The 55885-nt window shown below is 74.7% G+C and carries 49 protein-coding genes (1 of these 49 cut by a window edge); 19 read left to right on the forward strand and 30 right to left on the reverse strand.

From position 1 onward, the window contains the following. Positions 1-216 precede the first annotated feature (216 nt). From ACFYUY_RS28280 to ACFYUY_RS28295, 4 genes are all read right to left on the reverse strand, one after another. Positions 217-918, reverse strand: coding sequence for a phosphoadenylyl-sulfate reductase (locus ACFYUY_RS28280; RefSeq protein ID WP_360212948.1), 702 nt, complete (start codon positions 916-918; stop codon positions 217-219). Then, positions 899-1081, reverse strand: coding sequence for a hypothetical protein (locus tag ACFYUY_RS28285; RefSeq protein ID WP_360212950.1), 183 nt, complete (start codon positions 1079-1081; stop codon positions 899-901). Before ACFYUY_RS28285 ends, ACFYUY_RS28280 begins: the two co-directional genes overlap by 20 nt. A 28-nt stretch (positions 1082-1109) precedes the next feature. Continuing rightward, on the reverse strand, positions 1110-2834 hold the full coding sequence (locus ACFYUY_RS28290) for a nitrite/sulfite reductase (protein ID WP_387904792.1): 1725 nt from the start codon (positions 2832-2834) through the stop codon (positions 1110-1112). Between the two features lie 198 nt (positions 2835-3032). Next, positions 3033-3116 (reverse strand): putative leader peptide, encoded by an 84-nt coding sequence (locus ACFYUY_RS28295; RefSeq protein WP_317621159.1) that lies wholly within the window; start codon positions 3114-3116, stop codon positions 3033-3035. Positions 3117-3293: 177 nt separating this feature from the next. Between ACFYUY_RS28295 and ACFYUY_RS28300 the strand changes: the two genes are divergently transcribed. Next, complete coding sequence (locus ACFYUY_RS28300; RefSeq protein WP_360212954.1) at positions 3294-4589, forward strand: YihY/virulence factor BrkB family protein; 1296 nt, start codon at positions 3294-3296, stop codon at positions 4587-4589. Between the two features lie 199 nt (positions 4590-4788). Here ACFYUY_RS28300 and ACFYUY_RS28305 read toward each other — a convergent pair whose 3' ends face one another. Continuing rightward, positions 4789-6447 (reverse strand): FtsW/RodA/SpoVE family cell cycle protein, encoded by a 1659-nt coding sequence (locus ACFYUY_RS28305; RefSeq protein WP_387904795.1) that lies wholly within the window; start codon positions 6445-6447, stop codon positions 4789-4791. Positions 6448-6761: 314 nt separating this feature from the next. Here ACFYUY_RS28305 and ACFYUY_RS28310 point away from each other — a divergent pair, with 314 nt between their 5' ends. Together ACFYUY_RS28310 and rsgA are read left to right on the forward strand one after the other, a co-directional pair. Then, complete coding sequence (locus ACFYUY_RS28310; protein WP_387904798.1) at positions 6762-7757, forward strand: cytochrome c oxidase assembly protein; 996 nt, start codon at positions 6762-6764, stop codon at positions 7755-7757. A gap of 408 nt (positions 7758-8165) precedes the next feature. Next, positions 8166-9305: a ribosome small subunit-dependent GTPase A gene (rsgA, locus tag ACFYUY_RS28315; protein WP_387904800.1), complete on the forward strand. Its 1140-nt coding sequence runs from the start codon at positions 8166-8168 to the stop codon at positions 9303-9305. A 46-nt stretch (positions 9306-9351) separates the two neighbouring features. Here rsgA and ACFYUY_RS28320 read toward each other — a convergent pair whose 3' ends face one another. After that, positions 9352-9816 (reverse strand): ASCH domain-containing protein, encoded by a 465-nt coding sequence (locus tag ACFYUY_RS28320; RefSeq protein WP_387904803.1) that lies wholly within the window; start codon positions 9814-9816, stop codon positions 9352-9354. Positions 9817-10013: 197 nt separating this feature from the next. Here ACFYUY_RS28320 and ACFYUY_RS28325 point away from each other — a divergent pair, with 197 nt between their 5' ends. Beyond that, positions 10014-11585 carry an AlkA N-terminal domain-containing protein gene (locus ACFYUY_RS28325; RefSeq protein ID WP_360213100.1) on the forward strand — a complete coding sequence of 524 codons (1572 nt, stop codon included), beginning with the start codon at positions 10014-10016 and terminating at the stop codon, positions 11583-11585. Next, positions 11582-12091 carry a methylated-DNA--[protein]-cysteine S-methyltransferase gene (locus ACFYUY_RS28330; RefSeq protein ID WP_387904805.1) on the forward strand — a complete coding sequence of 170 codons (510 nt, stop codon included), beginning with the start codon at positions 11582-11584 and terminating at the stop codon, positions 12089-12091. Before ACFYUY_RS28325 ends, ACFYUY_RS28330 begins: the two co-directional genes overlap by 4 nt. 92 nt (positions 12092-12183) lie before the next feature. Here ACFYUY_RS28330 and ACFYUY_RS28335 read toward each other — a convergent pair whose 3' ends face one another. Continuing rightward, complete coding sequence (locus tag ACFYUY_RS28335; RefSeq protein WP_360212966.1) at positions 12184-12702, reverse strand: GNAT family N-acetyltransferase; 519 nt, start codon at positions 12700-12702, stop codon at positions 12184-12186. A 147-nt stretch (positions 12703-12849) separates the two neighbouring features. Further along, positions 12850-13356, reverse strand: coding sequence for a MarR family transcriptional regulator (locus ACFYUY_RS28340; protein WP_360212968.1), 507 nt, complete (start codon positions 13354-13356; stop codon positions 12850-12852). A 203-nt stretch (positions 13357-13559) separates the two neighbouring features. Here ACFYUY_RS28340 and ACFYUY_RS28345 point away from each other — a divergent pair, with 203 nt between their 5' ends. Both ACFYUY_RS28345 and ACFYUY_RS28350 read left to right on the forward strand, forming a co-directional pair. Continuing rightward, entirely contained in the window at positions 13560-15134 is a 1575-nt protein-coding gene (locus ACFYUY_RS28345; protein WP_387904807.1) for an MFS transporter, read from the forward strand. 340 nt (positions 15135-15474) lie between these two features. Continuing rightward, a complete protein-coding gene (locus ACFYUY_RS28350) occupies positions 15475-16260 on the forward strand; it encodes an alpha/beta fold hydrolase (protein WP_360212972.1) in 786 nt (261 codons plus the stop codon). Positions 16261-16352: 92 nt separating this feature from the next. Here ACFYUY_RS28350 and ACFYUY_RS28355 read toward each other — a convergent pair whose 3' ends face one another. The 5 genes from ACFYUY_RS28355 to ACFYUY_RS28375 form a co-directional block, all read right to left on the reverse strand. Beyond that, on the reverse strand, positions 16353-16871 hold the full coding sequence (locus tag ACFYUY_RS28355) for a hypothetical protein (RefSeq protein WP_360212974.1): 519 nt from the start codon (positions 16869-16871) through the stop codon (positions 16353-16355). Positions 16872-16873: 2 nt separating this feature from the next. After that, the gene (gene pth, locus ACFYUY_RS28360) at positions 16874-17494 is read right to left on the reverse strand and encodes an aminoacyl-tRNA hydrolase (protein WP_360212976.1); all 621 of its coding nucleotides are present in this window, start codon (positions 17492-17494) and stop codon (positions 16874-16876) included. Positions 17495-17751: 257 nt separating this feature from the next. After that, complete coding sequence (locus ACFYUY_RS28365; protein ID WP_387905000.1) at positions 17752-18384, reverse strand: DUF305 domain-containing protein; 633 nt, start codon at positions 18382-18384, stop codon at positions 17752-17754. A gap of 104 nt (positions 18385-18488) precedes the next feature. After that, positions 18489-19154: a DUF3105 domain-containing protein gene (locus tag ACFYUY_RS28370; protein WP_360212978.1), complete on the reverse strand. Its 666-nt coding sequence runs from the start codon at positions 19152-19154 to the stop codon at positions 18489-18491. Positions 19155-19257: 103 nt separating this feature from the next. Continuing rightward, positions 19258-19758 (reverse strand): hypothetical protein, encoded by a 501-nt coding sequence (locus ACFYUY_RS28375; RefSeq protein ID WP_387904811.1) that lies wholly within the window; start codon positions 19756-19758, stop codon positions 19258-19260. Between the two features lie 399 nt (positions 19759-20157). Here ACFYUY_RS28375 and ACFYUY_RS28380 point away from each other — a divergent pair, with 399 nt between their 5' ends. Then, positions 20158-21960, forward strand: a complete 1803-nt coding sequence (locus ACFYUY_RS28380) for a hypothetical protein (protein WP_387904813.1) — start codon at positions 20158-20160, stop codon at positions 21958-21960. Positions 21961-22647: 687 nt separating this feature from the next. Here the strand turns inward: ACFYUY_RS28380 and ACFYUY_RS28385 are convergent. The 4 genes from ACFYUY_RS28385 to ACFYUY_RS28400 all read right to left on the reverse strand — a co-directional run bounded on the left by ACFYUY_RS28385 (position 22648) and on the right by ACFYUY_RS28400 (position 26907). Continuing rightward, on the reverse strand, positions 22648-23247 hold the full coding sequence (locus tag ACFYUY_RS28385) for a TetR/AcrR family transcriptional regulator (RefSeq protein ID WP_360212984.1): 600 nt from the start codon (positions 23245-23247) through the stop codon (positions 22648-22650). A 158-nt stretch (positions 23248-23405) separates the two neighbouring features. Then, positions 23406-24452, reverse strand: a complete 1047-nt coding sequence (locus ACFYUY_RS28390) for an agmatine deiminase family protein (protein ID WP_360212986.1) — start codon at positions 24450-24452, stop codon at positions 23406-23408. A gap of 32 nt (positions 24453-24484) precedes the next feature. Beyond that, positions 24485-26200 (reverse strand): urease subunit alpha, encoded by a 1716-nt coding sequence (locus ACFYUY_RS28395; protein WP_387904817.1) that lies wholly within the window; start codon positions 26198-26200, stop codon positions 24485-24487. Then, on the reverse strand, positions 26197-26907 hold the full coding sequence (locus ACFYUY_RS28400; protein ID WP_387904820.1) for an urease subunit gamma: 711 nt from the start codon (positions 26905-26907) through the stop codon (positions 26197-26199). The genes ACFYUY_RS28395 and ACFYUY_RS28400 overlap by 4 nt, the downstream gene beginning before the upstream one ends. Positions 26908-27439: 532 nt before the next feature. On the opposite strand from ACFYUY_RS28400, the gene ACFYUY_RS28405 reads away from it, so the two are divergent. Then, entirely contained in the window at positions 27440-27955 is a 516-nt protein-coding gene (locus tag ACFYUY_RS28405) for an ATP-binding protein (protein WP_360212990.1), read from the forward strand. 376 nt (positions 27956-28331) lie between these two features. Next, positions 28332-30632, forward strand: a complete 2301-nt coding sequence (locus ACFYUY_RS28410; protein ID WP_360212992.1) for a SpoIIE family protein phosphatase — start codon at positions 28332-28334, stop codon at positions 30630-30632. A gap of 102 nt (positions 30633-30734) precedes the next feature. On the opposite strand, the gene ACFYUY_RS28415 is transcribed toward ACFYUY_RS28410, so the two are convergent. The 5 genes from ACFYUY_RS28415 to ACFYUY_RS28435 all read right to left on the reverse strand — a co-directional run bounded on the left by ACFYUY_RS28415 (position 30735) and on the right by ACFYUY_RS28435 (position 35767). Beyond that, positions 30735-31772, reverse strand: a complete 1038-nt coding sequence (locus ACFYUY_RS28415; RefSeq protein ID WP_360212994.1) for a DUF2637 domain-containing protein — start codon at positions 31770-31772, stop codon at positions 30735-30737. Between the two features lie 214 nt (positions 31773-31986). Continuing rightward, a complete protein-coding gene (locus ACFYUY_RS28420) occupies positions 31987-32922 on the reverse strand; it encodes a (2Fe-2S)-binding protein (RefSeq protein ID WP_387904824.1) in 936 nt (311 codons plus the stop codon). 166 nt (positions 32923-33088) lie between these two features. Then, positions 33089-33931: a hypothetical protein gene (locus ACFYUY_RS28425; RefSeq protein ID WP_360212998.1), complete on the reverse strand. Its 843-nt coding sequence runs from the start codon at positions 33929-33931 to the stop codon at positions 33089-33091. Positions 33932-34132: 201 nt separating this feature from the next. Next, positions 34133-34993, reverse strand: coding sequence for a hypothetical protein (locus ACFYUY_RS28430; RefSeq protein ID WP_360213000.1), 861 nt, complete (start codon positions 34991-34993; stop codon positions 34133-34135). Between the two features lie 162 nt (positions 34994-35155). Further along, the gene (locus ACFYUY_RS28435; protein ID WP_387904827.1) at positions 35156-35767 is read right to left on the reverse strand and encodes an NTP transferase domain-containing protein; all 612 of its coding nucleotides are present in this window, start codon (positions 35765-35767) and stop codon (positions 35156-35158) included. Between the two features lie 146 nt (positions 35768-35913). Between ACFYUY_RS28435 and moaA the strand changes: the two genes are divergently transcribed. Further along, entirely contained in the window at positions 35914-36909 is a 996-nt protein-coding gene (moaA, locus tag ACFYUY_RS28440; protein ID WP_387904829.1) for a GTP 3',8-cyclase MoaA, read from the forward strand. Positions 36910-37012: 103 nt separating this feature from the next. On the opposite strand, the gene ACFYUY_RS28445 is transcribed toward moaA, so the two are convergent. Next, on the reverse strand, positions 37013-39586 hold the full coding sequence (locus ACFYUY_RS28445) for a glycosyltransferase family 39 protein (protein WP_387904831.1): 2574 nt from the start codon (positions 39584-39586) through the stop codon (positions 37013-37015). 151 nt (positions 39587-39737) lie between these two features. Continuing rightward, entirely contained in the window at positions 39738-40859 is a 1122-nt protein-coding gene (locus tag ACFYUY_RS28450; RefSeq protein ID WP_387904833.1) for an alpha/beta hydrolase, read from the reverse strand. Between the two features lie 161 nt (positions 40860-41020). Here ACFYUY_RS28450 and ACFYUY_RS28455 point away from each other — a divergent pair, with 161 nt between their 5' ends. The 3 genes from ACFYUY_RS28455 to ACFYUY_RS28465 all read left to right on the forward strand — a co-directional run bounded on the left by ACFYUY_RS28455 (position 41021) and on the right by ACFYUY_RS28465 (position 44693). Continuing rightward, a complete protein-coding gene (locus tag ACFYUY_RS28455) occupies positions 41021-41980 on the forward strand; it encodes a hypothetical protein (RefSeq protein WP_360213010.1) in 960 nt (319 codons plus the stop codon). A gap of 334 nt (positions 41981-42314) precedes the next feature. Next, the gene (locus ACFYUY_RS28460; RefSeq protein WP_387904836.1) at positions 42315-43862 is read left to right on the forward strand and encodes a putative Ig domain-containing protein; all 1548 of its coding nucleotides are present in this window, start codon (positions 42315-42317) and stop codon (positions 43860-43862) included. A gap of 165 nt (positions 43863-44027) precedes the next feature. After that, positions 44028-44693 carry an HAD family hydrolase gene (locus tag ACFYUY_RS28465; RefSeq protein WP_360213012.1) on the forward strand — a complete coding sequence of 222 codons (666 nt, stop codon included), beginning with the start codon at positions 44028-44030 and terminating at the stop codon, positions 44691-44693. Positions 44694-44831: 138 nt separating this feature from the next. Here ACFYUY_RS28465 and ACFYUY_RS28470 read toward each other — a convergent pair whose 3' ends face one another. Then, positions 44832-45569, reverse strand: coding sequence for an SDR family oxidoreductase (locus tag ACFYUY_RS28470; protein ID WP_360213014.1), 738 nt, complete (start codon positions 45567-45569; stop codon positions 44832-44834). 112 nt (positions 45570-45681) lie between these two features. Between ACFYUY_RS28470 and ACFYUY_RS28475 the strand changes: the two genes are divergently transcribed. The 4 genes from ACFYUY_RS28475 to ACFYUY_RS28490 all read left to right on the forward strand — a co-directional run bounded on the left by ACFYUY_RS28475 (position 45682) and on the right by ACFYUY_RS28490 (position 48849). After that, on the forward strand, positions 45682-46599 hold the full coding sequence (locus tag ACFYUY_RS28475) for a helix-turn-helix transcriptional regulator (protein ID WP_360213106.1): 918 nt from the start codon (positions 45682-45684) through the stop codon (positions 46597-46599). Positions 46600-46773: 174 nt separating this feature from the next. Beyond that, on the forward strand, positions 46774-47673 hold the full coding sequence (locus tag ACFYUY_RS28480) for an aminoglycoside phosphotransferase family protein (protein WP_387905003.1): 900 nt from the start codon (positions 46774-46776) through the stop codon (positions 47671-47673). A gap of 158 nt (positions 47674-47831) precedes the next feature. Continuing rightward, the gene (locus ACFYUY_RS28485; RefSeq protein ID WP_360213018.1) at positions 47832-48161 is read left to right on the forward strand and encodes a cupin domain-containing protein; all 330 of its coding nucleotides are present in this window, start codon (positions 47832-47834) and stop codon (positions 48159-48161) included. Between the two features lie 16 nt (positions 48162-48177). Continuing rightward, the gene (locus tag ACFYUY_RS28490) at positions 48178-48849 is read left to right on the forward strand and encodes a tetratricopeptide repeat protein (protein WP_387904840.1); all 672 of its coding nucleotides are present in this window, start codon (positions 48178-48180) and stop codon (positions 48847-48849) included. Between the two features lie 41 nt (positions 48850-48890). Here ACFYUY_RS28490 and ACFYUY_RS28495 read toward each other — a convergent pair whose 3' ends face one another. From ACFYUY_RS28495 to ACFYUY_RS28515, 5 genes are all read right to left on the reverse strand, one after another. Beyond that, positions 48891-50105 (reverse strand): DUF5958 family protein, encoded by a 1215-nt coding sequence (locus tag ACFYUY_RS28495; RefSeq protein WP_360213022.1) that lies wholly within the window; start codon positions 50103-50105, stop codon positions 48891-48893. Positions 50106-50141: 36 nt separating this feature from the next. Further along, positions 50142-50438, reverse strand: coding sequence for a hypothetical protein (locus tag ACFYUY_RS28500; protein WP_360213024.1), 297 nt, complete (start codon positions 50436-50438; stop codon positions 50142-50144). Between the two features lie 290 nt (positions 50439-50728). Continuing rightward, entirely contained in the window at positions 50729-51433 is a 705-nt protein-coding gene (locus ACFYUY_RS28505; RefSeq protein WP_387904844.1) for an aspartate/glutamate racemase family protein, read from the reverse strand. Positions 51434-51480: 47 nt separating this feature from the next. Further along, positions 51481-53349: a CocE/NonD family hydrolase gene (locus ACFYUY_RS28510; RefSeq protein WP_387904847.1), complete on the reverse strand. Its 1869-nt coding sequence runs from the start codon at positions 53347-53349 to the stop codon at positions 51481-51483. Positions 53350-53604: 255 nt separating this feature from the next. Then, positions 53605-54564, reverse strand: coding sequence for a hydrolase (locus ACFYUY_RS28515; RefSeq protein WP_387904849.1), 960 nt, complete (start codon positions 54562-54564; stop codon positions 53605-53607). 238 nt (positions 54565-54802) lie between these two features. Here ACFYUY_RS28515 and ACFYUY_RS28520 point away from each other — a divergent pair, with 238 nt between their 5' ends. Continuing rightward, positions 54803-55885 carry the 5' portion of a HoxN/HupN/NixA family nickel/cobalt transporter gene (locus ACFYUY_RS28520; protein ID WP_360213032.1) on the forward strand. The gene runs 18 nt beyond the window's last position, so 1083 of the gene's 1101 nt are visible here — the first part of the coding sequence; it begins with the start codon at positions 54803-54805; the stop codon falls past the right edge of the window.

The raw sequence follows: 55885 nt of genomic DNA on the forward strand, positions 1-55885 counted from the left end.
CCAGGGCGAAGGCGAGCGTGGTCTTGCCCGCGCTCGGCAGCCCGGTCAGCCACACGGTGGCGCCGCGCTCGCAGGGGCCGGCCGCGCGGGCCGCCCCTGCGGCTGCGGCCGCGGCGGCCGGGGTGTGAACTGTGGTCACGGTGGAGTCCTTCGTCGGTAGGTGGCGGTGGGTCGGAGAGGGGGAGGGGGCGGTGCCGGAACGGCGGTGGCGGTGGGTCAGAGGTGGATGCCGCACTCGGTCTTGCCCGAGCCGGACCAGCGGCCGGCCCTGGCGTCCTCGCCCTCCGCGGGCTTGCGGGTGCAGGACAGCGGCGAGCAGCCGATGGACGTGTAGCCCTCCCACAGCAGCGGGTTGAGCAGCACGCCGTTGGCGGCGACGTAGGCGTCGACGTCCTCCTGCGTCCAGCGGGCGATCGGGGCGATCTTGACCTTGCGGCGCTTGGCGTCCCAGGCCACCACCGGGGTGTTCGCCCGGGTCGGGGACTCGTCGCGCCGCACGCCGGTGGCCCAGGCGTCGTAGCCGCCGAGGCCGCGGTTCAGCGGCTCGACCTTGCGCAGCGCGCAGCACAGGTCCGGGTCGCGGTCGTGCAGGTGCGGTCCGTGCTCGGCGTCCTGCTCGGCCACCGTGCGCAGCGGCTGGAGCGTGATGACGTTGACCGGCATGGTCGCGGCCACCGCGTCACGGGTGCCGATGGTCTCCGCGAAGTGGTAGCCGGTGTCCAGGAACACGACGTCCACGCCGGGGAACACCGAGGAGGCGAGGTGGGCGACCACCGCGTCCTCCATCGAGGAGGTGACGCAGAACCGGCTGCCGAAGGTGTCGGCGGCCCAGCGCAGGATCTCCTGCGCCGTGGCCTCCTCCAGCTCCCGTGCGGCGGTGGTGGCGATCGCCTCGTAGTCAGTCGTTGCGCTGGTCATCGGACGGACCCCCGTGGTTGGTCGCGGACAGCAGGCCGAGGAACTTCAACTGGAATGCGCGGCGGCACCCGTGGCATTCCCAGGCCCCGTGCCCGGCTTCGGAGGGGCGCAGGTCCTCGTCCCCGCAGTAGGGGCAGAAGAACGGCGCGGCACGCTCGCTCATCGGGCACCCCGCTTCTCCCGGTGCGCGGTCACGACAGCTGCTCCTCGCCGGCCCGGGCCGCCCACTGGGCGAAGCGCTCGCCCTCGGCGCGGTCGGCCTGGTAGCGGGTCAGGACGCGCTCGACGTAGTCCGGCAGGCCCTCCTTGGTGACCTTGAGGCCGCGGACCTTGCGGCCGAAACCGGCCTCCAGGCCCAGCGCGCCGCCCAGGTGCACCTGGTAGCCCTCGACCTGGTTGCCGTCATCGTCGGTGACGAGCTGGCCCTTGAGGCCGATGTCGGCGACCTGGATGCGGGCGCAGGCGTTCGGGCAGCCGTTGATGTTGATGGTCAGCGGCTCGGAGAAGTCGGGCAGGCGCTTCTCCAGCTCGTCGATGAGCGTGCGGCCGCGCTCCTTGGTCTCGACGATGGCGAGCTTGCAGTACTCGATGCCGGTGCAGGCCATGGTGCCGCGGCGGAACGGCGACGGGGTGACCCGCAGGTCGAGCGCCTCCAGGCCGGCCACCACGGACTCGACCTGGTCCTCGGCGACGTCGAGGATCAGCATCTTCTGCTCGGCGGTGGTGCGCAGCCGGTCGCTGCCGTGGGCGGCGGCGAGGTCGGCGATCTGCCCGAGCAGCCGGCCGTCGACGCGGCCGACGCGCGGCGCGAAGCCGATGTAGTAGTTGCCGTCCTTCTGCTTGTGGACGCCGACGTGGTCGCGCCAGCGGGCGACCGGCTCGGCGGGCGCGGGGCCGTCGACCAGGCGGCGGCCGAGGTACTCGTCCTCCAGCACCTGACGGAACTTCTCCTGGCCCCAGTCGGCGACCAGGAACTTCAGCCGGGCGCGGTTGCGCAGCCGGCGGTAGCCGTAGTCGCGGAAGATGCCGATGACGCCGCCGTAGACGTCGGCGACCTCGTCCAGCGGGACCCAGGCACCCAGTCGCACGCCGAGGCGGGGGTTGGTCGAGAGGCCGCCGCCGACCCAGAGGTCGAAGCCGGGGCCGTGCTCGGGGTGGACGACGCCGACGAAGGCGATGTCGTTGATCTCGTGCGCCACGTCCAGCAGCGGGGAGCCGGAGACGGCGGACTTGAACTTGCGCGGCAGGTTGGAGAAGTCCTTGTTGCCGATGAAGCGGCGCTGGATCTCGTCGATGGCGGGGGTGCCGTCGATGATCTCGTCCTCGGCGATGCCGGCCACCGGGGAGCCGAGGATGACGCGCGGGGTGTCACCGCAGGCCTCGGTGGTGGAGAGGCCGACGGCCTCCAGCTTCTGCCAGATCGCCGGGACGTCCTCGATCCGGATCCAGTGGTACTGCACGTTCTGGCGGTCGGTCAGGTCGGCGGTGTTGCGGCCGTACTGCTCGGAGACCTCGGCGATCGCCTTCAGCTGGGCGACGGTCAGCCGGCCGCCGTCGATGCGCACGCGGAGCATGAAGTACTCGGCGTCGAGCTCGTGCGGGTCCAGGATCGCGGTCTTGCCGCCGTCGATGCCCTCCTTGCGCTGGGTGTACAGGCCCCACCAGCGCATCCGGCCGCGCAGGTCCGCCGGGTCGATCGAGTCGAAGCCCCGGTGCGCGTAGATCGTCTCAATGCGTGTCCGCACATTGAGACCGTCGTCGTCCTTCTTGAACTGCTCGTTGGCGTTCAGGGGGGTGTGGTGGCCCATGCCCCACTGGCCCTCACCGCGGTGGCGGGTCACCTTGCGCGGCGCCGCGGGGCGGCGCGCGGGCGCGCGGTCGGCCGCGGGCTCGGTGGTCTCGGGAGTGGTGGCCATGGTGAAGTCCTTCGGGGCAGGTGGCTCTGACGCCGGGTTGGTCGCTGGGCGTGCTCGGCGGGGCGGGGCTGCTGTGACCTGCGGGTTTTCCCAGGGCCGGAGAGAGCAGTGACCGTGGCCGGGCGGGCGCCTGCGCGTCCGCTTCAGCGGGGACGGCGAGGTGGATGGCGCCGGGTGCGGTGGTGCGGCGGGGTGGGCTCAGATCACCGGACAGATGGCGCTGGACACGCGGAGGAGGTCGACGTGGAGTCGACCTACCAGGGTGGTTCCGGCGCTAGACATGGCAAGAGATTCGCACGGCGCGGGACTCGCGGTCCACTAACATCCGCATTGTGGACGCTGAGGTTTCGTCATGTGAGACTCACGGAGGTTCCCGCCGCTCCCGGCCCCGGGGCCTCCCGTGCGACCGTACCCCGGGGGAGATCAACCGCGCGGGCCCGGCCCGATACCGTTAGCCCTGTGCAAGCAGCAGGCGATACGAGCAGACCGACCCCCGAACGGCCGTCCCGGCGCCGGGGCAAGGGCTCCCGGCGCGCGGCCAAACAGGCCACCTGGCGCCGCACGGCGTGGGAACTCGTCAGGGACACCACCAACACCTGCGTCGAGTACCGGGTCACCGGCCTCGCCGCGGAGGCGGCCTTCTTCACCCTGCTGTCGATCCCACCGCTGCTGCTCGGCCTGGCCGGCACCCTCGGCTACCTCGACGAGTTCCTCGGCGCGGGCACCATCGACCGGCTCAAGCACGACATCGTCTCGGCCTCCGGAACGGTGCTGTCCGACTCCTCCGTCACGCAGGTCGTCGTCCCGCTGCTGAACCAGGTGTTCGACCACACCCGGCCCGACCTCATCTCGATCGGCTTCCTGCTGTCGCTGTGGTCCGGCTCCAGAGCGCTCTACATCTTCATCGACACCATCACCGTCATGTACGGGCTCGACGGCAAGCGCGGCATCGTCAAGACCCGGCTGATGTCCCTCGGCCTCTACCTCGGCGCCCTCGTCATCGGCTCCCTCGTGCTGCCGCTGCTGATGGCCGGTCCGGGCCTGATCGAGAACGCCGTGCCGGGCGTCGCGGGGCTGGTCGGCGCCACCTACTGGCCGGTCGCGATCCTGCTGCTGATCGTCTCCCTGACCACCCTCTACCACCTGGCCGTCCCCGTCTCCACCCCGTGGCGCGAGGACATCCCCGGCGCCCTGGTCGCCCTGGTGGTGCTGGTCGTCTGCAGCGTCGCGCTGCGGATCTACCTGGTCAGCTCGGTCGAGGGCCCCACGGTGTACGGCTCGCTGGCCGCGCCGGTGGCCGTCCTGCTGTGGATCTTCGTGGTCGCCCTGGCCGTCCTCATCGGCGCCGCCATGAACGCCGCCATAGACCGCCGCTGGCCCACCCTGGAGACCGCCGACGCCCGCGCCGAGAACGAGCGCGCCCACGAGGAGGCCGCCGCCGCCGTCGTGCGCGAGGTCGCCGCCCGGCGGGCCGTCGAACGGGCCCGGCGCGCCCGCGAACTCGGCCTCGCCGAGGGGGCCGAGGAGGAGTGGGAGGACGAGGGCGACGACACCGAGGCCGACGTCCCCTCCGAGTACCCGGAACGCTGGGCCGACGTGCTGGCCGCCGACAACGTCCGCGGCCGGCTCACCGCCCGCGGCGGGCCCCACCACCGGCCCGGGCCGCCCCCGCCGGACAGCGACCGGCCGGCCGGGCCGCCGCCGGAGCGGCCGGCGCCCAGCTACCCGCCCAAGCCGCCGTGGGAGCAGCAGTAGGGGTGGCGGCGGGGGCCGGTGGGGGCCGGGGTCCGGCTGGGGCCGGGAGCACGGCAGGGCCCGGCCCGTCGGGCTGGTCCGTGGGGCTGGTTCGTAGGCCGGGACGTGCGGCAGGGCCTCTCCCGCGGGTGCGGGGAGGCCCTGTCGTCGTCCGGTGCCGGCCCGGGCCCCTCCCGGGGTTGCGCGGGAGGGACGGGGGTCAGGCGGTGGCGGGGTTCGGCGGGAACGGGAGGTTCGGGGCGTGCGGGCCGTGCGGCCCGTGCGGGGCCGGGGGGTGGCCGAACGGGGACGCCTCGGCAGGGGCGTGCGAGCCGGCCGGGTCCGCGGGCGTCGGCGTCCCGTAGGTCGGGGTGCCGGGCGTCGGGGTGCCGGGTGTCGGGGTCCCCACCGGCGGGGTGCCCGTCGCCGGTCCGCCCGGGGCCGCCGACCGGTCGGGACGGCCGGCCTGGACCGGGAGCGGCTCCGGGCCCGGCTGGGCCGGCTCCAGCGCCGTGCGCCCGGCCGAGTCGCTCAGCTTGATCAGCAGGGCCACGATCAGCCAGTTCGCCAGCAGCGACGAGCCGCCCGCCGCCAGGAACGGCAGCGCCTTGCCCGTCAGCGGGACCAGCCCGCTCACCCCGCCGACCACCACGAACACCTGCAGCGCCAGCGCCGTCGACAGCCCGGCCGCGAGCAGCTTGCCGAAGGGGTCGGTCAGCCCGACCGCCGTGCGCAGCCCGCGCTGGACCAGCAGCAGGTAGACCAGCAGCACGGCCGTCACCCCGGCCAGGCCCAGCTCCTCGCCGATCGTGGTGAAGACGAAGTCGCTGCGCCCGGCGAACCCGATCAGCCAGGGGCGTCCCGAACCCAGGCCCGTCCCCGTCAGGTGTCCGGTGCCGAGGCTGAACAGCGCCTCCGCGGGCTGGTCGGAGATGATCGCCGGGTCGTGGTGCTCCTTGTAGATGTCCAGCGGGTGCAGCCAGGCCTCGACGCGCCCGTGCACGTGCGGCTCCACGGTGCCGACCACCGCCGCGCCGCCGACGGCCATCAGGACGCCGAGCACCACCCAGCTGGTCCGCTCGGTCGCCACGTACAGCATCACGACGAAGACGCCGAAGAAGATCAGCGAGGTGCCGAGGTCGCGCTCGAAGACCAGCACCAGCAGGCTGACCACCCAGATCGCCAGCACCGGGCCGGCGTGCCGTCCGCGCGGCAGGGTCAGCCCCCAGACCTTCCGGCCGGCCAGCGCCAGTGCGTCCCGGGAGGCCATCAGGTAGCCGGCGAAGAAGATCGTGATCGCGACCTTCACGAACTCGTCCGGCTCGAAGGAGAGCCCGAACAGGCGGATCCAGCGCTTCGCGCCGAAGTCCTCCGCCCGGCCGGGGAAGAAGGCCGGCGCCGCCAGCAGGATCAGCGCGCCGGTCATCAGCAGGTACACGTACCGCTGGAAGAACCGGTGGTGCTTGATCAGCACGATCAGCCCGATCGCCACCGCGACCGAGATGAACACCCACATCAGCTGCGAGGGCGCGGCCGGCAGCTTCTGGTAGTCGCCCTTCGCGGCGTGCACCGCCTTGTACGAGACGTCCAGCCGGTCGAGCAGCATCAGGCCGAAGCCGGTCAGGAAGACGCCCAGCGGGAGGATCAGCGGATCCGCGTACGGGGCGAACCGGCGCACCGCCAGGTGGGCAGCCCCGGCCAGCCCGCCCAGGGCCAGCGCGTGCACCAGCAGACCGTGCGGCATCGCCCCGGTCAGCGCCAGATCGGCGTCGACGTGGCCCGCCAGGCAGACGGCCACCGCGAGCGCCAGCAGACCGAGCTCGATGTTGCGGTGGCGCCCCGCCAGGCGGCGGCCCTCGCTGCGTGCAGTGCTGAGCACCCTTGTCGTCCCCTTGTCATGACCCCGTGGCCGCTACCGCCGACGGTGCATCCTGCCAGACGGGACGGGCGCCCCGGCGGTTGCGCGGAGGCGGGTGACCAGACCAGAACTTTGCCCGGGCAAGGCTTTGTCCGGGGCCGGGTAAAGCCTTGTCCTGGTGCAGGTATAGAGGTGGGGCCCGGGCGCGGGCGGGGCCGGCCGGGGGGCCATCATGGCCGGGCACGGCGCCGGGCCCGCGCGACCTCCGGAGCGGGGGCCGCGACCCGGGACGCCGGTGCGGCGGCGGACCGGCAGCGGGCGAACGAGGTGGACGGATGGACGGCGCGGTGCGGGAACTCGCCTACAGCGGCCCGCCCCCCTGGCAGTGGTCCGACCTCGCCACCTCGTGGACGGCCGAACCACTGGTGCTCGGCCTCTCCGTGCTGCTCGCCGGCTGGTACCTGTCCGCGGTGCGCTCCGTCCGCCGCGCCGGGGGCCCCCGCTGGCAGCCCTCCCGCACCGCCGCCTTCCTCGGCGGGCTGCTGCTCTGGATCTGGTGCACCTGCTCCGGGCTCGGCGTCTACGAACGCGTGCTGTTCACCGACCGGGCCGTGCAGGTCGTGCTGCTGCTCATGGTCGTGCCGCTGCTGCTCGCGCTCGGCGCGCCGGTCTCGCTGCTGGTCGCGGCCGCGCCGCCGGCCCGGCGCGAGCGCGTCCTGCGGGCGCTGCGCAGCCGGCCGTCCAAGGTGCTGATGTTCCCGGCCGTCTCCACCGCGCTGCTGATGGCGCCGCCGTGGCTGCTGTACTGCACGCCCTGGTACGAGGAGTCGGTGTCCAGCGCGGCGGGGAACGTGCTGCTGCACCTGGCCCTGGTGCTGCTCGGCCTGGCGTACTTCTGGCCGCGGCTGCAGATCGACCCGGTCGGGCACGAGTACCCGCACCTGGTCGGGCTGTTCATCACCTTCGCCGAGGTGATCTTCGACGCGGCGCTCGGGCTGGTGCTGATCTACGGCGGGCACCTGGTCGCCGAGCACTACTACGTGGCGCTCGGGCGGCCGTGGGGGCCGAGCCTCGCGCAGGACCAGACCTGGGGCGGCAACGCGCTGTGGGTGCTGGGCGACCTGGTCGGGCTGCCGTTCCTCGCCGCCCTGGTGCGGCGGATGGTGGTGCAGGGGCGGGAGGAGACCGAGGCGGTGGACGCCGAGCTGGACGCCCGCTTCGAGGCGGCCGCGGCGGAGGCGCTGGAGGAGGGGCGGCCGGCCGAGGAGGAGGCCGGGATGCGGCCCTGGTGGCTGGACGACCCGAACCTCAAGCACCGGTACGGCGGGTAGGGCCGGGCGGGACGCCGGGGTCCGGCGGGCGGGGCTCGGCGGGGCGAAGGCGTGGCGCTGGTGGGGCGCTGGCGGGGCGCAGGCGGGGCGAAGGCGGGGCGAAGGCGGGGCGAAGGCAGGGCCAAAGTTTGCCCCTCGTGGGGTTCATCCCGCCCTCGCCCCCGCATTCGTGCAGGTCAAAAACCCGTTGGCGGGAGCGCGCCGCTCCGCTAGCGTTTGGCACGTCCGGTTCGGGCGCCGAGAGGCCGCCCGAGGAGTAGAGAGCAGGAGGTGGCCCCCGTGGTTGTCGTTGCCCCGATAGCTGCCCTGGGCAGCACGCGCGTTCACCTCCTCACCCCGGCCGCCAGCTGACCTCTCCGCGCCAGCCGCAGCCCGCCGGGACCATCTCCTCCCGAAGGACACACTGCGTTGTTCAACGCTGCCTCCACTTCGTCGTTCCCTCTTTCCTCTTCCTCTTCTTCGTCGCCGTCCTCCGGTGACGCGCCGCTGGCCGGGTACGGCTGGACGTCCGACCTCGCCGAGCAGTTCGCCCCGTACGTCGAGGCCGGGCTGCTCCCGGCCCGGATCGTCCGGGTCGACCGCGGCCAGTGCGACGCCGTGCTCGCCGACCCGGACACCGGCGAGCCGCGCACCGTCCGGCTCGACACCCGGCCGGTGGGCGACGCCGACATGATCAACTGCCCGTGCACCGGCGACTGGGCCGCCGTGGACCTCCACGCCCGGCCGATGGCCGCCGTCACCGCGCTGCTGCCGCGCTCCACCGCGATCATCCGCAAGGTGGCGGGCAAGCGCTCCGACGGCCAGGTGCTGGCCGCCAACGTCGACTCCGTCCTGATCACCGCCTCGCTGGCGGCCGACCCCGACCTCGGCAGGATCGAGCGCTTCCTCGCCCTGGCCTGGGAGTCCGGCGCCGAGCCACTGGTCGTCCTCACCAAGGCCGACCTGGTGCACGACGCCGAGTTCATCCGGGCCGACGTCGAGGCGATCGCGCCCGGCGTGACGGTGCTCGTGGTCAGCGCCGAGACGGGTGAGGGCATGGACGTGCTGCGCGCCTGCATCCCCGGCACCACAGCGCTGATCGGCCAGTCCGGCGTGGGCAAGTCCACGCTCACCAACACCCTCGCGGGCACCGCCGTGATGGCCGTCCAGGAAGCCCGCGAGGGCGACCAGAAGGGCCGCCACACCACGACCACCCGTGAGCTGTTCCCGCTGGCCGGCGGGGGCGTGCTGATAGACACCCCCGGGCTGCGCGAGGTCGGCCTCTACGGTGGCGAGGGCGTGGAGATGGCCTTCGGCGACATCGCCGAACTGGCCGAGGACTGCCGGTTCCACGACTGCGGGCACCACACCGAGCCCGGCTGCGCGGTGCAGGCCGCTCTGGCCGACGGCACGCTGCCGCAGCGCCGGATGGACAGCTACCTCAAGCTCCAGCGCGAGAACGAGTGGATCGCCTCCCGCTCGGACGCCCGGCTGGCCTCGGCGCGGCTCAAGAAGTGGAAGACGATCACCAAGTCGATGCGCGCCTCGGGAGGTCCGGTGAAGCGCTGACCAGGCCCGCGCCGGCCGTGACCGGCCTCCGCGCGGGCCACTCGGCTCAGCGGAGGTCGGCCAGCAGGCGGAAGCGTTCCAGGACGACCGAGGTGGTGTCGTCCACGGTGAAGCCCGGGTCACCGAGGGCGCCGCGCAGCTCGGGGCCGTGCCAGAAGCGCTCGTGCGCCGAGCGCCAGGCGGCCACCGTGTCGTACCCCTCGCCCTCGTCGAGGGCGTGCTGCAGGTCGACCTCGGAGAGCGGGACGATCCGGACGTGCGCGGTCTCGATCACGGCGATCCGGCGGTCGGCCGAGTCGAGCACCGCGGTCAGCTCCCCGACCAGGGGGAGGGGCTCGTCCGCGACCTCGTACTCGGTCAGCAGACCGGTGGTGCTCGTCTTCGCGCCGCTGAGGACGGCCGTGACCAGGGCGTCCCGCAGCGGACCGGGAAAGGCGAACTCGGCCGGGCGCATGGCGACGATCCTGGGGTCGTCCGGGCCGGTGTAGGGCTGCGTGCTCAGATCGCTCATTCGGGCGAGCGTATCCGCCGTGGTTGCTCCGGGCCCGGGATTATCGGGCGGCGGCCGAGGGCCACCCGGCGACCCAGAGAGCCGGGGTGGTCCGGGCTGGGTGAGCTGGTCCGGGCTGGGTGGGCCGCGGGTCCTGGGTGGTGGGCGGTGGGTGGTGGGCGGGGTGGGGGAGGGGGGGAGGGGAGGCCCCCATGGCGATGTCCGATTCCCGCCAGTCACCCCCTCCCCGGTGCCGCAGACTGGACAGCGTGATCGACGACGACATCCGGTACCGCGCAGTGGACAGCCGCGACGCCCGTTTCGACGGCGTCTTCTTCACGGCCGTCACCTCGACCGGCATCTACTGCCGACCGAGCTGCCCCGCCGTGACCCCCAAGCGAGTCAACTGCGTCTTCTACCCCAGCGCCGCGGCCGCCCAGGGCGCGGGCTTCCGCGCCTGCCGGCGCTGCCGGCCCGACTCCGTGCCGGGATCGCCGGAGTGGAACCACCGCGCCGACCTGGTCGGCCGCGCGATGCGCCTGATCGGCGACGGCGTGGTGGACCGCGAGGGCGTGGCGGGCCTGGCCGGCCGCCTCGGCTACAGCTCCCGGCAGCTCCAGCGCCAGCTGACCGCCGAACTCGGCGCCGGCCCGATCGCGCTGGCCCGCGCCCGGCGCGCCCAGACCGCCCGCCTGCTGCTCCAGACCACCGAACTGCCGGTCACCGACGTGGCGTTCGCGGCCGGCTTCGCCTCCGTCCGGCAGTTCAACGACACCGTCCGCGAGGTCTACGACCGCACCCCGAGCGGCCTGCGGGCCGAGGTCGCGGCCGGCCGCCGCACGGCGGCCCCGGCCGGTGGCCTCACCCTCCGGCTGGCCTACCGCGGCGCGCTCGACAGCGACCACCTGATCGACTTCCTGGCCCTGCGCGCCGTCCCCGGCGTCGAGGAGGTCGTCCCCGGGCAGCGCCCCGGCGTCCGGACCTACCGCCGCACCCTGGCCCTCCCGTACGGTCACGGCATCGCCGAGGTCGACGGCCTCGCGCCGGGCGAGCCGCGCACCCGCGGCTGGCTGGACTGCCGCCTGCTGCTCGCCGACCTGCGCGACCTGCCGACCGCCGTCCAGCGCCTGCGCGGCCTGTTCGACCTCGACGCCGATCCGGACGCGGTCGACGAGCAGCTGGGCGCCGACCCGGTGCTCGGCCCGTTGGTCCGCGCCCGCCCCGGTCTTCGCTCGCCCGGCCACGTGGACCCGCACGAGCTCGCCGTCCGCGCGGTCCTCGGCCAGCAGGTCACCGTCGGCGCCGCCCGTACGCTGGCCGGCCGGCTGGCCCGGAAGTACGGCGCCGCGCTGCCCGAACCCAGCGGTGGGCTGAACCTGCTCTTCCCGACCGCAGCGGTCCTGGCCACCGCTGACCCGGAGGACTTCGCGATGCCCGCCGCCCGCCGCCGGGCGCTCACCGGCCTCTGCGCCGCCCTGGCCGAGGGCGTGGTCCGGCTCGACGGCGGAGTGGACCGGGAGGAGTCCGCGGCGAGCCTGCTGGCCCTGCCCGGCATCGGCCCGTGGACCGTCGGCTACCTGAGGATGCGGGCCCTCGCCGACCCGGACGTCTTCCTCCCGGGCGACGCGGGCGTCAGGCACGGACTCGTCCGGCTCGGCGCCCCCGGCGACCCGAAGAACGCCGCCCGCGCGGCCGAGGCCTGGGCGCCCTGGCGCTCCTACGCCGTCCACCGGCTGTGGGCCGGGCCCGCGAGCACCACCAGTACCGGAACGGAGAACGCACAGGCATGAGCACCACCGTCTACACCACCATGGAGAGCCCGCTCGGCCGGCTGCTGCTGAGCGGCGTCCTGCCCGAGGACGGCGGGCCGGCCGCGCTGGCCACCGTCACCGCACCCGGCCAGAAGTACGCACTGGCCGAGCCCGCCGACGACTGGGTCCTCGACCCGGAGGCGCTGGCCGAGCCGGTCGCCCAGCTGACCGCCTACTTCGCGGGCGAGCGCACCGGCTTCGACCTCCCGCTCGCCCCGGTGGGCACCGAGTTCCGGCGGCGGATCTGGGCGGCCCTGGACGAGATCCCCTACGGCGAGACCGTCACCTACGGCCGGCTCGCCGACCTGGCCGGGGAGTCGCCGCGGGCGGTCCGGGCGGTCGGCGGGGCGGTGGGCGCCAACCCGCTGCTCATCGTCCGGCCCTGTCACCGGGTCATGGGGGCCGACGGCTCGCTGACCGGCTTCGCCGCCGGTGTGGACCGCAAGCGCTGGCTGCTGGAGTTGGAGAGCGGCACGCTGTTCTGACGCGGCCCGCCCGGCTGCGGGTGTCCCGCTCCTGCCGGGCCGACGCTTCCCGCCGTCGCCGTCCGGCCGTCGGCTTCCCGCCGTCCGGCCGCTCAGTCCTCCGGACTCCGGAGGTCCACCCGCCAGTCGTGGCTGCGCATGAACCGCCCGGGCGGGAACTCGAAGTCCGTCTCGCCGAGCAGCGTGAACCCGGCCTTCGCGCAGACCGCGTTGGAGGCGGGGTTGTCCACCGAGGGGAAGGCGTGCAGGTGGCGGTGGGCGCCCTCGCGGCGGGCGGCCGCGACGGCGGCGCGGGCGGCGGCGACGGCGATGCCCCGGCCCTGGTGCCCGGGCAGCACGTTCCACCCCATCTCGTGGACGGTCTCGCCCCGCCAGGTCCGGGTGCCGTAGCCGACGGTGCCGACGGCCTCGCCCTCGGGGAGCAGCACGATCCGGTACATGCAGCCGAGGCCGGACGGGACGAAGTCCAGGTAGCGCCGGTGCCGGACGAGGAGCTGCTCCTCGGTCTCCGGGCCGCCGACGTGCCGCTTCATCTCGGGGGTGTTGACGCGGCGCAGCAGCGCCAGGTCGGTGTCCGTCCAGGGTTCGATGAGGACCTGTGCCGTGGTCATGCCGGGCACCGTAGTGCGCCGCGGACCGTTCCGACCAGCGGTTTTCGCGGCCCGGACCCGCCCGGTCCGGACCGCCCGGTCCGGACCGCCCGGTCCGGACCCGCCCGGCGTCCGGCCCCGCCCGGCCCCCGCGGGGGCCGACCCGGTTCAGCCCTGGTCGGTGGCGGCGCCCGGGTCGGCCAGGGCGAGCGCGAGCTGTTCGAGGGCGGGCAGGGCGTGCACGACGGCTTCGCGGTCGGCCGGGGCGAGGACGTCGAGGGCGGCGGCGATGCGGCGCTCGTGGGCGCGCTGCCAGTCGTCGAGCTGGCGCCGCCCGGCCGGGGTGAGGGCGATCCGGGCGGTGCGGCGGTCGCCGGGGTCGGCCTGGCGGTCGACGAACCCGGCGTCGAGGAGCTTGCCGACCAGCCCGCTGACGGTGTTGGGGGCGAGCCGCTGCCGGGCGGCGAGTTCGCCGACCCGCAGGGGTGCGGCGGACAGGGTCTGGAGGAGTTCGACCTGCGCCATCGGCAGGGACTCCCACGGGTAGTCGGTGCGGATGCTGCTGCGCAGGGCGCGGCGCAGCCGGGTGACGGTGTCGGTGAGCCGCCGGGCGTGTTCGACCGCCGTTCCGGGAGGTTCGGTGGCGGGGTCGGGAACGTGTGGTGACGACGGCATGGCGGACAGCGTATCCCCTGGTACGAGGGGGTCCGGCAGCGCTGTCCGACGTCGGGCGCCGGCGCCGGGGGTGGCGCGCGGGGCGTCCTCCGGGGCGCCCTCCCGGGCGTCGTCCGGTGGGTCGTCCGGTGCGTCGCCCCGCTGTCTGTCGCAGGGCGATCGGCTCGCTCAGGGAACATGTCTGCGTCCGATATATTCGTGGCATGAACGCCACCGCCCTCGCCGCGCGGCTGCTCACCGAGCGGCCCCGGCCCCGGGGCATAGCCGGTTGGCGCCACGCCCACTGGCTGGCCGTCGGCACCGTCTGCCTCGGCGCCTTCCTCGGACAGCTCACCGCCAGCGTCACCGCCCTCGTCTTCCCGGCCCTCGGCCGGCACTTCCACGCGGACTTCGCGGCCGTCGAATGGGTCGCCCTCGCCTACCTCCTGGTCCTGGTCGCCCTGCTCGCCCCGATCGGGTGGCTCTCCGACCTGGTCGGCCGCAAGACCATGTACCTCGGCGGCTTCGCCGTCTTCGCCCTGGCCTCGCTCGGCGCCGGACTCGCCGGCAGCCTCGGCGAGCTGGTCGCCTTCCGGGGCGTCCAGGCCGTCGGCGGCGCCATGATGCAGGCCAACAGCGTCGCCCTGGTGGCGCGCGGGGTCCCGGAACACGCGATGCGGCGCGCCCTCGGCATCCAGGCCGCCGCCCAGGGCCTCGGCCTGGCCCTCGGCCCCAGCCTCGGCGGGCTGCTGGTCGAACACGCCTCCTGGCGGTGGGTGTTCTGGATCAACGTGCCGATCGGCGTGCTCGGCATCCTCGCGGGCTGGTTCCTGCTGCCCCGCACGCGGAGCACGGGCACCGGGAGCGGGGCAACCCCGGACCCCGGGACGGTGTCCCGCTCCCGCGCCGCCGGCCCCTGCGCGGGCCGACCCGTTGCCGGCCGACCCCTTGCCGACGGACCGGCCGCCGACCGGCCCCGCGTCGGCCGGCCCCGTCCGAAGCGGTCCGCGCGGGCCGAGGACGGCCGCTTCGACCTGCTCGGCCTGCTGCTGCTCACCGGCTCCACCACCGCCCTGCTGCTCGCCCTCTCCACCGCCTCCGGCCTGCCGCTGCCCGGCTGGGCCGCCGCCGCGCTGCTGCTCACCGCCGCCGTCCTGGCCCTCGCACTGGTCCGGCAGGAACGGCGGGCCTCCCGGCCGATCCTCGCCCCCGGCCTGGTCAACACCCCGGGGGTGCGGTCCGGGCTGGTGGTCTCGCTGATCGGCTACCTGCTGCTGTTCTGCCCGCTGGTGCTCGGCCCGGTACTGCTCACCGGCGCGGGCGTGCCGGTGTCCCGGGCGGGCCTGGTGATCACCCTGCTGCCCGCCGCGTTCGCCGTCGCGGCGACGGTGGGCGGCGCCCTGCTGCCGCGCACCTGGTCGGACGTCAGCCGCTGCCGCGCGGGCGCGCTGCTCGCCGGTGCCGGTCTGCTGCTGTTCGGCCTGCTGCCGACCACCGCCGTGGGCGCGGCCGTCCCGCTGCTGCTCGCCGGCTACGGGCTGGGCCTGCTGCTGCCGGCCAACAACGCGCTGGTGATGCGGGCCGTCCCCGCCCAGTGCTCGGCGGTCGGCGGCGGGATGGTCAACATGGCGCGCAGCCTCGGCACCGCGCTCGGCACCGCGCTACCGGTACTCGGCGTCCACCTGGCCGGTACGGCCTCCGGGGGCCGGGCGGTGCTGCTCACCCTCGCGGCCGTCGCCGTGGCCGCCGCCGCCCTGACCCGCCCGGCCCGCCCCGCACGCGCCGCGCGCGTCGCCTGAGGCGTGTTGCCCGGCTCGTCATGCCCCCGCGACCGGGACCGGCCCTTCGCGGCCGGCCCGTTGTGTCGTCGATGACGGACGGCCGCTGCGCGGGGCCGCGGAACGGTTCCAGGCCGCACCCCACCTCGCCGCCTTCCTCATCCGGTCGCCGCGACGAGGAAGGAGACACGCCCCGGCGGCCCGTCCCCTGCGTCCGAGTCCGAGTCCGTGCCTGTGCCCGAGTCCGTGCCCGTGCCTGTGCCTGTGCCTGTGCCCGAGTCCGTACCCGTGCCCGTCCCCGCGTTCGCGTGCCCGTGGTAACCGGGTGACACCTGCGCAGCTGTCCTGAGATCATCTGCGGATGTCGATCATCGCCGACGAGCTCGGCCACCTGTTCTACACCGTCGACGGTGACGGTCCGCCCGTCGTGCTCGTGCACGCCGGTGTCGCCGACCACCACATGTGGGACGCGGTCGTGCCCGCGCTCGCGGAGCGGCACACCGTCATCCGGTACGACCTGCGCGGCTTCGGCGAGTCCGCGATCCCGAGCGGGCCGTTCAGCGAGGCCGACGACCTGCTCGGCCTGCTGGACCACCTCGGCCACCAGCGCGTCCGGCTGGTCGGCGCCTCCTGGGGCGGCCGGGTGGCGGTGGACTTCGCCCTCACCCACCCGGACCGGGTGCACTCCCTCGCCCTGTTCTCCGCGCCGTGGCCGCGGTACGGCTGGTCCGAGGACATGGTCCGCTACGACGAGGCCGAGACCGCGGCGCTGGCCGCGGGCGACGTGGACGCCGCCGTCGAGGTGAACCTGGACATGTGGCTGCGCGGGCCCGCCCGCGGGTGGGACGAGGTCGCGGAGGGGCTGGCCGACCGGCTCCGCGGCCCGCTGCGGACCTCGCTGGTGAACCAGGAGGCCGTCGGCGCGCACTCCCGGGGCCCCTCGAACGGTGACATCGCCACCCTCGCCGTCCCCGCACTGGTGGGTGTCGGCCGGCTCGACGTCGCCGACTTCCAGGACATCGCCCGCCGGTACGCGGCCGGGATCCCCGGTGCCTCCCTGGTCGAGTTCGCCACCGCCGCCCACCTCGTCGCCCTCGACGCCCCCGCCGAACTCGCCGCGGCACTGGAGCCGTTCCTCGCCCGCTGACACCGCGCCGCCCCGCAACCGGCGGGGCGGCCGACCAGCCCCGGGTGGCCGCCCCAGGCCCCGGCCGGCACCGCGGGTGGGCGGTGGTGGGCTCAGTCGTCGGCCGCGACGACGAGGGTGATCCGCCCGGCCGAGCGGTCGACGAGCACGAACTCGTGGAACTCGCCGTGCACGCCGCCCCAGTCGTGCATCGCCCCGGCGCCGAGCTCGCCGAGGTGGTGGATGCCGTCGGCGGTGGTCAGGCGGTCGAACACCTCCTGCCGCAGGGCCGCCTCCAGCCCGGCGGGCCGGCCGCGGGCCGGGCCCACCCACTCCTGCAGGATCCGTACGGCCTGCTGCTCGCGGATCGGGTCGTAGCGGTCCGGAGTGATCGACCGCAGCCAGTACGGGCCGTGCCGGAGCCCGTCCGGCAGAACTCCACCGCCCGCGTAGTCGTCCCGGAACTGCTCGTGCCCGATCAGCGCGGCGAGCAACCCGCTGTCGTCCGGGCACTCCGCGGAGAAGCCGAACCGCTTGATGTCGACCCACCGGAACCCGTGGTCCTTCGGATCCGGGAGATGGTGCCGGAAGTTGACGAACGCGCTTCCCTCGTGAACGAGCCCCTTGGCCATGCCTAGGAGACCGGGCTTTCACGCCCGGACGGGAGCCGGGCGTCCGTCCGGACGTTCAGGGTGTCCTGGGCGCGGTTGAGTCCGAGCCGGACGAGCGTCTCCAGCGCGTCGGCGCAGCGGTCCAACACGCCCGGCAGTGCGGCCTGTTCCTCGTCGGAGAACCTCTTCAGCACGAAGTCCCCGACGGACTGGCCCTTCGGCGGTCGCCCGATGCCGAAGCGCAGCCGGACGAAGTCGCGGGTGCCGAGCACCTCGCCCACCGAGCGCACCCCGTTGTGGCCGCCGGGGCCGCCGCCGCGCTTGAGCCTGCCCGTGCCGAACGCGAAGTCCAGGTCGTCCTGCACGACCACCAGCTGCGCGGCCGGCACGCCGTGGCGGCGCAGCAGGGCGGCCACCGGGCGGCCGGACAGGTTGATGAACCACTGCGGCTTCGCCAGCAGCACCCGGCGGCCGTCCACCTCGATCTCCGCGACCTGGACGCCGATCCCGCGCCGCCGGAACCGCGCGCCGTGCCGTTCGGCCAGCCGGTCCACGGCGAGGAAGCCCGCGTTGTGGCGGGTGAGGCGGAACCACGGGCCGGGGTTGCCCAGTCCGGCGATCAGCCAGGGGGTGTCGGTGGTCATCCGGTCTTCTCCAGGGGGTGACGGAGGTCGTCGTGGCGGGCCCGGTCGGCTGCCGGCGGTCGTGCCGCCGGGCGTTGCGGACGCCGGGGTCGCGGACAGCGGGGTTGCGGACAGTGGGGTTGCGGACGCCGGACGGCCGGGGTCGCGGACAGCGGGGTTGCGGACAGTGGGGTCGCGGACGCCGGACGGCCGGGGCGCGGTCCGGACGGTACGGGACCGTCGGCCGCACCCCGGCCGTCCGGGGGCGAGCGGGTGGGTCAGGAGGAGGGGACGCCGGGGGCGGCGCCGCGCTCCTTGAGCATGTCGGTCATCAGCTGGATCTCCGAGCTCTGCGCCGTCACCATCGACTGGGCGAGCCGCTTCTCGGAGTCGTTCCGCGCGACGTCCACGTAGCCCTGCGCCATCTCGACGCCGCCCTTGTGGTGCTCGATCATCAGCTGCAGGTAGTAGACCTCGGCGTCCCGGCCGCTGAGCGAACGCAGCTTCGCCAGTTGGGCGTTGGTGGCCATGCCGGGCATCAGCGAACCGTCGTGGGCCTGGTAGTCGTGGTCCATCCGCATCCACGCCATCGGCTTGTCGGTCGAGTGCTGCGGCAGCCCCCACTGGTCGAGCCAGCCCATCATCATCCCGCGCTGGTTGGCCTGGGTGTTGATGACGTCGAAGGCCAGGGTCCGGGTGGCGTCGTCGCCGGTGCGGTCCCGGACGATGAACGACAGGTCCACCGCCTGCTGGTGGTGGGTCGCCATGTCGCGGGCGAACCCGGCCTCGGGCGAGTCGTTCGCCGGGACGGCCACCGACGCGGTGCCGGACGCCGAGGTGCCGCTCGCCACCAGGGCGGGCACGCCGAGCGCCAGCGCGAGCGCGGCGGCCAGCGCGGCCGGCCACCACAGCCGGCGGCCCGCGCGGGACTGCCCGGCGCCGTCCGCGGACTCCGCGGACGGCCCGGCCGCCTCGGACGGCTCCGCCCCCTCGGGCAGGTCCGAGCCGGCGGCGGTCACATCTGCCCCATGGTGCAGGAGGCGCCCGGCTCCTGGGTCTGCTTGCCCTGGACGTACTTGGTGAAGAACTCGTTCACCCGGGGGTCGCCGGCGCTGTCCACGACCAGCTGGGTGCTCCAGGCGTTCAGGGTGATGGTGCCCTTCTCGTCCGGGTAGGGGCTCATCAGCGAGTACGGGGTGGCCTTGACCTTGTCGGAGAGGGTCTTGACGTCCTCCGGGGTGGCCTTGCCGTTGTACGTCACCCAGACCGCGCCGTGCTCCAGCGAGTGGACGGCGCGCTCGTTCTCGACCGGCTGGTCGTAGACGTGGCCCATGCAGTCCAGCCAGACCGCGTTGTGGTCGCCGCCGACCGGCGGGGTCATCGGGTAGGTGACCTTCTCCTTGACGTGGTTGCGGCTCAGGTCGCCGAAGGTCTGCACGCCCGGGATGTCCGCGTTGGCGGCGGCCTCCTTGTCCTTCTTGGACTGGTTGGCGTCCATGATGATCCAGGTGCCGGTGGCGATCGCGCCGATCACCAGCACGCCGGCGGCGACCGAGGCGATGATCTTGTTGCGGCGCTCGCGGCGCTGCTCGGCGGCGCGCAGCTCGGCTATCCGGGCGCGGCGGTCGGTCGTCCCGGCCTTGCCGGAGGTCTTGTTGGACTGCTTCGAGGCGGAACCCATGGTGGTTGTCCTTGTCCCCGCCGCGCGGTGCTGGGGCGCGGCGGTCAGCTGAAGAGGGGAGGAGGGGCGGATCCGCCGGCGGGTGCCGGGCGGTGGGTTCCGCTCAGGACCGGTGTACTTGCAGCTCGTGCAGATCGGGCGCCGGATGCGGGCCGTCCAGCAGCCCGGCGGGCACCACCCTCGGCAGCGCCTCGGGCGCCGGCGTGAGCGGTGACACGGCCGGTTGCGGCTGCGGAGGGGGGTTTGGCAGCTGGGCGTCCTGGGCGCAGTACGGGTGGCTGGAGCAGCCGTTGTCGCGGTGCGGCGGTTCGCCGTCGGCCGTGCACCAGGTCCAGTGCCGCTGCTGTTCGGCCCGCTGGCGCTGCTCGGCGGCCGTGGGGGCCGGGCCGGTGCGCGGGGCGCGGTCGACGGAGACGGCTGCGGTGACCGCGGCGGTGACCGTCGACGGCGCCGGATGGACGCCCGCGCCGACCGCCTTGGCCTGGCCCGCGCACGGCAGCACGGTGAGCAGGGCGACCAGCACCAGAACCCACAGCGCACCCACCGGGCGGCCCGCCGGTGCGGCCCTCCCCGGTCGGGGCGAGCTGGGGGCCGACGCGGTCATGCGCACATTTAATCAGCCGAACGAGTGAAGCGATGCCCCTCCTCGGTCCCCATTTTCGGCCGTCCGTGGACCCGAACACCCCGGAAACGCCCTGCTCCGGGCACATCCGGCAAGCGCGGACGGAACGGTCGTGGGCGCAGTGGTGAACCCCGGGGCGAACCCGTCGCCGAACCCGCTGGTGAAGCGCTGGTGGCGCCTCCGGCGACGCCGCGGGGGAGGGCTGCGCCCCCTGCCGTCGACACCGCCATGAACATGCTGGTGAGCGCGGTGGCCGGGAACGCTCCGGTCGCTGACCGGTTGTCGCCGAAACCCGGACAGCGTCGTTGCACTCGGAGACAATGACGTCGAGTCCGGCCCCGCCGGGGGCGGCGCGACCACGGACCGACCAGGAGCCGCCAGATGAGCAAGCAGGGTGCACCCGCACAGCCGCACCGGCCGGAGGACGGCTGGTGGGACGAGGTCTACGAAGGCCCCGCGGGCACCCTCCCCGACACCCCGCGGGCGGACGCGGGTGCCGGGAGCGTCGACGACTGGTTCGCCACGGCGGCCGGCCTCATCGGACACCAGCGCACCGCCGAGCCGGAGCCGGAGCCGGAGCCGGCGTCGGACGCCGCGCCGGAGCTCGCGTCGGCTTCCGTGCCGGTGCCGGTGCCGGTGCCGGAGTCGGAGTCGGGCCCCGGGCCGGAGCGAGTCCCTGTGGCGACGGTGGCAGCCGCGGCGGAGTCGGTCGAGGCTCCGACCGCGGGGCGCGAACCGGAACCGGAAGCCGTCCGGGAGCCCGAGACCGAAGCGGCCCCGGACCCGGCCCCGGACGAGCTGTTGGAGCGGGACAGCATCGACGACTGGTTCGACACCGCGATCGGCGTGATCGGCCAGCCGCGCACCCCGGCCGAGACCCACCGGTTCCCCGCCCCGTCCTTCGCCCGGGACGCCCCCGCCCCCGCGCCGGCGCCGGCATCCGAACCGGCGCCGCCCACGGTGACCCTGGAGAAGCCGGCCCCCGAACCCGCCGAACCCCGAACCGGGGCCGACCACGCCGCCCAAGACCCCGTCCCGGAACCCGAACCGCAGCCCGTCCAAACGCTTGCCCCAGAGCCGGAGCCGACCCCCGCTCCAGAGCCGGAGTCCGAGCCGGCCGACGCCTCCGAACCCGAGCCCGAACCCGAGCCCGATCCCCGACTCGAGCCCGAAACCGACCCCGACCCCGGCCCCGACACCCTCGCCACGGCCATCGCCACCGCGACCATCCCGGACCTGCACCCGTCCCCCCGACCCGCCCGCGCCACCGACCGGCCCACCGTGCCGCACGTCGGCGAACGCCCGCCGACCTACGGCCCGGAACCGACCGCCGTGCCGGAGACGGACCCAGGTGCGCTCGGGGCGCTCGTGCCCGACACCGCCCTGGAGGGCGCCCAGTACGGGCAGTCCGTGCTGCGCGCGGTTTCCGTACGCGGCGACTCCGCCCGCTACCGGGGCGAGCCGCGCCGGGACACCTTGCTGATCACCCGGTTCGGGGACGGCCCGGACGGGCTGCTGCTCGCGGTGCTCGGCGGCTTCGAGCGGACGGGCACCGCCGCGGACGAGGCGGTCTCCGCGCGCGCGGTCGCCACCGCCACGAGCGAGGTGTGCCGACAGTTGGCCGCCGCGATCGGCCGCAGCCGGGAGGGACTGGCCGCCGACCTGCGCGACTGCGCCCGCGACCGGCTCCGCTACGGCCTCCAGCGGCTGGCCACCAGCGCCGTCGCCCCGCTGCGCGCCCTGGCGCCGCGGGAGACGGGGGATGCGGGGGCGGACACGCCGTCCCCGGCGGCGCTGCACTGCTTGTTGATGTCCCTCGACCCGGCGGCCGCCTACCGGGCGGCGTTCGGGATCGGCCCGGGCGGGCTCTACCTGCTGCGCGCCGGCCACTGGATCGACGCCTATGCGGCGAGACTGCTGCACCATCCGGAGGGCCAGCAGCCGCCGGAGGAACCGCGACCGTTCCGCTTCCGGCTCGTCCCCGCGACCCCGGGCGACGTCCTGCTGCTCTGCACCCCCGGCCTGGCCCGTCCGATCGCCGACGAGCCGGCCGTCGCCCACTTCCTGGCCGGCCACTGGGCGCACCCGCACCCACCGGGCACCGTCGACTTCCTCCGTCAGGTCCAGGTCCGTGCCAAGGGCTACGCCGACGACCGCACCGCCGCAGCCATCTGGACCGAATGACCGGACCGAGGCCACGGGCCTCCGAGAAAATCAGTAGACCGACCGACATATTCTTCCCGCTGCGACATGGACCACAAGCCGCGGCCACCCGGCACCACACCCGCACCCGCATTTGCATCCGCGCCACGGCCGCACGGCCGCACGAGAAGTCGGCGGGCCCGACTTCTCGTGCGCCGGCTTCACTCCCACGCCCCGCGCCGTCGCGACATCTGTAGACCGGTCGACATATTTTCTTGGCCCGGGGCGCCCACTCCGGCCCGGGCCCGGCCCTGCGGTGCGGCTGCGCAGGAAGTCGGCCCGGCCGACTTCCTGCGCGCCGACCGCGGCCCTGCTGGGACTGAATCTGTAGACCGGTCGACATATTCAAGCTGCGGGGCGCGCGGGCTCGGATGGCCGGGGCGCAGCCGCACAGGAAGTCGGCGGGTCCGACTTCTCGTGCGCCGGCTCCAGCTCCCACGCCCCGCGCCGCCGCGGCATCTGTAGACCGGTCGCCATATTCATGCCGAGCGCGGGGGGTGCCCGTTTCGGGCTCGGGTGTCCTTGGTGTGGGTCGTCGCGCAGGAAGTCGGAGGGGTCGACTTCTGGCGTGCCAGGCATCTGTTCGTGTCCGCGATGGAATCTGTAGACCGGGCGACATATTTTTCCCCGCGGAGCTGCCGCCGTGGCGTCAGGGGGCCCCGTGTGCGGTCAGTTGCGCAGGAGGATGGTGGTGACGGCGGTGGCCTGGGTGAGGGCGGCGGGGTGGTGGTGGCCGGGGAGGCCGATGGCGAGGGGGACGGAGAGGCCGTCGAGGAGGGCGCGGATCTGGGTGGCGCGGTCGGCGGTGGGGCCGGGCGTGAAGTGGCCGGTGGCGGCGCCGTCCTCGATGAGGGCGACCAGGTCGGCCTGCCAGGGCGCCTCGATCTCCTGCTGCCCCTGGCGGATCTCGGCACTGGCGGGCGAGCGCCCCCACACCTCGACCCAGAGGATCCACCGCGGATCGCCCGGCCCTTCGGGCAGGTAGAGCCGCAGGTAGGCGTCGAGCCGCTGCCAGGGGTCGCGGGTGCGGTCCGCGAGGGCGTCGCGGCGGCGGGTGCCGAGCTGGTCCTCGCTCCAGCGGAGCGTCTCCAGCAGCAGCTGGTCCTTGCTGCCGAAGTAGTAGAGCAGGTGTCCGGCGCTCATCTGGAGCTGCTTGCCGAGCCCGGCCATGGTGAGTTTGGCGAGCCCGTGTTCGGCGATCGCGGCCCTGGCGGTGGCGAAGACCTCCTCGCGGGGGCGTGCCGGCCGGCGCGGGCGGGGGTCCGCCATGTGAGTCGCTCTCCCTAGGTGGGACGGGTCGCTGGGAAGTGTCGCTGGGAAGCGCCGGGAAGTGTCGCGGGGACGGGGCGCTGGGACGGGCCGGTGCGCCACCGGAGCGGGCCGCGGGGGCCGCGCTCCGGTGGCGCCCAGCCAGCCGGAGCCGTGCGTCAGAGGGCCTTCGGCTGCTGCTGGGTGATGCAGTGGATACCGCCGCCGTTGGCGAAGATCCCGCGGGCGTCGACGAGTTCGACGGTGCGCCCCGGGTAGGCGCGGCCGAGGACGGCCGCGGCCTCCTGGTCGCGCGGGTCGTCGAAGGCGCAGAGGACGACCGCGCCGTTGGCCACGTAGTGGTTGATGTAGGAGTAGTCGACCGGCTCGCCGTCCTCGTCCAGAAGGACGGTGGGGGCGGCGAGTTCGATGACCTCCAGGGGGCGGCCCTGGGCGTCGGTGGAGTCGCGCAGGATGGCGACGAGCTCCTGGCAGACCTGGTGGTCCGGGTGCGCCGGGTCGGGCTGGACGTGGGCGACGACGACGCCGGGGCGCACGAAGGAGGCGACGATGTCGATGTGTCCGCGGGTGCCGAACTCGTCGTAGTCGCGGGTGAGCCCGCGCGGCAGCCAGATGGCCTTGGTGGTGCCGAGGAAGGCGTGCAGCTCGGCCTCGACCTCCTCCTTGGTCCAGTCGGAGTTGCGGCCCTCGCCGAGCTGGACGGTCTCGGTGACGAGCACGGTGCCCTCGCCGTCGACGTGGATGCCGCCGCCCTCGTTGATGAGGCGGGAGGCGAAGCGCTGGACCCCGGTGAGTTCGCTGATGTGCTCGGCGATGTGCTGGTCGTCGTCCCAGCGCGCCCAGGACTGCGCGCCCCAGCCGTTGAAGATCCAGTCGGCGGCGGCCAGCGAGCCCTTGCCGTCGATCAGGAAGGACGGGCCGATGTCGCGCATCCAGGCGTCGTCCAGCGGGCGTTCGACGATCTCGACCTGCTCGGAGACGTACTTGCGGGCCTCGGCGCTCTCGCCGGTGTTGACGATCAGCGTGACCGGCTCGTACCGGACGATGGTGTTGGCGACGGCGGCCCAGGCCTCGCGGCCCGCGTGCAGGTTCTCGGGGGTGTCGAAGGTGGGGTTGGTGGTGGGGAAGGCCATCCAGGTGCGGTCGTGCGGGTGCCACTCGGCGGGCATCCGGTAGCCGAGGGAGGCGGGGGTGGGCGTGGTCATCTGGCGTTCCTTCAGGGGAGGGTGGGGGCGGGTCAGAGGAAGTAGAGGCGGCTGAGCGACACGCTGTCGGCGGGTTCGGAGCGCAGCGGCGCGCCGTCCAGCGAGACCAGTCCGGTCTCGGTGACCTCGACGTGGCCGGTGCGGGCGTTGCGGACCATGTCGCGCGGGCCGATGCCGCGGGTGCCGCGGACGCCAACGCGGCGGCGGCGGGTGGGCAGTCCGTCGGCGGGGCGGTCGAGGTAGGCGCCGTCGGCGGCGGCCTGGGCGACGAAGGCGACCGAGATGTCGGCGGCGGTGGCGCCGTGGGCGCCGAACTGCGGTCCGAGGACGAGGGGTTCGCAGCGGTCGGTGGAGGCGTTGGGGTCGCCGACGACGCCGTAGGCGGGGAAGCCGGCCTTGAGGACGAGCTGCGGTTTGGCGCCGAAGTGGTCGGGGCGCCAGAGCACGATGTCGGCGAGCTTGCCGACCTCGATCGAGCCGACCTCGTGGGCGAGTCCGTGGGCGATGGCGGGGTTGATGGTGAGCTTGGCGATGTAGCGCAGGACGCGCTCGTTGTCGTCGCCGCTCTCGACGGTGCCGTAGCCGCCGTCGAGGGCGCCGAGTTCGGCCTTCATCTTGCCGGCCATGGCGAAGGTGCGGCGGACGGTCTCGCCGGCGCGGCCCATGCCCTGGGCGTCGGAGGAGGTGATGCCGATGACCCCGAGGTCGTGGAGCACGTCCTCGGCGCCCATGGTGCCGGCGCGGATGCGGTCGCGGGCCATGGCGGCGTCGCCGGGCAGGTCGACCTTGAGGTCGTGCGCGGAGACGATCATGCCGAAGTGCTCGCCGAGTGCGTCCCGGCCGAAGGGCAGGGTGGGGTTGGTGGAGGAGCCGATGACGTTGGGGACGCCGGCCATCTTGAGGACGTTGGGGACGTGTCCGCCGCCGCAGCCCTCGATGTGGAAGGCGTGGATGGTCCGGCCCTCCAGCACCTTGAGGGTGTCCTCGACGGAGAGGCACTCGTTCAGTCCGTCGGTGTGCAGGGCGACCTGCACGTCGTACTCCTCGGCGACGCGCAGCGCGGTGTCCAGGGCGCGGGTGTGGGCGCCCATGTCCTCGTGCACCTTGAAGCCGGAGGCGCCGCCCTCGGCGAGGGCCTCGACGAGCGGCGCGGCGTCGGAGGAGGAGCCGCGGCCGAGGAAGCCGATGTTGACCGGCCAGGCGTCGAAGGCGTTGAAGGCGTGCCGCAGCGCCCAGGGGGAGTTGACGCCGACGCCCCAGACGGGGCCGAACTCCTGGCCGATGATGGTGGTGACGCCGGAGGCCAGCGAGGCCTCCATGATGCGCGGCGACAGCAGGTGGACGTGGGTGTCGATGGCGCCGGCGGTGGCGATCATGCCCTCGCCGGAGACGATCGTCGTGCCGGTGCCGACGACGACGTCCACGCCGTCGAGGGTGTCGGGGTTGCCGGCCCGGCCGATCGAGGCGATCCGCCCGCCGATCAGGCCGATCGAGGTCTTGCGGACGCCCTGGACGGCGTCGATCACCAGGACGTTGCTGATCACCACGTCGCAGGTGTCGCGGACGGCGGCGGCCTTGAGGTGCAGGCCGTCCCGGGCGGTCTTGCCGAAGCCGGCCAGGAACTCCTCGCCGGGTGCCTGGGAGTCGGACTCGACGCGGACGATGAGGCCGCTGTCGCCGAGCCGGATGCGGTCGCCGGCGCGCGGGCCGTGCACCGCGATGTAGTCGTGGGGGGTGATCGCGGTCACGACGGCACCTCCGAGTCGTCGAAGCCGGTCAGGTAGCCGGTGGCGCGGGCCTTGGCCAGGGCGGCCTCCTTGGCGCCGGGCGCGTCGAGCGGGCCGTCGACCAGGCCGGCGAAGCCGATGGCGACGCGGGCGCCGCCGATCGGGACGAGGCCGACCTCGACGGTGGCGCCGGGGTCGAAGCGCACCGAGGAGCCGGCCGGGACGGCCAGGTGGGTGCCGTAGGCGGCGGCGCGGTCGAAGGCGAGGCGCGGGTTGGCCTCGAAGAAGTGGAAGTGCGAGGTGACGGAGATCGGCACCCCGGAGGTGTTGTGGACGGGGAGCACCACCGTCTCCTCGACCGGGTCGTAGCCGGCGCCGTCGCCGATCAGCGCGCCGCCGGGGGCCTCGTCGCCGAGGGAGCCGGCGCCCTTGAAGGGGTCGTTGACCACGGCCAGCCGGGTGCCGTCGTCGAAGACGGCCTCGACCTGGACGACGGTGACGACGTCGGGCACGCCGGGCAGCACGTCGGCGGCGGTGAGCACGCTGCGGCCGGCCTCGATGGCCTCGGCCAGGCGCCGGCCGTCGCGGGCGGCCTCGCAGACGGTGTCGGCGATCAGGGCGGTGGCCTCGGGGACGTTGAGGCGTACGCCGCGGGCTCGGCGGGCGCGGGCCAGCTCGGCTGCTGTGAAGATCAGCAGCCGGTCCCGCTCGGTGGGGGTCAGTCGCACGGTTCCTCGCTCGCGGTCGCCGGGGGGAGGGGGGTCGGCTTCGGAACGATGTTAGAACGTCGTTCAAACATCTCGGGTCATTGAACCCGGAGCACGCCGCCCTGTCCAGCGTTGCTCCTCCGGAGAGGTTCGGCTCGCCGGGCGCGCGGCGGGGGTGAGACCGGGGGCGGCGGGGGTGAGACCGGGGCGGCGGGGTGCGGGCGGGCGCCCGGTCCGCCGCGGGGCCGGGCGCGCGGCGGGGGTGAGACCGGGGGCGCGGGGCGGGGCGCCCGGTCGCAGTGGGCGCCGGGTGTGCGCGGGATCGGGCGGGGGCGGGTTCGAAAACAGCCTCTGCGCTTCGCAAACCCGTCCGGCGCGGGCAGTTGGATCACGTGAACCCTCCCGTGCCCCTTTCACCCCACGTGATCGGACGCACACTGTTGCAAACGCCGTCAGCTGGGCATGAGGATGAGTGGTCAGATCGGAAGGGCCACCCGGCCGGCGGGGGATCCGGAGGCGGGGGCCCGGGTTTCGAGGGCGGGGGCATGTGGTGATGGACGGTCAGTCGCGATTCCCGCGGCAGCGGACGAGTTCCGGCGACGCCTACCGGTCCGGGCCGGCGCGGGGTCCGGCCGCCGGCACCGGGACGACCCTGCCGGGTGCTCCGGCCCCCGGCTGCGCGCTGCACCGCCGGCTCCACCTGACGCTCGACCCGGCCGACCTCGTCGCGGTCGGCTCGGTCCGGCGGCGGCTGCGGACGGCGCTGGACCACTGGGGGGTGCCGGAGCTGTCGGACACCGCCGAGCTGCTCTCCTCCGAGCTGGTGACCAACGCCCTGCTGCACACCGGCAAGGGCGCGGTGTTCGATGCGGTGCTGGGGTCGGACCACCGGCTGCGGATCGAGGTGCAGGACGGCGCGAGCAGACTTCCCGGCCGCCGCCGGGATCCGGACGCCGAGTACGCGACCTCGGGGCGCGGCCTGATGCTGGTGGAGGCGCTCGCGGACGCGTGGGGCGTCCAGCTGCGCGGCGAGGGCAAGGTCACCTGGTTCGAGCTGGCCCTGCCCTGAGTCCGCCCGCCCGCCGCCGGGCCCGCCGGCCCCACCGGCCGCACTCACCGACCCGCCCGGCGGCCACGCCCGTCGGCTCCCGCGCACCCGGCCCACCGCCCCCGTCGGCAACCCGTTCGACGGCGATTCATTCGCCGTCGAAGGAAGCCCTGAACAGAAGGCGGAACGGAAGATTTCCGGCCCGTTGCCATTGCCGCTGGGCCGAACATCGCCCAGGATGGTGGGAATGTGTGTCCACGTGCGGGAAGCAGCGGGGAGACCGAACCTCGACTGAACACCGTCCGTCGACACCGTCCGATCCAGCACCACCCCTCACATCGCCACGCGGCCCGTCCGGACGGTCGGTGCGGTCCGCCACGGCAGCGGCAGGAGCAGCATGCCCACTGAGCCCGAGTCGTCGGGGCCGGCGCTTCCTCCCGGCGCGTCCGCCGTCGAGCACCAGGCCACCACCGCCACCACCGCCCCCGCGGGCCCCACCACGGCCGGCACCGGCCGGGCGAAGCCGCCCGCGCAGGCGGCGCGCCGGCACTCGCTGCGGACGGCGCCCGGGATCGCCGCCGGGCGGCTGGCGCCGGTGCTGTCCGGCGGTCTGCCGCCCTCCTCCGCGGACTCCATGCCGGACTGGCTGGAGCCCGCGATGGCCGCCAACGGCATCGGCTCCTTCGACTGGGACATCCGCCGCGACGTCCTGGAGGGCGACCAGCGGGCCTGCGCGATCATCGGCCTGGACACCATGGACCAGGGCCGCTTCGACCGCACCGCGGGCTCCTTCCTCGCCCTGCTGCACCCCGAGGACGCGCCGGTGGTGCGCCGCCGGGTCGAGCGCGCGGTCGCCGAGCTGGGCCAGTGCGGCGCCTACTACCGCACGGTCGGGCCGAACGGGTCCATGCGGGCGGTGCGCTTCCGCGGCCGGGTGCTCGCGGACGCCTTCGGCCGGGCCTCCCGGATGGTCGGCTTCGTCTGGGACGCCACCGTGGAGCTGCACAAGCGCGACCGGGCCGACCGGATGGCGCTGCTGCGCGAGGAGCGCTCGCGCTTCATCAAGGAGGCGGCGCGCGCCCTCTCCGAGGCGGTCACCGTCCGTGACGTCGCCCGGGTGTTCACCGAGCTCCCGCTGCCCGGACTGCCGCCGGACGGCCTGGTGCTGGCCTCCTTCGAGGCCGGCCGGGCGCGGATCCTCGGCGCCTCCGGCTACCGGGCGGACGCGCTGGCGGTCTGGGACCGCACGGTCCTGCCGGCCGGCCACCCGGCGGCCGAGGCGCTGCGCCACCGCACGCCGGTCTTCATCGCGACCCGCGAGGGCTTCCGGGAGAACTACCCGCAGGTGTGGGAGCCGACCAGCCGCACCGGGCGCGGCGCCTGGGCCTACCTGCCGCTGGTGGCCAGCGGCCGGGCGATCGGCGTCTGCGTGGTCAGCTTCGACGACGAGCGCGAGCTGGACGCGGACGAGCGCACCCTGCTGACCACGCTGGGCGGGCTGGTCGCCCAGTCCCTGGCCCGGGCCCGGCTGCACGACGCGGAGCACGAGCTGGCCGCCGGCCTGCAGCGGGTGATGCTGCCGCGCACCGTGCCGTCCGTGCCGGGGGTGACCACCGCGGTGCGCTACCTGGCGGCGGGCTCGGGCCTGCAGATCGGCGGCGACTGGTACGACGTGGTCCCGCTGCCCGGCGGCCACGTCGGCCTGGTGATCGGGGACGTCCAGGGCCACGACGTGCACGCCGCCGGGATCATGGGCCAGCTGCGGATCGCGCTGCGCGCCTACGCGGCCGAGGGGCACCCGCCGGCCGCCGTGATGGCCCGGGCCTCCCGGTTCCTCGCCGACCTGGACACCGACCACTTCGCGACCTGCACCTACGCCGAGGTCAACGTGGACTACGGCGTGGTCTACGCCGTCCGGGCCGGCCACCTCGACCCGGTGGTGCGCCGCGCCGACGGCACCGCCGCCGTGGTGCCGGTGGCCGGCGGGCTGCCGCTGGGCATCGACCCGGACCAGGAGTACCGGGTCACCCGGTTCAGCCTGGACCCGGGCGAGACGGTGCTGCTCTGCACCGACGGCCTGGTCGAGGCGCGCGGCATGGACCTGGACGAGGGCGTCGCCCGGCTGACCAGGGCGCTCGCCCGGCCGCTGCCGGCGGCCGCCGAGTCGGCCCGCGACCCGCTGGAGGAGCTGGCCGACCGGATCGCCTCGCAGGCCGCCGACTCCAGCGAGCGCGAGGACGACATAGCGCTGCTGCTCCTGCGCTGGGACGGCCCGGCGGGCGGGCTGGCCGCCCAGCAGCTGCGCCGCCGGATCGGCCAGGCCGACCTGGCGCGGATCGCCGAGGTCCGGGCCGAGCTGCGGGACGCGCTGCGCCGCTGGGGCGTCGCCGAGTTCATCGACACCGCCGAGCTGCTCTCCTCCGAGCTGGTCACCAACGCGATCCGGCACACCGACCGCGACGCCATGTTCACCGCCCGGCTCTACCGGGAGCCGGACGCGGACGGCGGCCGGGCCCGGCTGCGGGTGGAGGTGGAGGACGAGTCCGACCTCTGGCCGACCCGCCGGACCCCGGGGGAGCAGGCCTCCTCCGGGCGCGGGCTGATGCTGGTCGAGGCGCTGGCGGACGCGTGGGGCGTGGAGCCGCGCGGGTCCGGCAAGCGGATGTGGTTCGAGCTCAGCGGCACGCCGGCCGCCTGAGCACCCACCGGGCGACCGGGGGCGTCCGGGCACCCACGGCCCGGGCACCCGCGGCCCGCACGCGCCGGACCGCGGGGCAACCCGACCGCAGGGTACCGGCCGCTACCCGAACTGCTGCTCCAGGTCCTTGAGTTTGCGCTCCAGCGAGTCCAGCCGGGGCAGCGTCACGGTGTCCTCGTCGAGCGTCAGGTCGATGGTGCGCCGTTCCGGGCGGGCCGGCAGGCCGGGCTGCACCACCGCGCCCTCGGCGGCCTCGACCGCCGGCGGTCCGGCGGGCTGCTCCGGCTCCGGCCCGCCGGCTATGGCGGGCTCCGAGCCGGACTCCAACTGGCGTGCCCCGCCACCGCGTTGGCGCCAGGCGCTGGTGCTGCGGCTGATCGCCCGGATCTCGGCGCGCTCGCGCCTCCCGGCGAGCCGCCGGCGCTCCTTGTCCAGGGCCCGCTCCCGCTTGTCCTCACGCACCTCGTCCACCGCCTCGTCGAGGCTGCGCACGCCCTCCAGGAGCATCAGCGACCAGGCCGCGTAGGTCTCGCGCGGGGCGCGCAGCCAGCGGACGATGCGGATCTGCGGCAGCGGGCGGGGGACGAGCCCCTGCTCGCGCAGGGCGGCCCGGCGGGTCTGCTTGAGCGCCCGGTCGAACAGGACGGCCGCGGAGAGGGACATGCCGGAGAAGAACTGCGGGGCGCCGGCGTGGCCGAAGCCGCGCGGGGCGTGCACCCAGTTGAACCAGGCGGAGGCTCCGGCGAACAGCCAGACCAGCAGCCGGGAGCCGAGCGCGGCGTCGCCGTGGCTGGCCTCGCGGACGGCGAGCACCGAGCAGAACATCGCCGCGCCGTCCAGGCCGAACGGGACGAGGTACTCCCAGCCGCCGGAGAGGTTGAGGTTCTGGACCCCGAACCCGACCAGTCCGTGGAAGGAGAGGGCGGCGGCGACGGCGGCGCAGCAGAACAGCAGCGTGTACGAGGCGGCGCCGTAGAGGGACTCCTTGCGGCGGCGCCGTTCCTCGGAACGCTCCCAGGAGTCCGCCCCGCCGGCGGGGGCGCCTCCCCTGGTCCGGGCCAGGGCCACCAGGAGTGCGCTGACCAGCAGCCCAACGCCTGCGGTGACGGCCCAGCCGAGCGGTATGTCGGACAATTTCATCGCCGGAACCAGCCTCACTTTCCTGCGTCGCGTTCCTGCGTCGTGATGGCGGGGACCATCATGGCGGATGCTCGGCGGGGGAATGACCGATTCGGTGTCAATGCGCTGAGTAGAGGGATTTCTGACCCCAGTGAATTCGCATTGTCGTATGAATTCGATGCGGATTGTTCCCGGAATTCCAGGCTTTTCGGGTGCGGCGTCGTACGGGTGTGCGTCAACTCCGCGTGACGCGCGGACAGCCGCCGCACATCTCCTCGGGCCGCACGGTGTAGACGAGGCAGCAGCTGGCCCGGGCCCGGTCGGTGTCCGAAGCGCCGGTGCACCCGGCTTCCGCCGCCGCGAAACCGGCGTTCGGAGTGAAGGGGGCCGGAGCCGGAGCGGCGCAGTCCGCCGCGCCGGGCGTGCGCGCCGGTGCCTCCGGGCCCCCGTCGGCGGACGGGGGCCGCAGCAGCGCGGACAGTTCGTCGCGCGCCCGCTCCTGCTCGCCGAGCAGTCCGCCGACGTACCAGAGCCCCTCCACCACCGCGTCGGTGGCCATCGCCCACAGCACCCGCGGACCGCGCCGCACCTCCGGACGGAAGGCGGTCAGCAGTGGGGCGAGGAACGCGCCCAGGGCGCAGCGGAGTTCGGCGGCCAGCGCGGCCTCGTCCGGTACCGGGCGGGCCCGCGGCGCCCCGGCCACCGGGTCGTCCGGCAGGCAGGCGAAGGCGCCCGGACGGACGGTCAGTTCGGCCGAGCCGGCCTCGCGACGCACCGAGACGTCCGCCGGGGTGAGCAGCGGGACGCGCCGCTCCAGGAACCACGGCACCGTGAAGAGCAGGGAGACCGGCCAGACGAAGCGGTGCAGTGCGAAGCCGGCCGCGACGTCCGGGCGCAGCGGCCGGCCGTAGCGGGCGGAACCCTGCCGGGCGTCGTGGGTGATCAGTTCGCGCAGCGCCTCGGGGCGGGCGGCCAGGTCGGCGGCCGGGATCCAGCCGTCGTCGCGCCGCGGCGGGGCGCAGCGCACCCGCAGGACGGGGGCGAGCACGGCGAGCCGACGGTACGCGGCGGCGCCGGGGGCGGCCGGGTCGGGCACGGGGTCGTGGGCGTGCGCCTCGGTGGTACGGGGGGCGCGCGGCGCGACGCCGGGCCGGGTGCTGCTCGCGGACATGGGCGGGCCCCATCGGGTCGACCGGGGACCGCCCGTGGACCGCCCGGCGCCGCCCGGCCGGGCGGGGTGCCCGTCGGGCCCGGCCGGAGGAGGGCATGGCGGTGCCCGGGGAACGGCAAGGCGACCCGGCCGGGGCACTGCTCGCCCCGGCCAGGTTAGGCTCACCTTAGCTGATTGTTCCCCGGGTCTCGCGGACGATGCGTCCGTCCGGGGGAGCCCCCGGCGCGTGGACGGTGCCCAGCTGGCGTGCGAGCCACACCGGCACCCCGCCCAGCGCGTGCACCAGCCGGGCCGCCTCGGCGCGCAGCCGGGCCGCCTCGGCGGGTTCGGACACCTCCGCGAGCGCCGCGAGCGCCGGCGCGACCCCCACCGTGAACCCGAGTTGCTCGCGCAGCCGCAGCGAGGCGTCGAAGCCCTCGCGGGCGTGGCCGCGGTCCCCGCGGGCCAGCGCCAGCGCGGCCAGGTGGCGCCAGGTGTAGGAGCGCAGCAGCTCGTCCCCCCGCTCGCCGGCGCCGTCGTGCGCGCGCCGGTAGGCGATCCAGGCCGCGCCGCGGTCGCGCAGCAGGTTCTCGGCGACCAGCCCGCGCCGGAAGTCCAGCAGCGGACGGCCCGGGGCATCCGGCGGCAGCAGTGCCGAGGTGCGCCCGAGGGCGGCCTGGGCCTCGTCCAGGCGGTCCCGCGGGCCGAGCACGCTGGCCAGGTACGCCAGGAAGCCGCGGGCGCAGGCGGCGGCCGCGCGCTGCTCGGTGCCGGTCGCCAGGGCCTCGGCCAGGCGCAGCGCCTGTTCCGCCTGGGCCCAGTGGGCGGCGGTGAAGAGGCACTGTTCGATGAGGAGTTCGGCTCGGGCGAGGGCCGCTTCCGGGTCCCGTTCGGCAGCCGGGCGCAGCAGTTCGGCCGCCTCCTGCCAGCACCCCCGTGACCTCAGCCGCCACACGGTGTCGCCCGGTTCCTCCGCTGCCGCCCGCCCCCGTTCGTCCGGGCCGCTCGGGTTCCATCCGTGCTCCGACAACGCCACCTCCTTGTGTGCGCCATCCAGCAGGGCACGGGCCTGCCCCAGCTGCGCTGCCGTCAACTCCCGCCAGCATGGCGACGGCAGCGCGAAGGCCCGCGCTGTGGCGGCAATTCAACACGGGGGTGAGCTTGTGCACCAGATCACGAGCGGAGGTTCTTGCGTCGGCGGAGGAAATGATCTAGAGGGGTTCCGGTCGGGTCAGGACGTCCAGCCGGTCTCCATCAGCGCCTCGGCGGCGCCGTTCGCGGGCTGCGGCACCCCGGCCAGGTCCAGGCTGAACAGGGCGACCAGCAGCTGCTCGCCGCGCACGGTGGCCTGGTGGGAGTAGCCGGCGAGGGTGAACATGGCGGCGGCCATCTCCTCGGCGTGCAGGGTCTGCAGCCACAGGCACTCCACCGACTTCACGTCGGCCGGCTCGGTCCAGGTGTCCACCTGGGCGACCATCCGGCTGCCCAACAGGGTCACCCCGTCGCGTTCCTGGGCCTCCGTCAGCTCCAGGTCGTCGAAGCCGAGCCACTCCAGGTAGCGGGCGGCGGTGAACACCGCGTCCTGCGAGGTGCGCACCGGGTGCGGGCGGAACGGTGCGCGGTGCCGGAACGGCCTGGGCCGGCCGCCGGGGCCGGCGGAGCCGCCGGGCGGGGCGGGCACCGGTGCGCCCATCGGGTGGGCGGGGTGCGGGCGGGAGGTCTGCGGGCCGGGGGCGGCGAGCGGTCCGGCGGTGCCGCCGCCGAGCCGGGTGGTGCGGTCCACGGGGAGCCGTACGGTGGCGCCGCAGTTGCAGGTGAACTCGGGCTGCGGCCACTGGTCGGAGCGGCCGCAGTGCGGGCAGCGCATGCTCAGCCAGGAGTCCTCCCAGGAGCGGAACCGGACCTGCACCGGCACCCCGCCGCGCAGCAGCGGCACCTTCAGGGAGGCGCCGCACGGACAGGGCAGCGAGGGTGGTTCGTACAGGTGCTCCCGGCGGCAGGCGGGGCAGCGGATCGCCCGGGCGCCACCGCCCGCCCCTGGCCCTGGCAGGGCGGGGTCGTGTCCGGTGAAGTCGTCGGGCAGTCCGGCCATCGCGGGCTCCGTCCGTTCGAGTCGGGTGGTGGGACGTTTCCATGCTCCCCGAAACAGCGGGCGCTCGGCGCGGAATGGGGCAATCCTCCGGGATGGATCAGGGGTGTGCGCCCGGTCCGTGCGGGCTCCGGGTGCTTCGGGCACCCGGAGGGGCGGGAGGGGTCAGCCGGCCGCCCAGCGGGCCAGGTCGGCGGGGGTGTCCAGGTCGTCCGGGACGGCGACGTCGGCGCACTCGACCAGGGTGGTGGCCGCCCGGTGCGCGGCCAGCAGCGCGCGGGCCCCGGCGTCGCCGCGGGCGCCCGCGGCCGCCTCCGCGAAGTACCGGGCGCCGATCAGCACGGGGTGTCCGCGCCGCCCGTCGTAGGCCGCGGCGGCCAGCTCGGCACCGGCCTGGTGCGCGGCCAGCAGGCGGGCCACCGCGGCCGGGGTGACGCCGGGGGTGTCCACCAGCATCACCAGCACCGCCGACGTGCCGGGTGCCAGCGCCGCCAGGCCGGCCCGCAGCGAGGAGCCCATGCCCTCGGCCCAGTCCGGGTTGTCCACCAGCCGGCAGCCCGGCAGGTGCGCCGTCGAACGGACCCGGTGGCCCTCGGCGCCGAGCACCACCGTCACGTCCGGGCAGCCGCCGGCCCGCACCACGGCCACCGCGTGCTCGACCAGGGGCCGGCCCGCGTACCGGACGAGGGCCTTGGGCCGTCCGCCCAGGCGCCGGCCGCCGCCCGCGGCGAGCACCAGCGCGGCGACGGGGCCGGGTGGGGTCTCGGTGGTCTGCATGGGCCCAGCCTGCCCGCCCGGGCGGCCCGCCCGCAGCCGTAGGAAGCCACAGTTGTACGAATGCACAAGGCGAACCCGCAGGTCGGGGACGGTCCCCGGTGGTTCGGCCGCTGGCCCTGCGGCCCGCCAGCCCCTGTACTGGGTCGATGAACACCGCACCGCGCCCGCTGCTGGACCGCTTCGGCAGGGTCCACACCGACCTGCGGGTCTCGCTCACCGACCGCTGCAACCTGCGCTGCACCTACTGCATGCCGGCCGAAGGCCTGAACTGGCTGCCGAAGGCCGAGGTGCTGAGCGACGACGAGGTGCTGCGGCTGGTGCGGATCGCCGTCGGCCGGCTGGGGATCACCTCGGTGCGGCTGACCGGCGGGGAGCCGCTGCTGCGCCGGGGCCTGCCGGCGCTCGTCGGGCGGATCACCGCGCTCGGGCCGGAGGTCTCGCTCACCACCAACGGGATCGGCCTGGCCCGCACGGCGGTGGCGCTGCGCGAGGCGGGGCTGCACCGGGTGAACGTCAGCCTGGACACCCTGAGCCCCGAGCGGTACGCGCGGATCACGCGCCGGGACCGGATCGCGGACGTGTTCGCCGGGCTGGCGGCCGCCCGGGCGGCCGGCCTCGACCCGGTGAAGGTCAACGCGGTGCCGGTGCGCGGTGTGAACGAGGACGAGATCGTCGCGCTGGCCGAGTTCGCCCTCGAGCACGGGTACCGGATGCGGTTCATCGAGTCGATGCCGCTGGACGCCCAGGGCGCCTGGGACCGGGCGACGATGGTCACCGCCGACGAGATCCTGGCCGAACTCGGCACCCGCTTCGACCTGGTGCCGGTCGGCCGGCACGGCAACGCCCCGGCCGAGGAGTGGCGGATCATCGGCACCGACACCGTCATCGGGGTGATCGCCTCCGTCACCCGCCCCTTCTGCGGCGGCTGCGACCGGGTCCGGCTGACCGCCGACGGCCAGCTGCGCAACTGCCTGTTCGCCACCGAGGAGTCCGACCTGCGGGCCCTGCTGCGCGGCGGCGCCGACGACGACCGGATCGAGGAGGCCTGGCGGGCCACCATCGGGCGCAAGGGTCCCGGGCACGCCATCGACTCCGCAGACTTCGTCCGGCCCGACCGCCCGATGTCCGCGATCGGCGGCTGACGAGCCCCCGCGGAGGACCCGGGGAGAGGACCCGGGGAACACCGCCGCGAACACGCCCGGGGGCGCACCGCCGGCCGGCGGTGCGCCCCCGAGCGCGGGACGGTCAGGAGAGCGGGGCCGTCAGGTCGTAGAAGGTGGTGGAGCCGACCGTCTTCGCGGTGAAGTGGCTCGCCACCCAGCTCTCGATCTGGGCCGTCTCGGACTCCTGCTCCCGGCCGTCGCCCCGGCCGCCCTCGGCGCCGTTGGCACCGCCGGCCCCGAAGCCCCGGGCCGAGCCGCCGCCGATGAACCAGTGCACCTTGCCCTCCTGGACGTACTTCTGGAAGCCGGCCAGGCTGAGCGAGGGATCGGTGCCGTTGAAGCCGCCGAGGGCCATCACCGGCTTGCCGGTGGCGAGTTGGTAGCTGGCCGCGTTCTGCGAGCCGCTGGTGGCAGCCGCCCAGGTGTAGTGGTCGGCGTTCTCCTCCAGCAGGGAGGCCGCCTCGTCGCTCACCTTGGTGCCGCCGAGCAGCCCGCCCATGCCCCCGGGGCCGCCCGTGCCCCCGGGGCCGGGGAAGCCGCCCGAGCGGTCGCCGCCGTTCTGGCCGCCGTTGAACCCGTTGCCGCCGTTGAAGCCGCCGCCGTTCTGCCCACCGCCGTTGAAGCCGCCGGTGCCCCCGCCGGACCTGCCGGTGCCGTTCGCGCCGCCGCTGCCGCGCTCCCGGTGACCGCCGTCGCCGCCGTTCGGGAAACCGCCCGAGCCGTTGCCGTTGCCCGAACCGCCGCCCGGGAAGCCGCCGTTGCCGCCCTGGGCACCGCCGTTGAAGCCGCCGCCCGGGAACCCGCCGCCGTTCTGGCCGCCGCCGGTGAACCCGCCGGCACCGCCCTGCGGCGGGACGCCGTTGACGCCGCCGCCGTTCTGCCCGCCGCCGTTCTGCCCGCCCGGCAGGAACATCCGGCCGTTGCCGGCGAAGCCCTTGCCGCCGCGGCCGCCGCCGCCCGGCCCGAAGGCGCCCTGCACGGCCGGTCCGGCCGTCACGATGGAGCCGGTGTGCGGCGTGCCGACGGTGTCCACCGCGTAGGCCGCCGGACCGCCGAGCGCCGCCGCCAGGCCCACCAGGCCCGACACGGAGGCGATCCGCGCCCCCCGCCGGCCGTCGACCCGGCCCGCGAACTGCCCGGCCACCAGCGCGACCGCCGCGGCCAGGCCGCCGACCAGCACCGCCCAGCGCAGCCACGGCAGGAAGTCCCCGCTGCGCCCGAGCAGGACGAACGCCCAGACCGCCGTCACCGCGAGGGTGCCGGCCAGCACCAGCGCCCACGGCAACCGGTGCCGCGCCCGCCACAGTCCGTCCACGCCCATGCCGACCAGCGCCGCGACGGCCGGGGCCAGCGCCACCGTGTAGTACTGGTGGAAGATGCCGGACATGAAGCTGAACACCAGCGCGGTGGAGAGCAGCGCCCCGCCCCAGACCAGGAACGCCGCGCGCGCGGTGTCCGTCCGGCCGTAGCGGCGGGTCGCCCAGAGGCCGGCGACCAGCAGGATCAGTGCGGCCGGCAGCAGCCAGGCGATCTGCCCGCCGATGTCGCCGTCGAACAGCCGGGTGATGCCGGTCTCGCCCCAGCCGCGGCCGCCGCGCATCGCGCCGGCCGGTGCCTCGATGCCGGCCGGGAGCCGGCCGCCGCCGCCGACGCTGCCGGTCTCGTCGCCGTTGATCCGGCCGAGGCCGTTGTAGCCGAAGGTGAGGGAGAGGAAGCTGTTGTCCTGCGAGCCGCCGATGTACGGGCGGGCGGAGGCCGGCAGCAGTTCGACGACGGCCACCCACCAGCCGCCGGCGACCACCATCGCGGCGCCGGCCAGCAGCAGCTGGCGCACCCGGCGCCACAGGCCGGTCGGCGCGACCACCAGGTAGACCAGCGCGAAGGCGGGCAGCACCAGGAAGGCCTGCAGGGTCTTGGTGAGGAAGGCCAGGCCGAACATCACCCCGGTGAACAGCAGCCACCGGGTGCCGGCCGCCTCGATCGCCCGCACCAGCCCGTAGCCGGCCAGGGTGAGCAGCAGGGCCAGCAGCGCGTCCGGGTTGTTGAAGCGGAACATCAGCGCCGCCACCGGGGTGAGCGCCAGCGCGGCCCCGGCGAGCAGACCGCCGAGCGGGGAGAAGCGTCTGCGCACCGTCGCGTACAGCACGCCGACGGTGGCGGCGCCCATCAGCGCCTGCGGGGCCAGGACGGACCAGGAGGAGAGCCCGAAGATCCGCGCCGACAGGGCCATCGGCCACAGCGACAGCGGCGGCTTGTCGACGGTGATGAAGTTGCCGGCGTCGGAGGAGCCGAAGAACAGGGCCTTCCAGCTCTGGCTGCCGGCCTGGACGGCGGCCGAGTAGAAGGCGTTGGCCCAGCCCGAGGCGCTCAGGCCCCAGAGGTAGAGGACGGCGGTGGCGGCCAGCAGTGCCAGCAGGGCCGGGCGCACCCAGCGCGGGTCGTCCGCCCGCCCGCGCCAGGTGCGGGCGGGCAGGGTGCGCAGCCGGCCGGACCAGGAGGCGACGCCCTTGGGACCGGTGGGCGGCAGGGGTTGCTCGGGGAAGAGCGGTGCCGGGTCCGGCTGGGCGGGGTCCGGCTGCGGCACCTCCGGCGGCGGGAAGTTCGCGGCCTCGGGCCACGGGTCCCCGGCCGGAGTGGAGTAGCTGGTCGTGGTCATGCGCCATACGCTGCGTGGCGCGGCTGAGAGGAGCGTGAGACGCGGCTGTGAGGTGGGTGTGATCTCGGGACCGCGCCCCGTCGGGCCCTGCCGGAGCCCTGCCGGTGCCCTGCCGGTGCCCTGCCGGCCCCCTGTCGGGTCCGGGCTTCGGCTACGCCGCGGGCGGCATCGAGAGGTGCTTGCCCAGCCACTCCAGGGCCGGGGGGATCTCCCGGGTCCAGGTGTGGAAGTTGTGGCCGGCGGTGTCCAGGGTGATGGTGGACATCTTGGTCGGGGACTTGAAGGCGCCGACCATGGCCTGGGTCTCGCCGAAGTTGTTCTCGTCGTTGGCGGTGGTCAGCAGCAGGGAGACCGGGGCCGGCGGCTGGTTCTTCAGCCGCCACAGCAGGTCGTTCTCCTGCTTCAGCCGGTCGCTGCCGCCGAAGAGGTCGCCGGTGGTCTCGTCGTGGGCCGCGCTGTAGTAGCCGGAGAGCGCGACCGCCGCGCGGTAGGAGTCGGGCTTGCGCAGCGCGAACTTGAGGGCGCAGTAGCCGCCGGTGGAGTTCCCGATCACGGCGCGGTTCGCCGGGTCGGTGCCGATCCGGTAGGAGGTGGCGAGGGCCTTGGGCAGGTCGCTGGTGAAGAAGGTCTCCACCTGCGGGCCGTTCGGGACGTCGACGCACTCGGTGTCCCGGTTGCCGACGAGCGTGGGGCGGGTCATCACCAGGATGGTCGGCGGCAGCTTCTTCTGCTCGATCGCGGAGAGGGTGGACGCCGGGTACTGCATCAGCGAGATCAGCTTCTCCGGGGTGCCGGGGTAGCCGGTGAGCACCAGGGCCATCGGGAAGCGCTGCTTGGCGTAGTCCGGCTGGAAGTACTGCGGGGGCAGGTAGACGTAGGCCTCGCTGCTCAGGCCGCTGCCCGCTCCTTTGACGTCGACCTTCTGGATCAGCCCGGAGCGGTCGGGCTCCGAGCCCTGGGCGGAGTAGAACTTCTGCTCGCCGGTGACGGACACCCCGGAGGCGTTGGGCGAGTGGTCGACCACCGTGCCCAGGCCGCCGCTGGTGCCGAGCAGGTCGGTCCAGGAGCTGTAGAAGCCGAAGTAGCCGTTGGCGATCAGGCCCATCGCGACCAGCACGGAGACCTGGGCGGCGAGGAAGGCGCCGATCCGGCCCGCCCAGGACTTCCAGCCCTTCCCGCCGAACCGCGGCCAGAGCCACATGGTGGCGGCGAAGACGAGGATCGCGATGACCGAGGCGGCGATCTGGAGCGGGAGGCCGGTGAGACTGAGCACGGGCCGATCGTAGTTGACCTCCGTCGGCGCCCCCGTACGCCCCCTGACGTAGCCCTTCCGCCGGAAACCGCGAATCCGGTTGACCGGCCTGGGCGGGGTCGGCACCATGGCGGCGGGGTCGTGCACGCAGTGTGTACGAGACGTCACCGGGGCGGGGTTCCATGGAGTCCATCAGCAAGACAGGTCTGGCCGTCGGTACCGCGCTGCTGCTCGCCGCGTGCGCCGCGTGCTCCGGGGGCGGTGGTGGTGGTGGGGCGGCCGCGGGGCCGTCCACGGCGACGGTCACCGCGGTGCCGGTGCAGGCCGAGACCCCGACACCGCTCCCCACCCCGACCAGGCCGCCGTACGGCCCGGTGCTCGCCAAGGGCATCGACCCGCTCGCCAAGGCGCTGGGCCAGGTGTCCACGGCGAAGACCCTGGGCGAGTTCGACACGCTGCTCGGCACGATCGGCAGCGCCGCGACGACCGCGGGCAGTGACCTGCGCTGGGCGAGCGAGCCGCCGGAGGCCGCCACGGCGCGGGCCGAGCTGGTGGCCTCGCTGACCAAGCTCTCCTCCGACGCGGCCGGGGTCCGCAAGGACATCAAGAACAAGGGGGTCTGCGCGCTGGGTTCGGCCCAGGCCGAGCTCGGTGCCTCCGAGGGCCTGGCGGGGGTGGGTTCGGCCTTGGCGAAGATGGCGGCGCTGGGCTTTCAGACGACCTTCGCGGCGCCGCAGACGCCGAAGCAGCAGTCCCGCTCGCTGGACAACGGCACCCTGGTCCGGGAGGGGAGGCTGCGCGGCGAGGGCGTGTTCAAGGTCGACAACGGCGGCAAGTCGGACGCGGTGGTCTCGCTCGCGCTGAACGGCAAGTCGGTGCACTCGGTGTACGTGGCCAAGGGGGCGAAGGCCAGCATCGAGGGCGTCGAGGACGGCACCTACGAGGTGTTCTTCTCCGGCGGCGTGGACTGGGACTCCGACGCGAAGGCCTTCACGCAGAGCTGCCGCTTCACCAAGTTCCAGGACACGCTGGCGTTCGAGACCGGCCGCACCGCGACGTCCTGGTCGATCACCCTCCAGCCGACGGCGGGCGGCAACGCGAAGACCGACAGCGTGGACGCGGACTCCTTCCCGCAGCCGTAGCCGTAGCCGTAGCCGTGGGCGTGGGCGTGGGCGCCGGGGTGCTGGGTGTCCTGGCCTTCGGGCATCTGCTCCCGACTCGTCTTCGCTGCAAGCGTCCTGACTTCTCGTCGGCACCTCCTGGCACCTCCTGGCACCCGCAGTGCCCGGGGGTGCCGTCGGTTGCGCGCGTAACAGGCATACCGGGGCGGATGGCCCCCGCCCGGTGGCACGACCGCCGATCGGCGGTGGCGAGTTCGGTCAGGACGGTTGACCGCTTGAAGTGACCATGGCACTTTCGTGCGGCGCGGGCCTCGGCGACCAGTCGTACACCCCGCGATCCCCCACAAGGAGAGCCATGCTGAAGAGAGTTGTCGCGATGGCGGGTGTGAGCGCCGTCGTCGCGGGCGGGCTGACCCTCGCCGCCGCCCCCGCGCACGCGGTCCAGGCCAGCGACCTGACCTCCACCATCGCCCTGAGCAACTGCTCGGCGTCGCTGGTGCGTTACCCGAGCTCCGTGTCCGCCGACCGGGCGCTCATGCTCACCAACGGCCACTGCCTGCCGACCATGCCCACCGCGGGCCAGGTCATCCAGAACGCCAGCGCGAGCCGCAGCGGCACCCTGCTCAACGGCGCCGGCAACACCCTCGGCACCGTCCAGGCCGACAAGGTGCTCTACGCGACGATGACCGGCACCGACGTCGCGCTCTACCAGCTCACCGACACCTACGCCTCGATCAGCTCCAAGTACGGCGCCACCGCGCTGACCATCAACGACAGCCACCCGGTCGACGGCTCCGCCATGTACATACCCTCCTCGTACTGGAAGCAGGTGTGGAACTGCTCCGTCAACGGGTTCGTGCCCACCCTGCGCGAGGACCAGTGGACCTGGCACGACTCGCTGCGCTACAGCTCCGGCTGCAACACCACGCACGGCACCTCCGGCTCGCCGATCGTCGACTCCGCCAGCGGGCGGATCGTCGGCATCAACAACACCGGCAACGACAACGGCGAGATGTGCACCCTCGACAACCCCTGCGAGGTCGCCGCCGACGGCACCACCAAGGCGTTCAAGGGCCAGAGCTACGGTGAGGAGACCTACTGGTTCACCACCTGCCTCGGCGCCAACCGGGCCATCGACCTCAACGTCGCCGGCTGCCTGCTCACCAAGCCCGCCGGCAGCGCCGTCTCCGTGAGCAACCCGGGCAACCAGTCCACCGCGCTCAACGGCTCGGTCAGCCTGCAGATCAACGCCTCCGGCGGCACCGCCCCGCTGTCGTACGGCGCGACCGGCCTCCCGGCCGGCCTGTCGATCAACGCCTCCACCGGGCTGATCAGCGGCACCGCCACCGCCGCCGGCACCTCCAACGTGACCGTCACGGTCACGGACTCCGCCGGCAAGACCGCCACCGCAGGCTTCACCTGGACCGTCACCGGCGGTGGCGGCGGCACCTGCACCCCGGCCCAGCTGCTCGGCAACGCCGGCTTCGAGACCGGCAGCGCCTCCCCGTGGACGACCAGCTCCGGCGTCGTCGACAACAGCTCCTCGCAGGCGGCCCACGGCGGCTCCTGGAAGGCCTGGCTGAACGGCTACGGCTCCAGCCACACCGACTCCCTCGCGCAGACCGTCACCATCCCGGCCGGCTGCAAGGCGACGCTGAGCTTCTGGCTGCACATCGACACCGCCGAGACCGGCTCCACCGCCTACGACAAGCTGACCCTCTCGGCCAACGGCACCACGCTGAAGACCTACAGCAACGTGGACGCCGCGGCCGGCTACCAGCAGCGCACCTTCGACCTCTCGTCCTACGCGGGCCAGAGCGTCACCCTGAAGTTCAACGGCGTCGAGGACTCCTCGCTGCAGACGAGCTTCGTGATCGACGACACCTCCGTCCAGACCGGCTGAGGCCCGTCCGGTTCGAGCGCCCGGCCCGCGGAGTCCACGGACCCCGCGGGCCGGGCCCGGCATCGACGGTGAACTCCCCCTCCGGGCCCGTGACTTCGGCGAACGGCCGCCGGCCGGCTCCGGGCCGCCCGGTGGCCGGTCCGGACGGATGCCTATCCTGTGGGGATGATCAAGCCGATCGAACTGGTGATATTCGACTGTGACGGCGTCCTCGTGGACAGCGAGGTCATCGCCGTGCGCGTGCTGCTGCGCCTCGGCGCGGAGCTGGGCTGGCCGCTGACCGAGGCCGAGGCGATCGAGCGGTTCGTCGGACGCTCCGAGGCGGCCAACCACACGCTGGTCGCCGACCGGCTCGGGGAGGAGACCGCGCAGGTGTGGGCCAAGCGCTTCGTCGAGCTCCACGCCGAGGCCGTGGACGCCGAACTGACCCCGGTCGACGGTCTGCCCGAGGCGCTGGCCGCGATCACCCTGCCCACCTGCGTGGCCTCCAGCGGCTCGCACGAGAAGATGCGCCACACCCTCGGCCGGACGGGCCTGCACGGGCACTTCGCCGGCCGGATCTTCTCCGCCACCGACGTCGGACGCGGCAAGCCCTGGCCCGACCTCTTCCTGCACGCCGCCCGGTCCATGGGCGTCGACCCGGCCGCGTGCATCGTCGTCGAGGACAGCCGCCCGGGCGTCGAGGCCGCCCGGGCCGCCGGGATGCGCTCGCTCGGCTACGCGGGCGGCGTGACCCCCGCGGAGCGGCTGGCGGGGCCGGACACCGTCGTCTTCGACGACATGCGCCGGCTGCCCGCCCTCATCGCCGCCGGGGCCGTCCAGCCCGCCTAGGGTCTGCCTTCAAACCCGCGTCTGCGGGGCGGCGCAGGGCCGGACGCGCCGGGCCTGACGCAGGGCCGGACGCACGGCCGGACGCGCCGGGCATCGGTCGCCGGCCGCCGGCGGGCAGCGGTCACCGGCGGGCGCCGGTCACCACGGGTGGGTGCCGCCGCCCGGGCGGAAGAACGAGCCCGTCGGGCCGTCACCCGGCCCGCCGACCTGGGCGGCGATCGCCCGCCCGCCCTCCTCCGCGCTCGCCGGGCCGGCGTGGCCGTTCAGATCGGTCGCGCAGTAGCCCGGCTCCAGCGCGTCGACCCTGATCCCGGTGCCGCGCAGCTCGCGGGCGTACACCAGGGTGACGGCGTTGAGCGCGGCCTTCGAGGAGTTGTAGGCGAGCAGGGTCGCGTGCTCCCAGACCGGGTTCTCCGGGCGGGAGAGGAAGCCGGCGAAGCTGGCCAGACCGCTGGAGACGTTGCCGATCCGGGCCGCCGGCGAGCGGCGCAGCAGGGGGATCATCGCGTTGGTCACGGTGACCACGCCGAACACGTTGGTCTCGTAGGTCGCGCGCAGCGCCTCCAGGGGCAGGGTCTGCGGGGTGTGGCCGTAGTCGAGGGCGGTGCCCGCGTTGTTCACCAGGGTGTCCAGGCGGCCGTGCTCGGCGTCGATCCGGCGGGCCGCCGCGGCGGCCGACTCCGGGTCGGTGACGTCGAGGTGGACGAAACGGGCGTCGAGGCCCTGCGCGGCGAGCTCCGCGGCGGCGGCCGCGCCGCGGCCGGGGTCGCGGGCGCCGATCAGCACGGTGTGCCCGGAGCGGGCGAGTTCGCGGGCGGTGGCGAAGCCGATGCCCTTGTTGGCGCCGGTGACGAGGACGATGCGGTTGTCGGTCATGGCCCCACCCTGACCGGGGGCGGCGACGCCCGGGAGAGCACTGTCGAGGGTGGTACCGGCGGTGCCATGGTGGCGCGTCGGCCGCCCGGCGAGACTGGACGGCGTGGAACACGTGGACCGGGCGGAGCTGGCCGCCTTCCTGCGGCGCTGGCGCGCCCGCATCCAGCCGTCCGACGTCGGCCTGCCCGCGGGCGGGCGCCGGCGCACCCCGGGCCTGCGCCGCCAGGAGGTCGCCCAGCTCGCCGGGATGTCGGTGGAGTACTACATCCGCCTCGAACAGGGCCGGGGGCCGCGCCCGTCGCGCCAGATGATCGGGGCGATCAGCCGGGCGCTGCGGCTGTCCGACGACGAACGCGCCCATCTGCACCACCTGGTGGGCGAGCCGCCGCTGCCGCCGGCCGGCCCGCCGCGGGAGGTGCGGCCCGGGCTGCTGCACCTGCTCGACCGTCTCGACGACACCCCGGCGATGGTCTGCAGCGCCGCCCGGGACGTGCTCGCCTGGAACGCCATGGCGGCCGCGCTGCTCGGCGACTTCTCCGTCCTGCCGCCCGGCGAGCGCAACATGATCTGGCGCTTCTTCACCGACCCGGACACCCGCGCCCGCCACGACCCGGACGGCGCCGCGAAGTTCGCCCTCCGTGCGGTCGCCGACCTGCGGGTCGCCGCCGCCCGCTACCCGGCCGACAGCGAGCTGCGCGGGCTGGTCGACCGCCTGGTGGCCGCGAGCGCGGAGTTCCGCGAGCTCTGGGCGCGTCAGGACGTCGAGGTCCGGCGCTCCACCCGCAAGCGGATCCTCCACCCGGTGGTCGGCCCGCTCGACCTCGACTGCGAGGCGCTGCACGACCCGCACCGCGATCAGTGGGTGATCCTCTACACGGCGGCGCCCGGCACCCCCTCGCACGCGGCGCTGCGGCTGCTCAAGGTGGTGGGCAGTCAGGACCTCTCCGGCAGTCAGGACCTCGCCGGTGGCCGGGACCTCGACGGCCGTCACGGCCTCACCGACCGCACGGACCTCGCCGCGCGGGGGTGAGGGCCGCCGAAATCCGGTTGCGGGCCCGGCACCCCGGTGGAAGATTCGGGCCCCGTGCCCGGCCCGGTCCACCGGACGGGGTCCGAGCCGGCCGGGGCCGTACCCGCAGGTGCGTGAGCCCGGCCGCCGGCACGTGACCGGACCGAGCGAGGGGGAGCCACAGGCATGGGCGCGATGCACGCGGACGAGTGGGACATCGACGAGGCGCTGGTGCGCGCGTTGCTCGCCGAACGGTTCCCGCAGTGGGCCGGCCTGCCGGTCGAACGGGTCGACTCGGCCGGCACCAACAACGCCATGTACCGGCTCGGCGCGGACATGGTGGTGCGCCTGCCGCGGATCCCGGCCGCCGCCGAGGACATCGCCAAGGAGCACGCGTGGCTGCCGCGCCTGGCCCCGGCCCTGCCGGTGCCCGTCCCCGCACCGCTGGGCGTGGGCGGGCCGGTCGCGGGGTACCCGTGGCCGTGGTCGGTCTTCCGCTGGCTGGACGGGGCCAATCCGGTGGCGGGCCGGGCCGAGGAGCCCGCGCTGCTGGCCGGCGACCTGGCCGGTTTCGTCGGTGCCCTGCACCGGGTGGACCCGGCGGGCGGCCCCGCCGCCTACCGCAGCGAACCCCTCGCGGAACGGGACGGCCAGACCCGGGCGGCGATCGCGGGGCTGCACGGGATCGTCGACACCCGCGCCGCGACCGACGCCTGGGAGGCGGCCCTGGAGGCCCCGGGGCCGTCCGGCCCGCCCGTCTGGATCCACGCCGACCTGCAGCCGGGCAACCTGCTCGTCTCCGGCGGCCGGCTGAGTGCGGTCATCGACTTCGGGTGCGCCGGACTGGGGGACGGCGCCGTCGACCTGATCCCGGCCTGGTACGTGCTCCCGGCGGCCGTCCGGGGCGACTTCCGGGCGGCGGTGGGGGCCGACGACGCGGCCTGGGCACGCGGCCGGGGCTGGGCCCTGTCGATCGCGGTGGCCGAACTGGACTACTACCGGGAGACCAATCCCGTCATGGCGGACATCGCCCGGTACGTCATCGCGCAGGTGCTGGCCGAGCACGCCTCGCCGGCCGTCGGCCGGCACGCGTAGCACCTCGCGGGGGCGAGGGCCGCGCGGAGCGGTCCGGCAGTCTTTACCGAACGGTCGACCAACGGGCGGCGCCGGGCGGGTAGCGTCCTCGGCATCCACTGAACGCGATGTGCGGACGCCTCCCCCCACCGGGCGGGCGGACCGCGGGGAGGCATGCCGTGAACCCGGTCGACCTGATGAACGTGAACGTGAACGAGTGCGCGGCCCGGCTGCCGCAGGCCTGGCAGTCCCGGGTGCTGGGGCTGGTCGGGGCCGCCGAGGTGAAGCTGCTGCGGATGGACGGGCGGGAGCTGCCGGTGGAGTCGCACGCCGCGGCCGAGGTGCTGCTGGTCGTCGACGGGGTGCTGCAACTGTACGTCGAGGAAGCCGACATGACGCTGCGTTCAGGAGAGCTGGTGGTGGTTCCGGCGGGGGCGCGGCACGCGGTCCGGGCGGGGAGCCGGGGGAGTCTGCTGATCGTCGAGACGGCGGGCCCGGGGGAGGGGTGATCGATACGATCGCCCCATGACCGGAATCGACGATCGTGTGCAGCAAGCCGAACGGCTCTACGAGCAAGCGGTTTTCGGGGGCGACACCGGCGCACTGACCCGGGCCGACCGGTGTCTCGACGCGGTCGAGGCGGATCTCGCCCTGGCCCGCGGCCGGGTGGTCCACGCCCGCTCCGTGGCCCGGCAGGAGGAGTCCGAGGAGGAACTGGCGCTCTTCGAACGGGCGGAGCGGCTCTACGCCGGGCTCGGCGACGACCGGGGCCGCGGCGAGGCGCTGTTCTGGATCGCCGTCTACCACCAGGTGGTGCGCGGGGACCACGACACCGCCCAGCCGCTGCTCCGGCGCTCCCTGGACCTCGCCCGCGGGGCCGGCGACACCCTCACCGCCTCCTACGCGCTGCGTCATCTCGGCATCCTCGACCACATGGCCGGCCGCCTCCCGGAGGCCCGCGCCCACCTGGAGGAGTCGACCCGCCTGCGGCGCGAGGCCGACTTCGCTCCCGGCGTCGCGGCCAACCTGGTCGGCCTCGCCTACATCGCCGGGCAGGAGCAACGGCGTGCGGACGCGGCCGAGTTGCTGCGTGAGGCCACCGCGCTCGCGGAGGACACCGACGCGTACGGCGTGCTCGGGTGGATCACCGGAGCCCGGACGGACCTCGGGCTCGAGCGGGGCTCGGACGGGGTCTGACCGGGCGAAGGCGCGGCGCGCGGCCCCGGGCGGTCAGGGAGTCAGGCCGGTGCGGTCCCCGGTTCCCCGGCGGCCGCGGCGATCCGCTCGGCCACCGGGAAGTCCGCCCCGCAGCCCGGGCAGGTCGCGGTGCCGAACGCACAGGCCAGCACGGCCGCGACGGCCGGCCGGTGGTCGGCGACCGCCAGGTCGTACAGGCGGCGGGCGGTGCCGCGGAGGTCCGCCGGGTCGGCCGGCCGCAGCGGGTGGGTCGCGGCGTGGCCGGCCGAGCCGGCGTCGGCACCGGCGGTGGCGAGGGCCCGGCCGCCGGGGCGGGAGTACCGGCCGCGGTCGCCGACGACGACCAGGACCTCCGCCGCGCACGCCGGGCAGGTCAGCTCGTACTGCTGCACGATGATCCCCAGGGTGAGCTCCCCGGCCCAGGCCGGACCGCCCTCGAGGCTCAACTGCGCGTCCAGGGAGGCGGCGTAGTCCCGCACGCAGGGGGCCGTCCGCCGGTGCTCCTCGGCCAGCGCGCGCAGGGCGGCGATCTCGGTGGCGTACCGGGCGCGGACGTTCCCGGCCCCGTGGGGCTGGTCGGCACCCGCCACGATGGCACCGGCCAGGGCCAGGGCCGGCAGGGTGCGCTGCTGGTCGAGCCCGCCCGCGATGTCGAGCAGTCCCGGCAGCGCCGCGAAGCCCGCCGGGTGGACGGTGTCGTCGGGGCACAGGGCGGACCAGAGGGCGTCCCAGCCCTGCGGGGTGGGGTCGGCGGCGAGGCGCGCGAGCCGGACCGGGACGTCCTCGGCGGTGCCGTACGCGTGGGTGAGCCGCGACCAGTCCGTGGTGCCGGACGCGGCGCCCGGCGGCCGGGCGGGCCCCAGCCGGTGCCAGGCGTGGGAGCAGCCGTCGCGGCAGAAGCGCTCCCGGCGCCGGGCGTCGGCGAGCGCCAGCACGTGGACCAGCAGCCGGAAGGCCTTGCGCCGCTCGTGCGGCGGCTCCAGGCGGGCGACCGCCCCCAGCCGGTGCTCGATCCGCCCGCCGGAGAGCAGCACCGACGGGGTGTGGGTCGGTTTGAGCCCGGCCGGGCGGACGGCGGCCACGCCGTCCTCGGTGGTGGCGCGGGCCTGTACGGCGAACGCGGCGAGGTCCCGCAGCGCGAGCCGCTGCTCCTCGCCGGGCAGCCCGTCGAACCAGTCGATCCCCTGGGCCAGCGGCCGCAGGCCCTGCGCCAGCTCGTTGAGGACCACGTGCCGCTCGGGCAGTTCCCGGGTCACGGCCCACCCCCCCCTTCGTCCGTCGCGCGAGCCGGGTCAGCAGAGTTCCAGCCGGGCGTGGGTGGCGTCGTGGAACAGCTCCAGCAGGGTCCGGCCGAGCGGGTGCTCCGGGGAGAGGAAGGCGCTGCGGCGGGCCCGGACGACCAGGACGTCGTGGGAGTCGAGCAGGTCGGAGAAGCCCCGGTTCTCGATGATGTCCCAGAGGGCGTCCAGGCTGCGGCCCTGCCAGTGGTGCAGGGCCTCGTGGTTGACGGCGACGAGTGCCGCGCGGAGGTCCGTCAGCGACTCGACGGTGTACTCGCGGATGTCGACCAGCAGTTCGCTCTGTGCCACGGCGGGAGCCTAGGGCGTGTCTTTCGGATCACGCCAGGCGGTCGCCGCCGGGGCACGCACCTCGCCGGCTTCTCGTCAGTCGCCGATGCTCCGCATGGACTCCCTCCTCGGCGCCGCCGATGCACGCACCCCAACGACGCCCGCTGATCCGACGTGATCCGAAAGACACGCCCTGGCGCGGGGCGCCGAAGCGGCTGAGCGCGCGGTGGCCGCCGGCGTCCCCGCCGGCCGGTGCCGTTCCGCCCTGGCGGCTGGGCGCGACCGGGCCACGGCCTGACGGGGCGGCTCCGTCAGGCCGTGACCCCGCCGGCCAGGGCGGCCTCGACGGCGGCTTCGGCGTGCAGCCGGGCGGTGGGGAAGAGCGGGACGGGGCTGTCCTCGGGGCGGACGAGCAGTTCGATCTCGGTGCAGCCCAGGACGATGCCCTCGGCCCCGGCGGCGACCAGGTCCTCGATCACCCGGCGGTAGGCGGCCCGCGACTCCTCGCGGACGACGCCGAGGCACAGCTCCTGGTAGATCACCCGGTGCACCAGGGCGCGGCCCTCCTGGTCCGGGACGAGGACGTCGAGGCCGCCGGCGGCCAGCCGGCCGCGGTAGAAGTCCTGTTCCATCGTGAAGGCGGTGCCGAGCAGTCCGACCCGGCGCAGGCCGGCCGTGCGGACGGCCTGTGCGGTGGCGTCGGCGAGGTGCAGGAGCGGCACCCGGACGGCCGAGGCGACCTGGTCGGCGACCTTGTGCATGGTGTTGGTGCAGATCAGCAGTAGTTCGGCGCCCGCGGCCTGCAGTGCGCGGGCGGCGTCGGCCAGGAGGGCGCCGGCCTCCTCCCAGCGTCCTTCGGCCTGCAGCCGTTCGACGGTGGCGAAGTCGACGGAGTAGAGCACGAGCGGTGCGGAGTGCAGCCCGCCGAGGCGTTCCCGGGTGAGTTCGTTGAGGTGGCGGTAGTACTCGGCGGTGGATTCCCAGCTCATGCCGCCGATCAGGCCGAGGGTCTTCATGGGCAAGTTATAAAGCATTGGTCGGCTTCACGGCAATGCCATAAGGATTACTTTGGGGTGCTGGGGGTGCTCTCCCGGGGCACCCGGTGCTGCCACTCCCGGGTGAACACCACCGAGCCCGCCTCCAGCGCCCGCAGCTGCACGACGCTGAGGAAGTGCCCGGCGTCGCAGCGCAGTTGGGTGCGGGTCTGCACGGTGACGTCCCAGCCGGCCTCGGGCCGCTCCAGGCGGACGGTGTGGTCGGTGCGGGCCTGGGCGCTGAGCGGGGTGCCGGTGAGGATCCGGTACGCGGTGACGGTGTGCTCGTCGCGGACCAGGCCGTCGGGGTGGGTGCGGGTGCCGTCCCCGGCGGGGGAGAGCTCGGTGCGCCACTCGTGGCGGCCGATGTCGTGGACGGTGAGGCGTTCGGGCCGGGCCGTCAGCGGCTCGGTCAGGTGGACGTCGAGCGGCTCGGGCAGTTCGGGGGTCCCCAGGGAGACGGGCGCGGCGCCGACGTCGGCGGCGAGATGGCGCACCGGCAGGCTCAGCGCGGAGCCGGACGGGTCGACGGCGTAGCCCGTGGTGTCCGGCTCCGGCCACACCCAGGGCCAGTAGCCGGAGGAGAGGGCCAGCCGCAGGCGGTGCCCGGCGGGGACGGTGGCGGCGCAGGCGGCCAGCTCCACGGTGGCGTCCCGGCCGTCGGTGAGCAGCACGCCGCGGGTGATCAGCGCGGAGGTGCCGTCCGGGCCGACGGCGCAGAGCCGGGCGACGACCTGGGCGGGCGGCCCGCCGCCGCGCAGCCGCAGCCGCACGGTGGGCGCGCCGAGGACCTCGACGGGCTCGGGCAGCGGCTGCGAGTCGAAGCAGACCGAGCGGCCGTCCTCCTCGCGCTGGTCGGGAGGCTGGTCGGCGGGGCGGCCCTGCGAGACGTAGGCCCCGGCGTCGAGGCCGGTGTGCTGGGGCGAGCGGACCGGGACGTGGCGGTCCTCGGCGGAGGTGCCGGCGGTGCGCAGCGCGCCGTCGAGGCCGTAGTGGATCTCCCGGACGTCGGGGGAGGGCCAGACCTCCTCGCCGGCCCAGCGGGTGCTGATCCAGCTGCGCAGGGCGGGCTCCTCGGGGGCTCCGGTGTCGACGTCGCGCAGCCAGTGGTCCCACCAGCGCAGCGTCTCGGGGAGCGCGTCCTCGGGCAGCCCGTGCGGCCAGGGGCCGAGCAGGGCGCGGGCGTCGGGGGAGGTGGCGAGCAGGCGCAGCACGAAGGAGCAGGACGGGTCGCCCCACCCGGCGACGGCGAAGGCGGGCACGGGCACCGGGACGCTGCTCTCCCCGGCGGCGAGCCAGGTGTCCACGGGCGGGTCGAGGGACTCCAGGCGGGCGAACCACTCGCTGCGCCAGGAGTCGCCGACGTGCCGGGGGTCGGGCGGCAGGGCGGCACCGGCGACGAGGGCGGTGAGCCGGGTGTGCAGGTCGGTGGCGAGGAGGGCGCCGCCGAGGCGGTGGCCGCCCTCGGGGCAGGCGGTGACCAGGGCGCCGACGGTGCCGGGGGCCCGCGCGGCGAGCAGCAGTGCGGTGGTGCCGGCGGCGCCGACGCCGAGCAGGCCGACCCGGCCGGTGGACCAGGGCCGGCGGGCGAGCCAGTCGATCACGGCCGCGCCGTCGTCGAGCTCGGCGCCGCCACCGGGTTCGGCGGGCAGGCCGCCGGAGTTGCCGTGCCCGCGGGTGTCCACCCGGACGGCGGCGTAGCCGTGGCCGGCGTACCAGGGGTGGCGGCGGGCGTCCTCGGCGGCGGTGCGGTCGGTGAGCCGGCCGGAGGAGTACTCCAGGAGGACGGGGACGGGCTCGTCGCCGACCGGGCGCCACACCCGGGCGCTGAGGCGGGTGCCGTCGGGCAGCGGGATGCGCAGGTCCTCGCGGGTGGTGCGGTAGGGGTACGACGGCATGGCCGCTCCCATCGGGTCCCGGGCCGGTGACTGCCGGCGGGCCCGCGGCGCGCTCCCGGTCGGTGGGGGCGCGCCGCGGGCGTCGGCATTCCGACCCTAGGGGAGGAAGCGTCCGATTTCCTGACGAAGAGGGTTCCTGACGAGCGGGTTCCTGGCGGGCGGGGTCCCGGCGGGTGGATTCCCGACGGGCGGGGTCCCGACGGGCCGGGCCGGGCATCGCCCGCCGGCCGGCCCGGGCGGGGCCCGCGGGGGCGCTCACGCCTTGCTGAGCCAGGCGGTGGCGTTGAGGGCGAGCGCGGCGTCGGTGCCGGCCGGGTCGTTCCAGCCGTTGTAGAGGGTGTTGCCGCTCTGCCCGGTGCCGTCGTCGACGGGCGAGCTGTCGCCCCAGACGGCGACCCGGCCGCTGCCGTAGGTGCTGGTGACGAAGAAGGCGCCGGTGGTGCCGCTGGAGCCGGTGCGGTAGACGAGCCCCTTGACGGAGGGGTTGTCGGCGGGCTTCAGGGTGAAGGTGGTGCCGTTGCGCAGGATGGAGCCGGTGACGGTGCCGAACGGGCCGTGCAGCACGGGGTCGGTGGGGGCGTCGGCGGTGCGCGGGTTGTCGGTGGTGATGTTGAGCAGGTCCACGGAGAAGCCGAAGGGGTCGTTGTCGTCGACCCCGTTGGCGGTCATCAGGTCGTTGATGATCGCGGGGGAGTCCCAGCCGTCGTTGTTGCGGTCGCTCCTGGTGTGGTCGGAGATCAGGAAGAGTCCGCCGCCGTTGCGGACGAAGCGGACCAGCGCGCTCTTCTCGCCCGTGGTCAGCCGGATGTTGGGTTCCGGGAGGACGAAGGTGTCGAAGTTGGCGAGGTCGAGGGCGGCGCCGGTGCCGTAGCTGATGGTGGAGCCGGCGGGGAGGGTCTTGAGGCTGTACTGGCCGGTCCTCTGGAGGGCGACGCCCCAGGCGGAGAGGGCGCCGGTCCAGCTCTTCTCGGTGGTGGGGTTGGCGTTCTGGGCGAGCGGGTCGGGCTGGCTGGTGCTGATGATCCAGTCGGCGTTCCCGGCGGTCTCGGCCTTGCTGTTGTCGAACAGCACCCGGTGCGGGGTGGCGGCGACCGGGGTGGCCGAGGCGGGCGCGGGCGTGGGGGCGGGCGCGGCGACGGCGGTGGGGGTGATCAGGCCGGCCGCGAGCAGGGCGGTGCCGGCGAGAGCCGTGGCGGCTCGCATGCGGATCGTCATGTGCCGTTCCTCCGTGGGGAGTCGAGGTTTCGGCGCTCGAGTTTTCGCGCGTAGAACGGGAGTATCCGCCGGTCGGGCGGCGGTCGGAAGCCCCGGGAGGTTACGGCGCCCTGTACGGCTCGTGACGATCTCCGGAGGAGGGGGGAGAACATTCCGTACCTGCGTATGACTTGCAACTGCGGAGGCCGAGGCGGAAAGATGGCCCAGCTTCGACCGCCCGCCGAGAGGAAACACCACGATGACCGCCCCCAGATGGCGTGACCGGCTCACCCGGGACGAGTGGATGCGCCTGGCCGGAATGGGCGGCTTCATCCTCGCGCTGCACGTGGTCGGCTGGTTCACCCTGCTCGCCCTGGTGGCGCCCGAGCACTACGACGTCGGCGGGCAGGTCTTCGGCGCCGGCATGGGGATGACCGCCTACACCCTGGGCATGCGGCACGCCTTCGACGCGGACCACATCGCGGCGATCGACAACACCACCCGCAAGCTGATGGGCCAGGGCAAGCGCCCGCTGTCGGTCGGCTTCTGGTTCTCGCTGGGCCACTCCTCGATCGTCTTCGGCCTCTGCGCGCTGCTCGCCTTCGGCGTCAGGTCGCTCGCCGGCCAGGTGGAGTCGGACGACTCGACCCTGCACGCGACCACCGGCCTGATCGGCACCGCCGTCTCCGGGTCGTTCCTGCTGCTGCTCGGCCTGATCAACCTGGGCGCCTTCAACGGCATCCTCAAGGTGTTCCGCCGGATGCGCGTCGGCGAGTACGACGAGGCCGAGCTGGAGCGCCAGCTGGAGAAGCGCGGGCTGATGAACCGCATCCTCGGCCGGGTGACCAGGGCCGTCACCAAGCCCTGGCACATGTACCCGGTGGGCCTGCTGTTCGGCCTCGGCTTCGACACCGCCACCGAGGTGTCGCTGCTGGTGCTGGCGGGCGGCGCGGCGGCGTTCTCACTGCCCTGGTACGCGCTGCTCACGCTGCCGATCCTGTTCGCGGCGGGGATGAGCCTGCTGGACACCATCGACGGCTCGTTCATGAACTTCGCCTACGAGTGGGCGTTCTCCAAGCCGGTCCGCAAGATCTACTACAACCTGACCGTCACCGGCCTGTCGGTGCTGGTCGCGCTGGTGATCGGCCTGGTCGAGCTGGTCGGCCTGCTCGGCGAGAAGCTGGACATCACCAGCGGGCCGATCGCCTGGGTGGGCGAGCTGGACCTCAACTTCGTCGGCTACGCGATCGTCGGTCTCTTCGTGGTGACCTGGGCCGGTGCGATCGCGTTCTGGAAGTTCGGCAAGGTGGAGGAGAAGTGGTCGGCCGGGCTGGCCGCGGCG

Origin of the sequence: Kitasatospora sp. NPDC004745, from assembly GCF_042873275.1 — a bacterium.
GTDB lineage: Bacteria > Actinomycetota > Actinomycetes > Streptomycetales > Streptomycetaceae > Kitasatospora.

What these genes read in the sequence shown, in the direction of transcription:
- ACFYUY_RS28280 (WP_360212948.1), bottom strand. Translation starts at nt 918, where the DNA reads ATGACCAGCGCAACGACTGACTACGAGGCGATCGCCACCACCGCCGCA.
- ACFYUY_RS28285 (WP_360212950.1), bottom strand. Translation starts at nt 1,081, where the DNA reads ATGAGCGAGCGTGCCGCGCCGTTCTTCTGCCCCTACTGCGGGGACGAG.
- ACFYUY_RS28290 (WP_387904792.1), bottom strand. Translation starts at nt 2,834, where the DNA reads ATGGCCACCACTCCCGAGACCACCGAGCCCGCGGCCGACCGCGCGCCC.
- ACFYUY_RS28295 (WP_317621159.1), bottom strand. Translation starts at nt 3,116, where the DNA reads ATGTCTAGCGCCGGAACCACCCTGGTAGGTCGACTCCACGTCGACCTC.
- ACFYUY_RS28310 (WP_387904798.1), top strand. Translation starts at nt 6,762, where the DNA reads ATGGACGGCGCGGTGCGGGAACTCGCCTACAGCGGCCCGCCCCCCTGG.
- ACFYUY_RS28320 (WP_387904803.1), bottom strand. Translation starts at nt 9,816, where the DNA reads ATGAGCGATCTGAGCACGCAGCCCTACACCGGCCCGGACGACCCCAGG.
- ACFYUY_RS28325 (WP_360213100.1), top strand. Translation starts at nt 10,014, where the DNA reads ATGTCCGATTCCCGCCAGTCACCCCCTCCCCGGTGCCGCAGACTGGAC.
- ACFYUY_RS28330 (WP_387904805.1), top strand. Translation starts at nt 11,582, where the DNA reads ATGAGCACCACCGTCTACACCACCATGGAGAGCCCGCTCGGCCGGCTG.
- ACFYUY_RS28335 (WP_360212966.1), bottom strand. Translation starts at nt 12,702, where the DNA reads ATGACCACGGCACAGGTCCTCATCGAACCCTGGACGGACACCGACCTG.
- ACFYUY_RS28340 (WP_360212968.1), bottom strand. Translation starts at nt 13,356, where the DNA reads ATGCCGTCGTCACCACACGTTCCCGACCCCGCCACCGAACCTCCCGGA.
- ACFYUY_RS28345 (WP_387904807.1), top strand. Translation starts at nt 13,560, where the DNA reads ATGAACGCCACCGCCCTCGCCGCGCGGCTGCTCACCGAGCGGCCCCGG.
- ACFYUY_RS28350 (WP_360212972.1), top strand. Translation starts at nt 15,475, where the DNA reads ATGTCGATCATCGCCGACGAGCTCGGCCACCTGTTCTACACCGTCGAC.
- ACFYUY_RS28355 (WP_360212974.1), bottom strand. Translation starts at nt 16,871, where the DNA reads ATGGCCAAGGGGCTCGTTCACGAGGGAAGCGCGTTCGTCAACTTCCGG.
- pth (WP_360212976.1), bottom strand. Translation starts at nt 17,494, where the DNA reads ATGACCACCGACACCCCCTGGCTGATCGCCGGACTGGGCAACCCCGGC.
- ACFYUY_RS28370 (WP_360212978.1), bottom strand. Translation starts at nt 19,154, where the DNA reads ATGGGTTCCGCCTCGAAGCAGTCCAACAAGACCTCCGGCAAGGCCGGG.
- ACFYUY_RS28375 (WP_387904811.1), bottom strand. Translation starts at nt 19,758, where the DNA reads ATGACCGCGTCGGCCCCCAGCTCGCCCCGACCGGGGAGGGCCGCACCG.
- ACFYUY_RS28380 (WP_387904813.1), top strand. Translation starts at nt 20,158, where the DNA reads ATGAGCAAGCAGGGTGCACCCGCACAGCCGCACCGGCCGGAGGACGGC.
- ACFYUY_RS28385 (WP_360212984.1), bottom strand. Translation starts at nt 23,247, where the DNA reads ATGGCGGACCCCCGCCCGCGCCGGCCGGCACGCCCCCGCGAGGAGGTC.
- ACFYUY_RS28390 (WP_360212986.1), bottom strand. Translation starts at nt 24,452, where the DNA reads ATGACCACGCCCACCCCCGCCTCCCTCGGCTACCGGATGCCCGCCGAG.
- ACFYUY_RS28405 (WP_360212990.1), top strand. Translation starts at nt 27,440, where the DNA reads ATGGACGGTCAGTCGCGATTCCCGCGGCAGCGGACGAGTTCCGGCGAC.
- ACFYUY_RS28410 (WP_360212992.1), top strand. Translation starts at nt 28,332, where the DNA reads ATGCCCACTGAGCCCGAGTCGTCGGGGCCGGCGCTTCCTCCCGGCGCG.
- ACFYUY_RS28415 (WP_360212994.1), bottom strand. Translation starts at nt 31,772, where the DNA reads ATGAAATTGTCCGACATACCGCTCGGCTGGGCCGTCACCGCAGGCGTT.
- ACFYUY_RS28420 (WP_387904824.1), bottom strand. Translation starts at nt 32,922, where the DNA reads ATGTCCGCGAGCAGCACCCGGCCCGGCGTCGCGCCGCGCGCCCCCCGT.
- ACFYUY_RS28430 (WP_360213000.1), bottom strand. Translation starts at nt 34,993, where the DNA reads ATGGCCGGACTGCCCGACGACTTCACCGGACACGACCCCGCCCTGCCA.
- ACFYUY_RS28435 (WP_387904827.1), bottom strand. Translation starts at nt 35,767, where the DNA reads ATGCAGACCACCGAGACCCCACCCGGCCCCGTCGCCGCGCTGGTGCTC.
- moaA (WP_387904829.1), top strand. Translation starts at nt 35,914, where the DNA reads ATGAACACCGCACCGCGCCCGCTGCTGGACCGCTTCGGCAGGGTCCAC.
- ACFYUY_RS28445 (WP_387904831.1), bottom strand. Translation starts at nt 39,586, where the DNA reads ATGACCACGACCAGCTACTCCACTCCGGCCGGGGACCCGTGGCCCGAG.
- ACFYUY_RS28455 (WP_360213010.1), top strand. Translation starts at nt 41,021, where the DNA reads ATGGAGTCCATCAGCAAGACAGGTCTGGCCGTCGGTACCGCGCTGCTG.
- ACFYUY_RS28460 (WP_387904836.1), top strand. Translation starts at nt 42,315, where the DNA reads ATGCTGAAGAGAGTTGTCGCGATGGCGGGTGTGAGCGCCGTCGTCGCG.
- ACFYUY_RS28465 (WP_360213012.1), top strand. Translation starts at nt 44,028, where the DNA reads ATGATCAAGCCGATCGAACTGGTGATATTCGACTGTGACGGCGTCCTC.
- ACFYUY_RS28470 (WP_360213014.1), bottom strand. Translation starts at nt 45,569, where the DNA reads ATGACCGACAACCGCATCGTCCTCGTCACCGGCGCCAACAAGGGCATC.
- ACFYUY_RS28480 (WP_387905003.1), top strand. Translation starts at nt 46,774, where the DNA reads ATGCACGCGGACGAGTGGGACATCGACGAGGCGCTGGTGCGCGCGTTG.
- ACFYUY_RS28490 (WP_387904840.1), top strand. Translation starts at nt 48,178, where the DNA reads ATGACCGGAATCGACGATCGTGTGCAGCAAGCCGAACGGCTCTACGAG.
- ACFYUY_RS28505 (WP_387904844.1), bottom strand. Translation starts at nt 51,433, where the DNA reads ATGAAGACCCTCGGCCTGATCGGCGGCATGAGCTGGGAATCCACCGCC.
- ACFYUY_RS28510 (WP_387904847.1), bottom strand. Translation starts at nt 53,349, where the DNA reads ATGCCGTCGTACCCCTACCGCACCACCCGCGAGGACCTGCGCATCCCG.
- ACFYUY_RS28515 (WP_387904849.1), bottom strand. Translation starts at nt 54,564, where the DNA reads ATGACGATCCGCATGCGAGCCGCCACGGCTCTCGCCGGCACCGCCCTG.